At 61.2% G+C, this 57,671-nt stretch carries 42 protein-coding genes and 1 riboswitch (2 of these 43 cut by a window edge); of the genes, 12 read left to right on the forward strand and 30 right to left on the reverse strand.

Annotated elements, in window-relative coordinates:
- Positions 1-1,178, forward strand: the 3' portion of a protein-coding gene (locus ABD833_RS14580) for a polysaccharide biosynthesis C-terminal domain-containing protein (RefSeq protein WP_345073954.1). The gene continues 145 nt to the left of window position 1, outside the view; the window shows 1,178 of its 1,323 coding nt (coding positions 146-1,323); the start codon falls outside the window, past its left edge; it ends in the stop codon at positions 1,176-1,178.
- Positions 1,179-1,275: 97 nt separating this feature from the next.
- Here the strand turns inward: ABD833_RS14580 and ABD833_RS14585 are convergent, their stop codons facing one another.
- Positions 1,276-2,934, reverse strand: a complete 1,659-nt coding sequence (locus ABD833_RS14585; protein ID WP_345073956.1) for a T9SS type A sorting domain-containing protein — start codon at positions 2,932-2,934, stop codon at positions 1,276-1,278.
- Positions 2,935-3,057: 123 nt separating this feature from the next.
- Positions 3,058-5,898 (reverse strand): TonB-dependent receptor, encoded by a 2,841-nt coding sequence (locus tag ABD833_RS14590; protein ID WP_345073958.1) that lies wholly within the window; start codon positions 5,896-5,898, stop codon positions 3,058-3,060.
- A gap of 160 nt (positions 5,899-6,058) precedes the next feature.
- Here ABD833_RS14590 and ABD833_RS14595 point away from each other — a divergent pair, with 160 nt between their 5' ends.
- Positions 6,059-6,949, forward strand: coding sequence for a YicC/YloC family endoribonuclease (locus ABD833_RS14595; RefSeq protein WP_345073959.1), 891 nt, complete (start codon positions 6,059-6,061; stop codon positions 6,947-6,949).
- Positions 6,950-7,270: 321 nt separating this feature from the next.
- A complete protein-coding gene (locus ABD833_RS14600) occupies positions 7,271-7,813 on the forward strand; it encodes a hypothetical protein (protein WP_345073961.1) in 543 nt (180 codons plus the stop codon).
- 431 nt (positions 7,814-8,244) lie between these two features.
- On the opposite strand, the gene ABD833_RS14605 is transcribed toward ABD833_RS14600, so the two are convergent.
- From ABD833_RS14605 to ABD833_RS14655, 12 genes are all read right to left on the reverse strand, one after another.
- Complete coding sequence (locus ABD833_RS14605; protein ID WP_345073963.1) at positions 8,245-9,570, reverse strand: M28 family metallopeptidase; 1,326 nt, start codon at positions 9,568-9,570, stop codon at positions 8,245-8,247.
- 23 nt (positions 9,571-9,593) lie between these two features.
- Positions 9,594-10,001: a VanZ family protein gene (locus tag ABD833_RS14610; protein WP_345073964.1), complete on the reverse strand. Its 408-nt coding sequence runs from the start codon at positions 9,999-10,001 to the stop codon at positions 9,594-9,596.
- Positions 10,002-10,015: 14 nt separating this feature from the next.
- The gene (gcvH, locus tag ABD833_RS14615) at positions 10,016-10,396 is read right to left on the reverse strand and encodes a glycine cleavage system protein GcvH (protein WP_345073966.1); all 381 of its coding nucleotides are present in this window, start codon (positions 10,394-10,396) and stop codon (positions 10,016-10,018) included.
- 156 nt (positions 10,397-10,552) lie between these two features.
- Complete coding sequence (sov, locus tag ABD833_RS14620; protein WP_345073968.1) at positions 10,553-18,037, reverse strand: T9SS outer membrane translocon Sov/SprA; 7,485 nt, start codon at positions 18,035-18,037, stop codon at positions 10,553-10,555.
- Positions 18,038-18,069: 32 nt separating this feature from the next.
- On the reverse strand, positions 18,070-18,675 hold the full coding sequence (ruvA, locus tag ABD833_RS14625; RefSeq protein ID WP_345073969.1) for a Holliday junction branch migration protein RuvA: 606 nt from the start codon (positions 18,673-18,675) through the stop codon (positions 18,070-18,072).
- Between the two features lie 177 nt (positions 18,676-18,852).
- Positions 18,853-21,123 (reverse strand): NADP-dependent malic enzyme, encoded by a 2,271-nt coding sequence (locus ABD833_RS14630; RefSeq protein WP_345073971.1) that lies wholly within the window; start codon positions 21,121-21,123, stop codon positions 18,853-18,855.
- A 276-nt stretch (positions 21,124-21,399) separates the two neighbouring features.
- Positions 21,400-21,690, reverse strand: coding sequence for a T9SS type A sorting domain-containing protein (locus ABD833_RS19385; RefSeq protein WP_425553684.1), 291 nt, complete (start codon positions 21,688-21,690; stop codon positions 21,400-21,402).
- A gap of 299 nt (positions 21,691-21,989) precedes the next feature.
- Positions 21,990-22,550 (reverse strand): hypothetical protein, encoded by a 561-nt coding sequence (locus tag ABD833_RS14635; RefSeq protein WP_345073973.1) that lies wholly within the window; start codon positions 22,548-22,550, stop codon positions 21,990-21,992.
- A gap of 52 nt (positions 22,551-22,602) precedes the next feature.
- Positions 22,603-24,576: a LysM peptidoglycan-binding domain-containing protein gene (locus tag ABD833_RS14640; protein ID WP_345073975.1), complete on the reverse strand. Its 1,974-nt coding sequence runs from the start codon at positions 24,574-24,576 to the stop codon at positions 22,603-22,605.
- Positions 24,576-26,012: an Asp-tRNA(Asn)/Glu-tRNA(Gln) amidotransferase subunit GatA gene (gene gatA / locus ABD833_RS14645; RefSeq protein ID WP_345073976.1), complete on the reverse strand. Its 1,437-nt coding sequence runs from the start codon at positions 26,010-26,012 to the stop codon at positions 24,576-24,578. The genes ABD833_RS14640 and gatA overlap by 1 nt, the downstream gene beginning before the upstream one ends.
- Positions 26,013-26,018: 6 nt before the next feature.
- The gene (gene tatA / locus ABD833_RS14650) at positions 26,019-26,396 is read right to left on the reverse strand and encodes a twin-arginine translocase TatA/TatE family subunit (protein WP_345073977.1); all 378 of its coding nucleotides are present in this window, start codon (positions 26,394-26,396) and stop codon (positions 26,019-26,021) included.
- Positions 26,397-26,408: 12 nt separating this feature from the next.
- Entirely contained in the window at positions 26,409-26,630 is a 222-nt protein-coding gene (locus tag ABD833_RS14655) for a Sec-independent protein translocase subunit TatA/TatB (RefSeq protein ID WP_345073978.1), read from the reverse strand.
- Positions 26,631-26,975: 345 nt separating this feature from the next.
- On the opposite strand from ABD833_RS14655, the gene ABD833_RS14660 reads away from it, so the two are divergent.
- Positions 26,976-27,926, forward strand: a complete 951-nt coding sequence (locus ABD833_RS14660; protein WP_345073979.1) for a LytTR family transcriptional regulator DNA-binding domain-containing protein — start codon at positions 26,976-26,978, stop codon at positions 27,924-27,926.
- Between the two features lie 416 nt (positions 27,927-28,342).
- On the opposite strand, the gene ABD833_RS14665 is transcribed toward ABD833_RS14660, so the two are convergent.
- From ABD833_RS14665 to ABD833_RS14695, 7 genes are all read right to left on the reverse strand, one after another.
- Complete coding sequence (locus ABD833_RS14665; RefSeq protein ID WP_345073980.1) at positions 28,343-29,752, reverse strand: murein hydrolase activator EnvC family protein; 1,410 nt, start codon at positions 29,750-29,752, stop codon at positions 28,343-28,345.
- The gene (gene lolB1, locus ABD833_RS14670) at positions 29,736-30,506 is read right to left on the reverse strand and encodes a lipoprotein insertase outer membrane protein LolB1 (protein WP_345073981.1); all 771 of its coding nucleotides are present in this window, start codon (positions 30,504-30,506) and stop codon (positions 29,736-29,738) included. Before lolB1 ends, ABD833_RS14665 begins: the two co-directional genes overlap by 17 nt.
- On the reverse strand, positions 30,499-32,304 hold the full coding sequence (locus ABD833_RS14675) for a tetratricopeptide repeat protein (RefSeq protein WP_345073983.1): 1,806 nt from the start codon (positions 32,302-32,304) through the stop codon (positions 30,499-30,501). The genes lolB1 and ABD833_RS14675 overlap by 8 nt, the downstream gene beginning before the upstream one ends.
- 108 nt (positions 32,305-32,412) lie before the next feature.
- Positions 32,413-33,423, reverse strand: a complete 1,011-nt coding sequence (locus ABD833_RS14680) for a sugar phosphate nucleotidyltransferase (protein ID WP_345073984.1) — start codon at positions 33,421-33,423, stop codon at positions 32,413-32,415.
- 177 nt (positions 33,424-33,600) lie between these two features.
- Positions 33,601-34,035: a dUTP diphosphatase gene (dut, locus tag ABD833_RS14685; RefSeq protein WP_345073985.1), complete on the reverse strand. Its 435-nt coding sequence runs from the start codon at positions 34,033-34,035 to the stop codon at positions 33,601-33,603.
- 121 nt (positions 34,036-34,156) lie between these two features.
- Positions 34,157-35,665, reverse strand: coding sequence for a lipopolysaccharide biosynthesis protein (locus tag ABD833_RS14690; protein WP_345073987.1), 1,509 nt, complete (start codon positions 35,663-35,665; stop codon positions 34,157-34,159).
- 115 nt (positions 35,666-35,780) lie between these two features.
- Complete coding sequence (locus ABD833_RS14695; RefSeq protein WP_345073988.1) at positions 35,781-36,569, reverse strand: enoyl-CoA hydratase/isomerase family protein; 789 nt, start codon at positions 36,567-36,569, stop codon at positions 35,781-35,783.
- Positions 36,570-36,819: 250 nt separating this feature from the next.
- On the opposite strand from ABD833_RS14695, the gene mscL reads away from it, so the two are divergent.
- From mscL to ABD833_RS14710, 3 genes are all read left to right on the forward strand, one after another.
- Entirely contained in the window at positions 36,820-37,242 is a 423-nt protein-coding gene (gene mscL / locus ABD833_RS14700) for a large conductance mechanosensitive channel protein MscL (RefSeq protein WP_345073990.1), read from the forward strand.
- Between the two features lie 77 nt (positions 37,243-37,319).
- Complete coding sequence (locus tag ABD833_RS14705) at positions 37,320-38,294, forward strand: DUF3078 domain-containing protein (RefSeq protein ID WP_345073991.1); 975 nt, start codon at positions 37,320-37,322, stop codon at positions 38,292-38,294.
- 110 nt (positions 38,295-38,404) lie between these two features.
- Positions 38,405-38,863, forward strand: coding sequence for a hypothetical protein (locus tag ABD833_RS14710; RefSeq protein WP_345073992.1), 459 nt, complete (start codon positions 38,405-38,407; stop codon positions 38,861-38,863).
- A 70-nt stretch (positions 38,864-38,933) separates the two neighbouring features.
- Here ABD833_RS14710 and ABD833_RS14715 read toward each other — a convergent pair whose 3' ends face one another.
- The 5 genes from ABD833_RS14715 to ABD833_RS14735 form a co-directional block, all read right to left on the reverse strand.
- Positions 38,934-39,836 carry a S66 peptidase family protein gene (locus ABD833_RS14715; protein ID WP_345073994.1) on the reverse strand — a complete coding sequence of 301 codons (903 nt, stop codon included), beginning with the start codon at positions 39,834-39,836 and terminating at the stop codon, positions 38,934-38,936.
- A gap of 97 nt (positions 39,837-39,933) precedes the next feature.
- Positions 39,934-41,217: a homoserine dehydrogenase gene (locus ABD833_RS14720; protein WP_345073995.1), complete on the reverse strand. Its 1,284-nt coding sequence runs from the start codon at positions 41,215-41,217 to the stop codon at positions 39,934-39,936.
- Complete coding sequence (metX, locus tag ABD833_RS14725) at positions 41,195-42,226, reverse strand: homoserine O-acetyltransferase MetX (protein WP_345073997.1); 1,032 nt, start codon at positions 42,224-42,226, stop codon at positions 41,195-41,197. The genes ABD833_RS14720 and metX overlap by 23 nt, the downstream gene beginning before the upstream one ends.
- A 161-nt stretch (positions 42,227-42,387) precedes the next feature.
- Positions 42,388-43,767 (reverse strand): O-acetylhomoserine aminocarboxypropyltransferase/cysteine synthase family protein, encoded by a 1,380-nt coding sequence (locus ABD833_RS14730; RefSeq protein ID WP_345073998.1) that lies wholly within the window; start codon positions 43,765-43,767, stop codon positions 42,388-42,390.
- A 377-nt stretch (positions 43,768-44,144) separates the two neighbouring features.
- Positions 44,145-44,257: riboswitch (SAM riboswitch) on the reverse strand.
- Positions 44,258-44,499: 242 nt separating this feature from the next.
- Positions 44,500-44,793, reverse strand: coding sequence for a LysM peptidoglycan-binding domain-containing protein (locus ABD833_RS14735; RefSeq protein ID WP_345074000.1), 294 nt, complete (start codon positions 44,791-44,793; stop codon positions 44,500-44,502).
- Positions 44,794-45,014: 221 nt separating this feature from the next.
- Between ABD833_RS14735 and ABD833_RS14740 the strand changes: the two genes are divergently transcribed.
- Together ABD833_RS14740 and ABD833_RS14745 are read left to right on the forward strand one after the other, a co-directional pair.
- Entirely contained in the window at positions 45,015-45,428 is a 414-nt protein-coding gene (locus ABD833_RS14740) for a hypothetical protein (RefSeq protein WP_345074001.1), read from the forward strand.
- A gap of 163 nt (positions 45,429-45,591) precedes the next feature.
- Positions 45,592-48,183, forward strand: coding sequence for an erythromycin esterase family protein (locus tag ABD833_RS14745; RefSeq protein WP_345074002.1), 2,592 nt, complete (start codon positions 45,592-45,594; stop codon positions 48,181-48,183).
- On the opposite strand, the gene ABD833_RS14750 is transcribed toward ABD833_RS14745, so the two are convergent.
- Positions 48,164-49,255, reverse strand: a complete 1,092-nt coding sequence (locus tag ABD833_RS14750; RefSeq protein WP_345074003.1) for a lysylphosphatidylglycerol synthase transmembrane domain-containing protein — start codon at positions 49,253-49,255, stop codon at positions 48,164-48,166. The two genes, ABD833_RS14745 and ABD833_RS14750, sit on opposite strands and share 20 nt — an antisense overlap.
- A gap of 364 nt (positions 49,256-49,619) precedes the next feature.
- On the opposite strand from ABD833_RS14750, the gene dxs reads away from it, so the two are divergent.
- A complete protein-coding gene (dxs, locus tag ABD833_RS14755; protein ID WP_345074005.1) occupies positions 49,620-51,560 on the forward strand; it encodes a 1-deoxy-D-xylulose-5-phosphate synthase in 1,941 nt (646 codons plus the stop codon).
- A gap of 156 nt (positions 51,561-51,716) precedes the next feature.
- Here the strand turns inward: dxs and ABD833_RS14760 are convergent, their stop codons facing one another.
- Positions 51,717-55,187 (reverse strand): PAS domain S-box protein, encoded by a 3,471-nt coding sequence (locus tag ABD833_RS14760; RefSeq protein WP_345074007.1) that lies wholly within the window; start codon positions 55,185-55,187, stop codon positions 51,717-51,719.
- Between the two features lie 268 nt (positions 55,188-55,455).
- On the opposite strand from ABD833_RS14760, the gene ABD833_RS14765 reads away from it, so the two are divergent.
- Entirely contained in the window at positions 55,456-55,887 is a 432-nt protein-coding gene (locus tag ABD833_RS14765; protein ID WP_345074009.1) for a YceI family protein, read from the forward strand.
- Positions 55,888-56,140: 253 nt separating this feature from the next.
- Positions 56,141-56,893 carry an alpha/beta fold hydrolase gene (locus ABD833_RS14770; protein WP_345074011.1) on the forward strand — a complete coding sequence of 251 codons (753 nt, stop codon included), beginning with the start codon at positions 56,141-56,143 and terminating at the stop codon, positions 56,891-56,893.
- Between the two features lie 114 nt (positions 56,894-57,007).
- Here the strand turns inward: ABD833_RS14770 and ABD833_RS14775 are convergent, their stop codons facing one another.
- On the reverse strand, positions 57,008-57,517 hold the full coding sequence (locus tag ABD833_RS14775; RefSeq protein WP_345074012.1) for a hypothetical protein: 510 nt from the start codon (positions 57,515-57,517) through the stop codon (positions 57,008-57,010).
- Positions 57,518-57,647: 130 nt separating this feature from the next.
- Positions 57,648-57,671: the final stretch of an aspartate-semialdehyde dehydrogenase gene (locus tag ABD833_RS14780; protein ID WP_345074014.1), read on the reverse strand. 975 nt of this gene lie beyond the right edge of the window; 24 of the gene's 999 nt are visible here — the last part of the coding sequence; the start codon falls outside the window, past its right edge; it ends in the stop codon at positions 57,648-57,650.

Raw genomic sequence — 57,671 nt, forward strand, 5'->3', positions numbered from 1 at the left:
ACGGGCTGGTGCAGGGCACGAGCCGACAGCAGGCCGCAACGGTAGCAGGCTGGTGGGTAGTGGTGGCAGGCGGACTCACGGCCGTGCAGTGGCTGACGAATTCACTCTTTGCCCCCTGGCAAGCCGGCGCGTTCCTGTTGCTGAGCGTGCCGGTAGCGGTGCTCGAAGCGTATGCCTTGCTGGGGCGGCAGTTCCGGCCGGTGGCTTTGATCAGCGTAGCGTACGCCGGTATTTTTGGCCTAAGCCATGCGTTGCTGGTGGGGCAGGTGCTGAGCAGTACGCAGCTGATGTACTGGCTGCTGCTAGGCAATGGGCTGCGGCTGGGCGCGCTGGCGCAGCTGGCCCGGCGGCAGTACCCCGCCGCCGCCGGCCCCGTAGCCTGGCACACTGTGCGCAGCCTGTGGTTTCATACCGCCCTGAATGAAGTGGTGCAGGTGTTGTTCCGGTGGGTAGATAAGTTTGCTCTGAACTTCCTGCTGCCCGCCGCTCTTTTCGCGCTTTACTTCAATGGGACGCTCGACGTACCGTTTCTGCCGCTGCTGCTGGGGGCGGCCGGCAGTGCGCTGTTACTGCATTTTGGCCAGCCCGACCTGCCCGACGCCGCCCGGCTCGCCACCTTGAAAACGGCCGCTACGGTGCTTGGTCGCGTTGTTTTTCCACTGTTCTTTTTCCTGATTCTTTTCCGTGCTGAGCTGTTCGGAGTCGTTTTCGCGCACCGCTACGATGCGGCCGTGCCGCTCTTCTTGGTGTCGTCGCTCGTAATACCACTGCGGGCTTATAACTTCACGGCGCTGCTGCAGCACAAAGGCTGTGGACGCATTATTACCATTGGGGCAGTGCTTGATTTACTGCTGGCGCTGGGGCTCATGTATCCGCTGTACCGGCTGCTGGGACTGGCGGGCGTGGCGCTGGCTTTCGTGGTCAGTACCTACTGCCAGGCGGGTTTCTACCTGGTCCATACGGCCCGGCTCCTGGCCGTGCGGTGGTACGACTTGCTACCCTGGCGCTCCTGGGCCGGGCAGTTTGCCGGCTTCGGGCTTGGGTTTCTGTTGCTGCACCTGCTGTTGAGCCACTTTTTTACCCAGCAAGTAGTGCTGCTCTCGGCTGGTGTGGCCACCTGCTTGCTGATAGTGGTGTCGTTGCGGCGGCTGCGCCGCCAGCAGAGCACCAGCCCTTAACGCCTTTGCAACGAAAAGGCATGCTCCAGATGTGGAGCATGCCTCTATCCGCCTAGCTATATTTCCTGATATAAGCAGCTACTAACGTACAGGTGAATTATTTAGCTACTACGAACCGTACCATCTGGCTGGTTTCGTTCGTGGTAATGGTGGCCATGTAGACGCCGTTTTTCAACGAGGAAGGCAACGCCAGCTGCTGCAGACCAGCACCCAGACGACCCGCTTCGATAATGGCTACCTGCCGACCCAGCGCATCTACCACGCGCACCGTGGCGGCATCAGCCCGCTTCAGGTCGAACGACAGCATTGCGGCCCCGGCTGTTGGGTTGGGCGCTACGCTCAGGCCCTGCACCTGGTCAGAGGCGGCAGGCTTAGCCGCCAGCGTGAAGCCCGGACGGTTGTAGCAGGTGGTCTGGGGGTTGAAGTTAGACCAACCGGCGGCCCAGTTGGTAGTTCTCCCGAAGGCCCCGCGGAACGTGCCGGTTTTGTTGAAAAAGGCATCGGCCAGCTTGGCATCGGCAAAGGAAGCGCCGGTATTCAGCACCGAGCCAGCCGGCAGCGCCAGGTCAGGCACGCAGGGCGCATTGCTGCAGGTACCCGTCACCCGGAAGTTATCGGCATTCAGCCCCAGGTCGCTGCTGGCCGGCAAAGTGGTGTTGCCACTATTCAACCAGAAGCCCTGCACGTCGAAAGTACCGCCGCTTTGCTGGGTATAGGGGTTGCCCATGCCCGCCATTACGTTGTTCTTGAGCACCAGCGTTCCGCCCGTGGCGTTGGCCTGCACGGCCGAGCCGTCCAGGGTCAGGCCCTGGGGCCAGCCCGTCAGCACCGAGTTGAAAATGGAGATGCTGGTGTTGCGCCGCAGGTGTATCGCCCGCGTGAAGTTGGCCGTAACGCCGATGGGGTTTGGCAGAATAGCCGTGATGTTGGAGAAAACAGGGGCCGTACGGGGCGTCAGCGTCGAGCCGGCCGCATCGTTGTCCGACTCAAAGGCCGTCGAGCCCGATACGTCAGCCGAGTTCGGCTCGCGCAGCACCAGACCGTACTGCACCTTGCCCTGGAAGCCGAAGTCGGTATCGAAGTCGTCGTCGGTAGCGGCAATGGCAATCAGGTGCTTGGCATTCACCGTGCCGCCGAACCACTCGAAGGAGTCGTCGCCGGAATAGGCTACCTGCACGTAATCAATAGTAGTACCCGCGCCAACTCCGCCCATCGTCAGGCCGTTGATTTCGGAGTTAGGCTGGAAAGCAATACCGGGGAATTCGATGCGCACGTAGCGCAGCGTACCCGAGTTGTCGTTCGGGTCGGTGCCGCCGTATACCGCCCCTACGCCGCCCTCAATGGTGGGCGTACCGGCCTGGTTCACCGGCGCCCGACCGCAGAGGATCAGTCCGCCCCAGTCGCCGCGGGCCCGGGAGTTGACCGGCAGGTTGGAGGTGAAAACGATGGGCCGGGCCGCCGTGCCGTTGGCCTCAATGCGGCCGCCCTGCTTGATAATCAGGGTGCCTTTGCTGGGTTTATCGCCCTTGATGATGGTGCCGGGCTCAATGGTCAGGACCGCGCCATTCTCCACGAATACAAAGCCATTCAGCAGATAGATGTTGTTACTGGTCCAGGTCGTGTTGCTCGTAATCGAGCCCGATATGGCAACGGTAGCCGGGGCAGCCGGGCAGACGGTCTGGGCCGATACCGGGGCAACCGGGGTAGCGGCGGCTACGGCGCAGGCGAGCAGGGCAGGGAGTAGAAGCTTTTTCATGACAGGATGGATGGAGGAAGGATGGTCAGATTTGCCGGGGCGAAGGTCCGAAACCAATACGCCCACCGGGGTAGGATGGGCGTTATGGTTTCGTTAGCGGGAGGTTACCTTATTGTGTAGGCGCTAGAAGTTGTAGGTCAGGCCCAGCGTGGAGTAGGTGCCGCGGCGGTAGCTCGCAAACGACACCCGGGGCTCGTCCTTGCTGATCTTGCCGTCCCGGTTCAGGTCGTAGTAGGTGCGGTAGCGCTGGTTGAGCAAGTCCTGGATGCCGGCTTTCAGCTGCAGATGCTTGCCGAGGCCCTTGGTTACGGCGAGGTCCACTACGTGGCGGGGCATCTCAATAGCGGAGAAATTCTGCGTCTTGTCGCCCACGAAGGAGATGCGCTGCCCTATCACGTTGTACTGGGCGGAAACCTGCCATTTGCGGTCGTCATCCTGGAAAAACACGCCCGTGTTGACCACGAAGGGCGACTGACCCTGCAGGGCCCGGTCGGTGAGGGCGAAACCCCGGTTCGCGTCATTGTCGGGCAGCTGGACGCGGCTGCGGATGAACGAGGCGTTCAGCACTACCCCGAACTTCTGCAGAAAAGGATTCTCGGTGAGCTCCACGAAGCCTTTGCGGGCCTCCAGCTCGATGCCGACGTCGTAGGCCTTATCCGCATTCTGGTACGTGAGGTAGAGCTGGGAGGTCCCTACCGATTGGGTGGTCTGCTCAATAGCGTTGCGGAACTGCTTGTAGAATACCCCAACCGACAGCATTTCGGAGCGGGTCGGGTAGAACTCGTAGCGCAGGTCAGCGTTGTAGATGGTGGCTGTTTTCAGGCTGTCGTTGCCCGTGATGATGGCGTTGTTGTTGAAGTCGAAGTAGGAGAAACCGGCAATTTCACGGAACTCCGGACGGTTCACGCTCACGCTACCGCCCAGGCGGAGCAGGCTGCGCTGGTTGAAGTTGTAGGTGGCGTTAAGCGAGGGGAGCGGAATGGTTTTGAGCTCCTGGTACTTGGGGTCTTCCCCGCCGTCGTCGAGGAAGCGCCGGTTGTGCTCCACGCGCAGGCCACCCGACAAGCTGAGCTGGTCGGAGATGGGCGCTACCACCCCTACATAGCCCGCCAGCAGCGTATTTTCAGCCTCGTACGATTCGTCCGGCTTGGTGCCTTCTTCCAGCTTGAAGCCATCAACGGGGTTGATGTTTTTCGGAGCGAAGATCCGGTCAATAGGGGAGGTCAGGATAGCGTCGCGGTCGGGCCGTTTGCTGAAGGCATCGAAGTTGCTGAACGTGTAAGAGAAGTAGCGCTGGTTGTATTGCCGGGTTTTGCGCTCCGTGTAGAAGCCCGCCCGGATCTTATACTCATTGGCTTTGGTCGTGTCGCGGCCCAGAAGGCGCTGCTCCCACTGGCCGGCGCCGGTGTAGGTGTTCTCCTTCAGCGACGAGAAAAAGCGGCTGGCATCGAAGGGGTTACCGCCATTGGGGATTACCACGAAAAACTGGCGGTCGGAATCCTCGGGGCGCTGGGCCCGGTAGCGGCTGTAGTCGGGCTCGTCGCGGTATACGTAGTTGTAGCCGCCGGTCCAGGTTACGGTCGAGCGGCTGGCCGGGCCTACCTCGTGGGTGCCCTGCAGCTGGCCGGAATAGATCGTGCGGCTCTGGTAGTGCAGGGCATGGTCGTTGCGCTCCTGCTGTTCTACCTTGTCAACGCCCCGGCGGTTTACTACTTCGTCGGTACCGTACTGGTTCAGGAAGTTGCGGAACTCCACCCGGTTCCGGTCGTTGAGGCGCAGCTGCCAGTTATGAATCACGCCCAGCCGGACGGCCGTCAGCGCGCGGGTATCGTTGTAGTCGTACTGCAGCGGATACGTCTGATCAATCTCAACAAACTCGCCGGCCCGCTGGCGCGACTGCACATATTGTTCGCGGGTGTTGGAGTAGGAAACCGACGTCACGTTGCTCAGGTACATCGACCCGATTTCAAAGCGGCGGTTGATGCCCAGCGAAGCCCGCAGATCGGGCATGGCCTTGGCCAGACTCGGTAGCCAGGCCGTGCTGCGAAAGCTGCGGCTGATGGTGTTGAGTTGTTCCGCGGGAACGTTATCAGGACTTACCTGTCCGGCCGGTACGGTGGCGGGCAGATCCCGGCGGCCATTGTCGAACCCTAACCAGTCGGTACGGGTGCGGTTGCTGCTCATGTAGCCATTCTGGAACGTAGTGTTGTTACGCGCCCAGCCGGAGAGGCTGAAGCTGGTCGTGTTTTCCAGCACCGAGTTCTTGGTGTACACTTTTACCACCCCGCCGCCAAATTCGCCCGGCAGCTCCGGCGAGCCCGACTTGAAAATCAGGATCCGGTCAATCACCGACGAGGGCAGAATATCGAACGAAAAGGAGCGGGTATCTACTTCGGCTGAGGGCGTCAGCGCGTCGTTCAGCATCACCGTGTTGTAGCGCTCGGCCAAACCACGGATAACGATGAAGTTGTTGTTTTGAATGGTTACCCCCGGAATCCGCTTCACTACTTCCGAAGCATCCCGGTCCAGGGTCTTCACGATCTGGTCGTTGCTCATGCCGCTGACGACCACTTCGCTTCTTCGCAGATCCTGAATCAGGGCCACCTCCGTGCCCGTTTGCTTCTGGCCCGTCACCACTACCTCTTTCAGATTCTGGGCGTTTTCCTCCATCACGCCGTTCAGGGTCGTCTTGGCGTTGGCCGCTACCACGATGCCCGGGAAGTTCAGCGGCTTGTAGCCGATGTAGGTCACCGTGATACTGTAGGTGCCCGGGTCGAGCTTCAACTCGTAGTTTCCCTCCACGTCAACCGGGGCCGCCTGGGTGGTACCGGTAACCAGTACGGTAGCCCCAATGACCCCTTCCCCCGTCTTTTTATCGGTTACCTTCCCCCCGATTGAACCCTGCTGGGCCAGGAGTAAATGACTGAAAACGAGGAAGAAAAATAACAGGCCGGAACGACGCATATACTAGGGGGTTGAAACGTTGCGCAAAATTACCCCCACCCTGTTATGTCAATATTGCTACAGTATTATGCTTGTGTTATGCGCTGGCTGAGCAGTTTGTACTATATTGAAAATCATTACTTTTGCGGCCGTTTTACTCTTCTTTCGCTCTTCTCTCGCCATGCTCCAATCCATGACCGGCTACGGAATCGCTCGTCGCGAAACCGACTATTATTCCGCTACCGTCGAAGTAAAGTCCCTTAATTCCAAGACCCTGGACCTGAGTTTACGGCTGCCTCGGGTGCTGCAGGACCGGGAGCTGGAAATCCGGAACCTGGTAACCAAAAGCCTGGTGCGCGGGAAGGTGAACCTCACCCTGGACTTCACCCGCCCCCGCGGCGCGGCGCGTTTGGGCGTGGTGCTGAACCAGGAAGCGTTGCTGGCGGCCTACCGCGAGCTGGAAAAAGCGGCCGAGCTGGTTGGCGCTCCCAAAGATCAGCTTTTCGCCCTGGCCCTGAATCTGCCCGGCGTGCTGCAGCCGCCCAGTGCCGAAGCGGTGGAAGAAGAGGAAGAAGTAAGCTGGGACGAGCTGCTGCCGCTGGTCCACGAAGCCCTGGACCGCGTCAACCAGTTTCGCCGGGCTGAGGGCCAGACGCTGACCACCGAAATTCTGGGGTACGTGGATCGGATTCGCACCCAGCTCCGGGAAGTGGAACGCTTCGACCCCACCCGGATTGAGCAGGTCCGGCAGCGCTTACAAACGCATCTGGCCGAAATTTCGGTCAGTGAACACTTCAACCCGATTCGCTTTGAGCAGGAAGTCCTGTACTACATCGAGAAGCTGGATATCGCCGAGGAGAAGGTGCGGCTGAACAGCCATTTGAACTACTTCAACGAGACGGTAGACTTACCAGAATACAGTGGTAAGAAATTAGCCTTTATCTCGCAGGAGATAGGCCGCGAAATCAATACCATAGGCTCCAAGGCCAACGACTCTATCGTACAGCATTTGGTGGTTGGCATGAAGGAGGAACTGGAGAAGATTAAGGAGCAAATCAACAATGTCCTTTAAGTGCTATCAGAACGGCAGTGGTAAGGAAAGCCTGGGAAATTGAATTTTTGCCATAAATTTTGTCATAGCAGTATCCCAATACTCAATTAGGGTGCAAAGAAAATTTTGTTGCTACATCCAAACGCAGCTATTCTCCGTAAATGCCTCTAAGTGCCCTTTAGCCCAGTTTACGGGCTCAGAACACCTTGCCCCCGGATTATTTCTTTAGGAAATACTTGCGGGTTTAGATTTTGTACGTAAATTGTGTTATCCAAACAGAAGGACCCTTCTCATCGGATGCCTACTCAAGTTTTGAATTCCACCTTTTTTCAGTTTACGACTATGAAAAAAGCCCTACTCGCTCCTGTTCTGTGCCTGACGCTGATGCTGATGGCCTTCCGCCCATACGCTGAGGTCGAAATGATCAAAAAGCGCGTTCTAAGTGAGCGTGTTGAAATCCTGATTCCGAAAGGCTTCGAGGTGATGAGTGAGCAGCAAATGGATTTCAACTACGCGAAATCCCAGAGCCGTCCGAGTGTTATCTACACCAATAACAAGGAGGCTACCATCGCTTTCACCTACACCGACAATACGGCCGATCAGGACATGATTGACATGTATGCCGACAACTTCTACAAGATGTACGCGAAGCAGTACAAGGAGGCGAAGTGGTTCAATAAAGGCGTGAAAGAGGTGAATGGGCGGAAAGTCGGCTACATGGAGCTGATGAAGCCCGAGCTTGGCCACGAGGTATACAACCTGATTTTCTTTACCGACGTGGAAGGCAAGCTGCTGATGTGCAACTTCACCTGCGCCGACCGTCAGAAGCCCGAGTGGGAAACTGTCGCCAAGCAGATCATGAATTCGTTTAAGACGAACAGCTAGAAGAAAGAGCGGTATAACCTCTCAGGAAGATATAACCAACCCGGAATTGTTCGCTTTCGAGCCGACAATTCCGGGTTGATTGTTTATACGGGGGTATCACCATCCGGTATGATCCTTTAGCCCGGCACGGCCACTGCGCCGGTAAGTGCTGCCGTTCCAGCAAATTACTGAATCAACTACGCCGGAACTTACCCTCGTTACGAAGTGATTTACGAAAATCGGGCGCACAAGGTAGAGACGCGACCCTTCGTGTTCCGGCGTTGAACGATGCCTTCGCGGCGCGGTCCCGCAGACGCGAAGGGTCGCGTCTCGGCCTCGTTCTTGTAACTCACTTCGTGATGGATAGTATACTCACGTTGTCCTGAGCAGACCCTTTGGTCACTGACAAGCAGGGCTGATTGAGTTGCCCCGTCTGGTCCACGCGACCTGAGTTAGCGGGAGGGTTGCGCAGGCTGACCACCTAACAGGTTCAGCAAATGGGTGGTAAGTTGAAAAGTGCCTAGAAAGCCGGCTAGCGAAAGCCCGGCCGGCTGATCATAAACATCGTGGTAAGCCTTATTGCCACCACGGGTATAGAAGAACAAAGCGGGTACCCCAAGCTCGGAAAATGGATAGTGGTCGGAATTGGCCGCCCGGCCGCGCGCTGCCAGTTGGGGCACGTAGCGGCCCGTCGCATTCAAACGGGTGAGCAGCCGAAACTCCGACTCCAGCAGCTTGCCGTTTACTACCGTTATACCTTCCTCACCCGTGCCCAGCAAGTCCATATTAAGCAAAAGCCGGATGCTGGTCAGGGGAAACAGGGGGTGAGCAACGTAGTGCCGGGAGCCCAGCAAACCCGCCTCCTCCGCCCCAAAGGCAATAAAGGCCATGGAATATGCCGGCTGATTTTCGGGTTTGGCATAGTGCTCCGCCAGCGCAAGCAGCATTGCGGTACCACTGGCATTGTCGTTGGCTCCCGGAAAGAAAACTTTGCTTCCCATCCGCCCCAGGTGATCATAATGGGCCGTCACGACCAGGAAAGAGTCGGGCTGGATGCGGCCGGGCACGTAGCCGATCAGGTTTTGCGTGGGGTAGTTGCGCTCCAGCCGGGCTTCGACGCGCACCGTGGCCTGCCGGCAACGGCCCGGCCAACGACGGGCTATAACCTGGAGGCGCGGCTGCCTATGCTGCGTTGCCGCGAGAGAAGCCGTCAGCTTATCCGGCACGAGGGTGATGAGAGCAGCGGCCTGATCCAGGTGTTGCGTGAAGGTGTCCGGCAGCGTCCGTAGCCGTTCCGCATCGCGTCGGCGCAATACCACGACGTAACCGGACAACCGCTGAGCAAGAAAGCGCTGGCCAGCTTGCTCACTGGTAAAAATCAGGCTGTCCAACGCGAGAACCGGGCCGCTGATGCGCCCCGGGCCGGACGCAGGATCAGCGATGAAATCAGTCCCGGGCTGCAGTGGCTGACCATCAAGGTGCAGGGAGAATTCGCCGGGAAAGGTATTAACGGTAATGGCGAACGGCTGGGCGTAGCGAGGGGTGAAGGACCGGAGCCCCAACGCTTGGAAACGACGGTGCAGGTAGGAAGCCGCTCGTTTGCTGCCATTTTGCACGTAGCCGCGTCCGTGCATGGCCGGGGCCGCCAGGGTGGATATGGTTTCCCGGACCTGGCCCATATCCTGCCCCCGCGCGGTGGGTGCCGGGCAAAGCAGACCGAGGGCCAGACTAAGGGAGACAACTTGGTTAAGCCGGGAGACGGCCAGGAGGTAGCGCATAGAAAGGGCCCGGAAAAATACGGCTATGCCCACCAGCGCCGCACAATGTGCATGCTGGCTAAGCCCAGCAGAGTGCCGATAGCGTCGCCGGCAACATCGGACCATTCGCCCTGGCGGCCCAGGTGCATACTGGTTTGCAGCACCTCAATCAGCGCCCCAAACAGCAGGCCGCCAGCGAGCGTGAATCCAAAGGCGTACTGCCGCAGCCAATGCCCGGGGGGCTGCCGTTGAGCGGAGAAATAGCTTAGCACCGCCAGCACGAAAAAGACGAAAGCATGCGCCGCAGTGTCAAAGGAAATCAGCTCCCACGGCGGCACCTCAGGCATAGCGCGGGCCGGGGCCAGCGTGAGCCCCAATACCAGCGCCGCCCACGCCAGCGGCAGAATCCCGAAGGCTCGGCGGCGGGCCGAAGGCGGCGCGGTAAAAGACACGGTCGGAAGGCGGCTTAGGCGCCCACCAGCTCGCCGTAGGCGTCAGCCGTCAGCAGGGCGTCGAGCTCGGCCGGAGTGGTGATGGACATTTTTACCATCCAGCCGTCGCCGTACGGATCCGAGTTTACGGTTTCGGGGCTGCCCTCGAGCTTGTCGTTGATTTCCAGTACCGTGCCCGTGATAGGGCTGAACAGATCGGAAACGGTCTTTACAGCTTCCACCGTCCCAAACACTTCGTTTTGAGCTACCTCTTTGTCGAGCGTGTCGATATCCACATAGACGATATCGCCGAGCTCTTTCTGAGCGTGTTCGGTGATACCGATGTAGGCTACGTCGCCTTCGATACGGATCCACTCGTGCTCTTTAGTGTACTTCAGGTTGGCAGGAAGATTCATGGGCTTGATTTAGGAAAAACAGAAAGAGGAACCTCTAGTAGAAGCCAAAAGTACGCGTTGGCGCGATAAATGGCTAAATCCACCGTCGCGCAGCGTAACGCCCGGAAAAAAGCGCTGTTCGCCCCGGTAGCTTGCAACCACCCAACCGGCCATAAGTTACTGGGAAAGGCTGTAGCGGAGCTGAACGCCGCCTTCCGTGGCGGAGTTTTTAAACGAGTTCTGCACCCGCGGATCGGTAACGGTACGGGAGAAGAACAGCTGCAGATTCAGCCGCTGATTGAGGGTGTAGTCGATGGTGGGGCGGAGCTGCATTTGGCGGGTGCCATTAGTGGTCAGGCTGCTGGAGCGGCCCACGTCGCCCGCTACGTTCAGCGCCGGGTCGACCGAGCCTTCAATGGTGCGCTGAACGGTCGAGTTGTCGCGGATGGACAGGTCCAGCCGGGCCGTCAGCTCGTTGCGCAGCACCTTCTGCTCGCCGCCAATGCGGAACGGGAGCCTGAGCCGGTTGGTCGCGTAGCCGAAGCCCACTACCAGCTCCTGGGAATGCAGTTCCGTAACCTGGGCATTGGTGGTGTTCAGCCCCACGGCCCGCTCGGTGCGATACTCCAGCCGGCCGGTTACTTTCTGCAGCGTCTGAAAGTTGACGCCAATCAGGGGCGAGAGCCGCTCGGCGATGCTGACCTGGCCGATAGCGTAGTAGGGGATCAGCTGCCCGCTGGCATTGAGCTCACTGGAAAGCGCAGTGGGCTCCTTCAGGTATTGCGTGGAAGTAGTGTAGCTGGCAATGCTGTAGGTGGAAGAGTAAGCATGGTTCAGCGTAATGGAACGGAAGTAGCGCTTCACGAAGGGCAGCTCCGCCAGCCCATTGTAGTCGATGCGCCAGTTCGGAATCGGCAGCAAGTCGAAGGGGTTGAACTTCTTCGCCTTATACCCATCCGACGATTTCCCCTGGTAGGCCGCCAGGAAAGCGGGCAGCAGCACATCCTGGGAATTGTAGCCGTAGCCGAAAGGCACGTTGGCGGGGTCCGCCGTTATAGGGTTAGCCGTGCGCAGCCGTTCCAGCACCTGGCCCCGGTTGGTAATGAAGCGGTCGAAAGCCTTCGAAATCTGCCCCTTTTCGGTCCGGTCGCCAAACAGCGTCTGGATGGTGATGATGGAGGTACTGAACGAGCCGTTGCCCAGAGCCTGACTGGCAGTGGGAATGCTGCCGGGGAAAGGGGCCAGCGTGGCCGTATCCACGGGCAAACGATAGAATACTTCCCGGTTGCGGATCTTGTTCCAGCGCCCGTCCAGCTGGATGTTGAAGTCGCGGAACGGTTCCAGGGCCGTACGCAGCGTGAGGGTTTCGGTGAGCAGGGCGCTGAGCGGCGTGTTCAGAAAGTCGCTCCGGTCGGTGTACCAGCCGTTGCCGTAGGCCTGCTCAAACAGCCCGTCCAGGTCCGACTGCTGACCCAGAATGAACGGCACCCCAGGCGCATCAAACTGGTCGTTGAGGCCGAAGAACCTGGTTTGCGGCAGATAGCCGGGCAGCAGCGTACCGGAGCTGCGCACGTACGTGAAGTTCAGTGACCGGGCCGTCATCAGCGACCGCAGCACGGCTTTCAGCGCCCGCAGTTCCGGGCCCTTAACCGAGTCTTTCGGGGCGGGGTCCGCCGCCGCATCGGCGCCGGGCTGCCCCATGGTGGGCAGCCGGCCTTTGCGGGGAGCCCGGTTGCGGTCGGCTTTGCTTTCTTCGCCGGGGGGCACGGCGTTGTTGATGATGTTCAGGAAGCGCACTTTGTTGTAGAGCTTCACCAGGTCAATCTTGCCATTGACGCTGATTTCCGCGTTGTTCTGAATGGTGTTGCCCAGGTTAAGCCGCGTCGTGGTGGTATCGTCCAGGTTGGTCGGATTCACCGGGGCCCGCAAGGCCGTGGAGGCAGCCTCCCAGGTGTAGTTGGCCGCGTAGCGCGTATCGGCCGAAATCCAGTCGGTGAGGGGAAATTTGTCCAGCGGCAGCCGGTACGTCACCGCGACGGTCTGGTTGAAGTTGGTGGTCCGGCCGCCGGTGCGGAACAGGTTGTTGCGCAGCAGCTGGCGGTTGACGCGGGCCGTGTCGCCGCTGCCGATGCTGCGGCCCACGCCTTCATCTACCACCGAGCGGTTGTTGGCCGTGTAGTCAAAAATCAGGCTTTTGGTCAGGTCCCACTTCAGGTCGTAGATGCGGTTGACGAACAGGCTTTTCTGGAAAATACCCGGAATGCCGGCCGTCGTCGGCACCTGGCCGGGTTCCTGGGTGCGCTGCAGAAACCGCTCGTTGTAGCGCCGGTCCAGATCGGTCCGGAAGGAGAACCGGCTGGGCAGGGGCGTGAAGTTGACTTCCTGGAAGATCTTGAGGTAAGGCGAATCCAGCGCTTTGATCCTGGCCAGCGGCGTGTAGTTCTTGGGCGTGGTCTGGTAGAGGTAGGCTACGGCCGCATTATAGGTCTGGGTGAAATCCCGGTTGGTGCGGATATCGGTGTGCAGCCGCTCGGTGAGCGTGTAGCTCAGGGCCAGGTTCTCCACATCGTAGGGCCGCGGCTTCTTTTCCAGGTTGGTGCGCTCCTTGCGCACGTTCAGCACGCTCACGCTGCGGCTGGTGGTCTGATCGACAACGGCTTTGCGGTAGGCCGCTTTGTCGCCGGCCGTTTCAAACTTCTCCAGCGACTGGGTCAGCTCCGTATCCGGGTCCAGCGGGTCGTAGCGGGGGGCCCGGCTTTCGTGGCCGGTTTGCAGCAGTACCGGAATGCGCAGCCCCAGCTTCTCGGGCAGAAACTTGTCGCCGGCTATGGTAGCGTTCAGGTCGCCGCGCACGATGTTGTCGAGCGAGCGTTGCGCCAGCTTGTCCTGCAGGCCGCCAAAGCCCACCGAGGTGAAGCTGCCGGTGGCCGTGATGTTGGCCAGATCAGCCAGCTTGGTGTTGAAGCGGGCCGTGGCCGCCCAGCCGTTTTCCCGGTCAAAGTCAAACACCCGGAACTCATCGGCCCACAGGCAAAGCGACTTGGCCCCGCCGTCGTCCCCCGGATTCAGCATGCCGATCAGCACGCCCTGCACGGTGCTGAAATCGGGGTTGCCCACCACTTTAATCTGGGCGCCGTTGGGCAGGGTTTTGATGAAGGGCAGCAAAAAGCTGGCCCCGGCCTTGTTGCGCTCCGACTTGGCATCGATGAATTCCTGGAAGGAAATCTTTATCTCGTTTTTAGCGGGCCAGATCTCGCTCTGCGTGGTAGCGCCCGGCCGGGTGACGATCAGCGGCAGCAGGTACTCGTAGTAGTTCTGGGTGTAGTCGGTGCCGATGCGGACAAACGCCTGCACCTGCCCATCGCGGGCGCTGTTGTTCTCGCTTTCGGCGTGCAGAAACAGCCGCAGCTGCTTGTAGCGCAGCATGTTGATGCTGACGTTCTTGTAGGCCGCTTTGCCAAATCCATCGAGCAGGTCTTCGGCGCACAGGCGCAACGACTGCTCGTTCTGCTGGCGGTTCACGGTGCTGGAGCCGAACTCCCGGTCGCGCTCAATGTTGGGGGGCAGCACGTAGGGAATAGTGCCCTTGCCCGCCACGGCCGACAGCCCGTTTTCTTCCAGGCTTACCGTTGAGATGGTAAACGGAGTCTGATCCGGACCGCAGCCGACGCAGGGACGGCCACCTTCGGTAATCGGACTCAGCAAGCGGCGCCACTGGTTGGCCACAAACTGGGGCTGGGCCATGCGCAGCACCACCGGCTCGGCGAAGTGGGTGAGGTACATGCGCAGAAACCGGATCGACTTGAAGCCAAATTCCGCCGGGGCCCCGCGTACCGCCGACGGCTGCCGGATGGGAATCCGGAACTGGTACCACGACACCTGGTCGCCGTTGATGTTGTTGGTGATTTTGTCGACGACGTAGTTCTGGCCCACCACCAGGTTGTTGGGCTGGAGTGGAATGCGGTACTCGTAGTAGCGCTCGGTATCGGAAATAACGTTGTCGCGGTTCAGGTCTTCCTTATCGGGGAAGGCCGTGGAGCTGAGCTGGCTGTTCTCGGCCGAGTTGCCCTCCAGGCCGTTATACTGCTTGTAGCGGCCCAGGATCTTGGTGTCGGCCTGGTCGTAGGCCGCGTCGAGGTGGTGGCGGAAGTTGTCGGCCGAAGGGTCGCCGATGGCGCCGTACTGGGGGCTGGTCTGGGCGAAAAACGCTTTTTCCTGGTCGTCGGTCAGGCCGTCGAGGCCGATGTCCTGCTGAACCCGGCCTCCCGGGGAAGCGCTGAACGCATCGGTGAGGAACTGCTGGCGGGTGACGGTACCCCAGATGGTCTGCCGCACGTCCTGGGCCGTGATGCTGGCCCCGTCGGGCAGCCCGTTTTCGAACTCGTGCTGGTTTTCGTCCCGCAGCACGTCCTCCGAAATCGAGCCCAGGTTCAGGTACAGGTCGCCGCCGGTGGTGTTGTTGATCGGGGCATTTTCCGAGTCGACCACCCGCCCGTTGGCACTCTTGATGAAGGGGTCCATGAGCCAGAACTCCATGTACTCCACGTTGGCGTTGTCGAAATCGGTATCAAAGGTGATTTCGCGGCTGATACCCCCGTAGTTGTCGAGGTTCAGGGGGGTGTTGTTCGGGTTCAGGAATTTGCCGTCGGCCGACACGGCCGGGTTGTAGTTGTACTGGCCCCGCTCGCCGGGGAAATAAGCCAGATCGAGGGTGTACTCAAACCCGTTGCCGGTAGCGCCGACGTCGCGGTTGGGGAATATCTCGGTGCGCTTAACGCCCCGGGTGTAGTGGTTGCGCAGGTCGGCGTCGCTGATGTTGCCCGGCTTGCTGGGGCCGCCGGTGTAGTAGCTCTGGTCGACGGTATACCAGGCCAGCTTGGCCCGGTTGAAGGCGTAAGGCAGGCCCAGCTGGGTGCCGCCGGGTACGGCCAGGGGCGTGGCGGCCAGCCGCCAGACGGTAGCCGAGCTAAGGCCCCCCAGCGAATAGGGCGTGCGGGCATTCTCGAAATCGTCGATGTAGGATACGCCATCTTCGCCCCGGCCCAGCCGGGAGCGGCTCGGTACCAGCTGGGCAATTTCCCCGCTGAAGGAAACCGACGATGGTTCCTTGGTCGAAATCAGGGGCAGGAAGTCCAGGTACTTGGTCAGGGCCCGCGACTCGCGGCGCACGTTCACGTCGAAGCCGTAGATGGTATTGTTGCCGGGCTCGTCGCCGATGTTGACGCGGTTGATGCCCGGCGCCTGGTTTTCGCGCAGGTGCAGCACCGTAGCGCCGAAGTTGACGTCCGGATTAAGCCGGTAGTCGAAGCGGGCGCCAAGCAGGTTGCGGGGCTGCACCTGCACCAGGGCATTCTTCTCGAATTCCACCCGCAGCTCGTTGGCCGAGTTGAGGTAGCTCGGGTTCAGGATCTTCACCTTCGACTGATCGTAGAACACCTGGTAGTCGCGGCCTTCCTCCAGCAGGGTACTGCCCGAGCGCACCCGCACCGACCCCTCGGCAATACCGATACCGGGCAGGCTGATTTCGTCGGTGGCCGTGGCCTGAAACCGGCCGCGCAGGAAGAACTTATCCTTCTCCTGAATCTGCTGGGCGTCGCTCTGGGTCTGGTTGTAGAGCGCCTGATACACGTATTTGCGCACCAGCTCCCGCTCGGCCGCGCCATTTACGCCCGTGGTGTCGAACTGGGCCCGCAGGTAGCTGCCGAAGGGCTCCACCACCGGGAAGATAACCTTGCCCAGGTCCGGGTCGATGGTAGTACCGGGGAAGAAGTCGAAGTTGCCGTCGGGGTTGCGGTCGTTGTTGGGGTTTACGTTGTCGAGGTTGAGCACCTCAATCAGGGGCCGGTTTTTGATCTTTTCCCCTTCCTTGAGCGAAATCAGATCGACGCCCGTCGCGTCGTCTTTGTAAACTATCTGCAGCTGGAAATTGTCGCGGTTGAGCTGGTTGGCGTTGAGCGGATAGATGTTTTTCATCATCAGATCCCAGGTCGGCAGATTCCGGGTCTGCAGGTTCAGATTACCGGGATTCACGGTCGGGTCGGCCAGCCCTATGCCAGGGTTGGTGGCCTTCAGCAGCTTCAGGAAAATCACCTGTTCCTGGGTCAGGCTGTTGTAGTCGCCCTGCAGCTCGCCCACCTTGTAGGTCTGGCCGTTGTAGATATACTCGTAGGAAACCCCCAGCACCTGCTCGGGCAGCAGGGTGGTGTTCAGCGAGAGGTAGCCCAGCTGGGCGTTGAAGGTGTACTCGCGGGGGTCGAGCTTACGCGCCCGCACCCGCTCGTAGTCCACGCTTTTGGTCAGGCTCAGCCCGCCGGGCTGCTGCAGGAAGTTGTCTACCGTCAGGTCGTTGCGGGCCGTAGCGCCGCCCTGAATCAGGGTGGCAAATTCCGGGTTGATCTTGTTGTCGGCGGCCGCGCGGCGCTGGTTCACGCTGAACTTGGGGCGGTATACCCGCACCGGCTCGGCCAGATCCTGGAGCGCTACCACGTTGCGCAGGTTTTCGGCCGAGCGGTTGTCGTTGGTCACGTACACTTCCAGGCGGCGGATTTCCACCCCCGACTGAATCGTGGGCAGGTTGCGCAGGGCCGCGTCGTACCGCTCGCGGAAGAAGTGCGCCAGGAAGAAGTGCCGGTCGCGCTCATACTGGCTGGCCTTGATTTCGAAGTTGCGGCTCTGGGCGCCGTTCTGCACCCGTACTTCGTCGGCGGTGCCGCGCAGGGTGCTGGCTACCGCCGTCACGCCCAGCCGGCCGAACTGCAGCTGGGTTTTCACCCCGAACAGATTCTGGCCGCCCTGAATCAGCGAGTTGGAAATAGGCAGACTCACGTTGCCCAGCTCAATCTTGCGGATGATATCAGTCTCGTAGCCCGTGTAGTCGAGCTTCATGTTGTTCTCGAAGTCGAAGGCCGCCTTGGTGTCGTAGTTGAAGGTGAGCTTCAGCTTCTCCCCGATCTGGCCGGTGAGGTTGAGGTTCATCGTCTGGTCGTACTGGAAGTCGCCCACCCTCTGCTGCCGTAGCGTGAGAGTGGGGTTCTGGTTCCGGTTGAACCGGGCCCCCATGCGCAGCGTCACGGCGCCGTTGGGGCGGATATCGACGTAGCTGCCCCCGAAGATGCGGTCGGCCATGGGGCCCAGGTAGATTTTGGGAATCAGGCGCTTGGTCGTCGGCGACTCGGGGCCGCCGGCCACGCCCCCGGCGGCCTTGGTGCGGAAGTAGCTCCGGATAGCTTCGCGCTGCTGCCATTCGGAGTACTCCTCGAAGGTCATCCGGCTCGGGTCGCGGTAATCGATGTCGGCGCCCACCCGCTCCCGGATGTCGAAGTACTCCAGACTGTCGTCGGGCATCACGTTGAGGTTCACGTTGCCGGGCAAGCCCAGAATGAGCGGGGAGCGGCGGCGCTGGGGCGAGAACGGGGTGCCGGCGCGGTCCTGCGGGGCTACCCTGGGCCGGCGGCTGGGCCGGTAGCGGCTGGTATCGGGGAGTGCCACCCGCGGCGTATCGGGCATCATCACCCTCAGGCGGGCCGCCGGGGCAGGCAGCCAGGCCCACAGCTGACGCAGGGCGAAGCCATGGGCACCAGCCGGGGCCGCCTGCGACCACCAGGCCCCCAGCGACGCAAAAATGACTACGCAGGCAGTGAGTAACTTCTTACCAGAGTTCAAAGGAAGCAATCAGGCGGCAAGCCGCGTAAAATCTAATGGGACTTGAGCGCAAACTTAATTAATTCCTCTACGCTCAGGTCGTTACCATGCTTGTGCTGGATCTGGTCCAGGGTTTTTTCGGCCGCCGTGCGCGCGAAGCCTAAGGTCACTAAGGCGGCTAACGCTTCGGAGCGGCTGGTATTGTGCGCCCGGGCCAGCGGCACCGTATCGATGCCGGCTTTAGCCAGCAGCTCGTCTTTGCGCATCTTGTCGCGCAGCTCCAGAATCACGCGCTGAGCCGTTTTGGGCCCGACGCCTTTAATGCTCTGAATGGCCCGCACATCCTCCTGCACAATGGCGTGGCGGATTTCGCCTACGCTCATGCTGCTCACCATCATGATGCCCGTGCCGGGGCCGATACCCGACACCGAAATCAGCTGCATGAACAGGGCCTTTTCGTTCGGGTCGAGAAAGCCGTAGAGTGTGTGGGCATCCTCCTTGATGTGCTGGAAAGTGTAGATTTTGGCCTTATCGCCCTCGGCGGGCAGCTTGGCGTAAGTGGCCAGGGAAATCTTGATTTCGTAGCCTACCCCGTTCACGTCCATGATGGCCATGGTGGGGTCTTTGTGGGCTATTTTACCGTCGATATACGCAATCATAGGCTGATACAGGGGAGGGAAAACCGCTCAGCGGGGCGGGCTGGCGGTAGCAGGCCAACACGCGCCGGCTCGTTTTCTATCCCAAAAATACTGGCTTTTAACGCCAAAAACTGGGGTTTTGAAAAGAAAAACGGGAGCTGACGGGGGAAACCCGTCAGCTCCCGCCCGGGGCCTGGTCTACAGCGTCTGCCCGTAGGTCTGGGCGTCGACGACGGCAATGGCGGTCATGTTCACGATATCGCGCACCGAGGCACCCAGCTGCAGAATGTGCACCGGCTTGCGCATGCCCATCAGCACCGGCCCGATTACCTCGGCGCCCCCGATTTCCTGGAGTACCTTATAGGCGATGTTGCCCGACACCACGTTCGGGAAAATAAGGGTGTTGGCACCTTTCTCGGCCAGCTCGCTGAAGGGGTAATGCTCCTGCAACAGCTGGGGACTGAGGGCCGTGTTAGCCTGCATTTCCCCGTCCAGGATCAGGTCGGGGTAGCGCTTCTTGGCCAGCTCGGTGGCTTTGCGGGCCTTGCCGGGCAGCTCGCCGGCGTTGGAGCCGAAGTTGGAATAGCTCAGCACGGCAATGCGCGGCTCGGCGTCGAAGAAGCGCACGGCCCGGGCCGTGAGGCCGATGATGTCTACCATTTCCTCGGCCGTAGGGTCAATGTTCACGGTGGTGTCGGCGAAGAAATACGGCCCCTTCTTGTGCTGGATGATGTACATGCCGGCTACGCGCCGCACGCCGTCTTCGACCCCGATAACCTGGAGCGAAGGCATGATGGACTTGCCGTAGTCCTTGGTGAGGCCGGTGATGAAGGCGTCGGCCTCGCCGGTTTCGAGCATCATCGAGCCGTAGTAGTTCCGCTCCCGGAGCAGGCGGCGGCCTTCGTAGATGGTGATGCCCCGGCGCTGCCGCTTCTGGAACAGCAGCCCGGCGTATTCCTCGCGCTTGGCATCTTCCTGCAGGATGTCGATAATCTGGCAGCCTTCCAGATCGAGGCTGTTGGCCTGGGCGATGCTGTCGATCTTGGCGCGGTTGCCGAGCAGGATGGGCTTGGCAATGCCTTCGTCGTGCAGGATCTGGGCCGCCTTGAGGATTTTGTAGTTGTCGGCCTCGGCGAAAACGACGCGCTTGGGGTTGCTCTTCGCGGCGCTGATGATGCGGTTCATCAGCTTCTGGTTCACGCCCAGGCGGGCCCGCAGCTCATCTTCGTAAGCAAACCAGTCGGTGATGATGCGGCGGGCCGAGCCGCTTTCAATGGCCGCTTTAGCCACGGCGGTACTCACCGTGATAATCAGGCGCGGGTCGAGGGGCTTGGGGATGAGGTAGGCGCGGCCGAAAGCCAGGGTGTTGTCGCCGTAGGCCTTGTTCACCATTTCGGGCACCGGCTCCTTGGCCAGCTCCGCCAGGGCCTGCACGGCGGCCAGCTTCATGGCTTCGTTGATTTCGGTGGCCCGCACGTCCAGCGCCCCGCGGAAGATGTAGGGGAAGCCCAGCACGTTGTTCACCTGATTGGGGTGGTCGGAGCGGCCGGTCGCCATAATCAGGTCGGGCCGGGTGGCCATGGCCACGTCGTAGGCAATTTCGGGGTTGGGGTTGGCCAGGGCGAAGACAATCGGGTTGTCGGCCATCAGCAGCAGCAGCTCGGCGGGCAGCACGTTGGCGGCCGACAGCCCCAGAAATACGTCGGCCCCCTGCATGGCCTCGGCCAGGGTGGTAATGGGGCTGTCGGTGGCAAACTGCATCTGCAGCTCGGCCAGGTCGGTGCGCTGCCGGTTAATCACGCCATCCTTGTCGAAGACGATGACGTTGGCTACGTTCAGGCCCAGCTCCCGGTACAGGCGCAGGCAGGAAATGGCCGCCGCGCCCGCCCCGCTCACCACCAGCCGGATGTCGCCGATGGCTTTGCCCACCACTTCCAGGGCGTTCAGCAGGGCCGCCGAGGAGATAATGGCCGTGCCGTGCTGGTCGTCGTGCATCAGCGGAATGTTCATCTGCTCGCGCAGGGCCTTCTCAATCACGAAGCACTCCGGGGCCTTGATATCCTCCAGGTTGATGCCCCCGAACGTCGGCTCCAGCGACTTCACGATGCGGATAAACTCGTCGGGGTCGGTGGCGTCGATTTCGATGTCGAAGCAGTCGATGCCGGCGAATTTCTTGAACAGCACGCCCTTGCCTTCCATCACCGGCTTGGAAGCGGCCGGCCCGATGTTGCCCAGGCCCAGCACGGCGGTGCCGTTGGAGATGACGCCGACCAGGTTACCCTTGGCGGTGTACTTGTATACGTCGTCGGGGTTGGCAGCAATGGCCAGGCAGGGCTCGGCCACGCCGGGGGAGTAGGCCAGGGCCAGGTCGAGCTGGGTGCTGACGGGCTTGGTGGGCACGACTTCAATCTTGCCGGCGGGGCTTTGGGAGTGGTAGTCGAGGGCTTCCTGTTTGTTTATTTTGAGCATGGGAGGAGCAAAGGGTGGGGTACGCGCGCGGGTACTCGTAAGGCAAGTTGGGGCGAATTTGGCCGGAATCAAAGTTGGCCCCGGGTTGCCCGGCACGATAACGCCCCAAGCCATTGCTGGTTGGGGCGCTACTGCCACGGTTGGGCAAAGGGGATTTACGCTTCTCAAAAACGCTGGTAAACAAGAGCTGTTACCCACCTGCCGGGTCCTCAGACCTGAGACGTCCGGGGAGTTTCGCTCGTCATTCTACCGCTCCGGCTGGATTCTGAAAATGCGCTAATGCTGTATGCTAAGCTGTTGGCGCGATACCCGCTGGCCCTGACGGATAACGACTTGATAGAGCCCCGGCTGCCAGGTTGCAGTGCGCAGGCGCAAGGTGGGCTGGGCAGCAGTCGGCTCTATTACCAAATGACCTTGCCCGTCATAGACAGTGGTTTGAAAGCTGGTCGATACTGCGGCTGCCTTATCAAAGTTTGGCGTCAGCAGCACTTCACCATCGGCGGGATTTGGGTACAGCGCCGCTATGGGCGCGGGCTGCGGAGCTGGTGCCGTTTCGCGGCAGACTATGCAGCCGAAACCGCCAGTTGCTGGAAACGCTAGTGCTCAATGTTCATGCGTTTGCCTTGGTGCCAGGTTGCGAAGCATTACGTAGAGCAAAGTCCACATATCCAGTGCCTCTTGCAGAAATTAGTAGATCAGTGCGGTATATATAAGCTTCGAGAGCAGATGAACCGCACTATGTAGAGCCGACATGCTCCTATTGATTCAGAAGGCCCTTTGCTTTTTTAGAAACACAGGAATCTTGTTCAAAAGCAGCTTGGCCATTCTGCGAAACTGCCTTCAACGCCTCAAATCGGCCCTCCATTTTATAGTGCGGTTAATCTGGCTTCGAGAGGTTCGCGGGTGCTGCTAGAAATACCCTGGTTAGGTTTAGGGACGAATGCTTTGCCATCCACAAGGCAGCCGAAGGTGTGCTTGCCCTCCTGGGTAGCTTTGGGCAGCGCGTCCACTTCAGTTTCTTTTTTGCAGGCCGCCGCGCTGAGCAACCCGAGCGTAAAGAGCAGAACAAGGGGTGTTTTCGTGGCGAGAGAAGAAAAAGGTGAAAAAAAGTGCAACAAAAAGCCCCAGGTACACAGCGGAGCCGGCCACCGAAGCGGCAGCGGTGTAGCGCGTGAAACAGGGGCAACAGGTGTGTAGGTGAGGCAGAGCCGGCCCGGCGCGGTAAAGGAACAGGTGCGGGCGGCGGCCGAGAACGGTGGCAACGATACAAGTATTCCGGGGTAATGCAACTTGAAAGCAAAGCCAGAATATAGAGCTGCCTGACCTTCTAGATCAGCGTTTTTTGGTTTCTTGGAGGAGCTAAAAGGCTGGTCGCACGCCAGCAGAGTGCTATTTTCAGCAATCAGCTTAGATGTTTGAACAATCAAAAAAAGGCACCCATCACGGGTGCCTTTGCCTTGCTTGCGCTGGGAAGGAAAATTAGCTCTGCACTATCACCAGCTGCTGCCCGGGCTTCACCTCGTCGGATTTGAGGTTGTTGAGCTTGCGGAGCTGATCCACCGTCACGCCCTGATAGCGGCGGGAGATGTTGTAGAGCGTGTCGCCGGGCTGCACGAGGTGGGTTCGGGGCAGCGTCAGGGGCGGCAGGGCTGGTTTCGGCGCGGCCGCCGCCGCGACCCGGCGGGCTTTGGGCGGCGTGACCGAGGCCGTCGTGGTCAGCGTGGCCGGTTCGGTTGCGGTCGGCGCGGTGAAGATCAGCTTCTGGCCCGGCACCAGGGTTTCGGCAGTGAGCTTGTTCCAGGCTGTGATCTGCGCCACCAGCAGGCCCCGCTCGCGGGCAATTTTGGTCAGGTAGTCGCCCCGGCGCACGATGTAGGCAGCCAGTAAGCTGTCATCGGTTACGCCCGGATCGGTGGTTGCCACGGCTGCTTCGCGGGCAATTTTAGCGGTCCGCGGGGCAACCGCAACTGCTTTCGTCAGGGCCGACCCGGGTACATCGGCCAGCTGGTCCGGAGCCCCCGAATCTTCCCGTAGTTTCTCCGGCGCAACTGCCACCGTCACTTTATCAGCCGGCAGAGGCAAACGGGCCGGAATCGGGGGTTTGCGCCCGGCTGCCTGGGCCGCGGCTTCGGTTACGGCGGCGGGCAGAAACAGCACCAACTGCTGCCGCGCAAGCAAAGGCTTTTTGGCGGGCAGGTCGTTCCAGCGGCGGATCTGGGCGGGCGTAACGTCGAACCGTTTCGCCACGGCGGCTAGGTTTTCTCCCCGCCGCACGGTATGGCGCACGCGCCGGGCACGGGGCTTGTCGGTCGGCGCGTGCTCAGCCGCCGCAACCAGCGTTTGGGTCGAGTCCGACGCGGTCAGGGCCGGGGCTACGGGCATCAGAGGGGCCGGTGGCGGCAGCGTCACCTGGCAGAAATCGAGCACCGTATTGCGGTCCAGGGCCGCCATTTCGACGCTTACGCACTGCGGTACCAACAGGGTATAGGCGCGGGCACTGGCCGGCAGGTAGGTTTTGCGGATGGCCGGGTTCTGCTTCTGAATAGCGCCGGAGTCGAGGCCGAACTGGGCCGAGAACTTGCGCAGGTCCAGGGAGCGGCCCGAAATCAGGAGGGTATCGGTGGGCTCGGGATACTGGTAGTGCAGCTCGTCGGAATGCAGGTTGTGCTCGGTGGCGTACTGCATGGTGTAGAGCAGGGCCGTGAACGTGGGCACGTAGTTGCGCGTCTCTTTGGGCAGGGAAGGATACAGGGCCCAGAAATTGCGCGTGCCGGTGCGCTTCATGGCCCGGCTCAGGTGGCCGCTGCCCCAGTTGTAGGCCGCCAGCACCAGCTCCCAGTCGCCGAACTGCCGGTACAAATCCCGCAGGTACTTGCACGCCGCTTCGGTGGACTTCTCGGGGTCCATCCGCTCATCGATATACTCGTTGCGCACCAGCTTCAGGTCGCCGGCCGTAGGGCCCATGAATTGCCAGAGCCCGACGGCTCCCACCCGGGAGCGGGCCGTGGGCAGCAGCGCCGACTCCACCACCGCCAGATACTTCAGATCCTGGGGCAGGTGGTACTTGGCGAGGTACTTCTCAAACAGCGGAAAGTACAGGTTCTGCCGCTCCAGAATGCGCTGGGTATAGGCCCGGTTGCGCACCGTGAAGTAGTTCACGAAGCTCATCACCGTGTTGTTGAACACGTGCGGTACGTCGGTGTCGAAGCAGTTTACGCGGTCGGCAACCAGGTCGCGCAGCTCGGGTGGAGTTTGCAGCCACACCAGCCTAGCCGAGTCGGGCGCGGCGGGCAGGGGCTCCGCCACCAGCGAATCGGGCGGGAGGCGGAGCTGCACGTGGGCCGAGTCGTTGAGCAGATCCGGATTCAGCGGGGGCTGGACCTGCGCCGCCACGGGGCGGGCACCGGCCGCCAGCAGCAGCAGCAAAGTAATCCGACCCAACGACCTTCTCATCACATAGCGGGGGTAAGGGTTTCGGTGACCGACTTCGCGAAAGCCAGCAGATGTTCTTCGCGGAACGCGCCGCTCAGCATCTGGACCCCGATGGGCAGGCCGGCCGAATCGGTACCCGCGGGCACCGAAATAGCCGGTACGCCCGCCAGCGACGCCTGCACCGTAAAGATGTCGGCCAGATACATGGCCAGGGTGTCCTTCTCGTTTTCGCCGATGCGGAACGCCGTGGTGGGCGTGGTCGGCAGCACCAGGAAGTCGTACTGCCGGAGCAGCTCGTCGGTTTTCTCCTTGATCAGCCGCCGGACTTTCTGGGCCTTGGTGTAGTAAGCGTCGTAATAGTCGGCCGACAGCACGAAGGTACCCAGCAGAATACGGCGCTGCACCTCGGGGCCGAAGCCCTGGGCGCGGGTTTTCTTGTACAACGACTCCAGATCCGTAGCATCGGGGGCGCGGTAGCCATACTTCACTCCATCGAAGCGGCTCAGGTTGGAGCTGGCCTCCGCGGTAGTCAGGATGTAGTAGGAGGGCACGATGAAGTCGAGGTAGGGGAAATCAACGGCATCTACCACGTGACCCTGGTCGCGCAGGGTATCGAGCACCCCTTCCACGGCCGCTTTTATTTCCGGGTTCAGGCCCGGCCGCTCCATCGTGTCGCGGATGTAGCCGATGCGGTAGTGGGGCGCGGGGGTGAGCAGCTCGCTGTATGCCGGTACCGGCTGCTGGCTGGCGGTGCTGTCGAAGTCGTCGGCCCCGGCCATTACCTGTAGCAGCAGGGCGGCGTCTTCCACCGAGCGGGTGAGGGTTCCGATCTGGTCGAACGACGAGGCATAGGCCACCAGACCGTAGCGGGAAATGCGCGAGTAGGTGGGCTTGAAGCCGATGATGCCGCAGAACGCCGCCGGCTGCCGCACCGAGCCGCCGGTGTCGGAGCCAATCGAGGCCAGGCACAAATCGGCCTGCACGGCTACGGCCGAACCACCCGAGGAACCCCCGGATACGCGTTCCGGGTCAGCCTCATTGCGGACGGGCCCGAAATAGGAGGTCTCGTTGGAAGCCCCCATGGCAAACTCATCGCAGTTCTGGCGGCCAATTATGATCACGTCCTCATCGAGCAGCCGCTGCACGGCCGAGCCGGTATACAGACTCCGGAAGCCATCGAGGATGTGGCTGCTGCTTTGCAGGGCGTGGTCCTTGTAGGCCAGCACGTCCTTCAGGCCGATAACCATGCCGGCCAGCTTGCCGGCCGTCCCGGCCGCCAGCCTGGCATCCACGGCGTCGGCCTGGGCGCGGGCCTCATCAGCGAAAACCTCCAGAAAGGCATTCAGGTGGCTTTTACGCTGGATGTTATCCAGATAATACTCCACGAGCTGACGACAGGTGGTGGTGCCTGCCGTCAGCTCGCTGTGAACTTCCGTAAGAGAATTAAACCGTCTCAAGTGGTGCTATTCGTTAGTCATTTGGTCAAATCGGGGCCGCTCGGGCTGAGGCGGCGTACTACCGCCGGATGCAGGCGGAGTAATCGAAGCCGGAGCTACGGGCTGAGCGTCCGAAACTAAGGAATTTTCGGTTGCCACCGGTGCTGCCGGAGCCGGGGCCTGGTAAGCCGGGGTGGGGTTGTAGGGTGGCGGCGTGGGCCGGCCGGCGTTTTCGAATTCGTTGCGGATTTCGCTGGACGCGTCCTTGAACTCGCGGATGCCTTTACCCAGGCCCCGCGCCAGCTCCGGAATCTTGTTGGCCCCGAAGAAAATCAGGATAACGACCACGATCAGCATGATTTCGCCGCCGCCCAGGTCGCCTAAGAACAGAAGGGGAGTCTGCATGATTGAGAGGGGTTACAGGCGGGTTTGGTTCGGGTCGTTCGGGTTAACGGGCCGGTCATGGAATTCCGGCTTGTCGTCCTTGGAGGCGTCCTTGAACTCGCGGATACCTTTGCCCAGCCCTTTGGCCAGCTCGGGAATACGCTTGGCGCCAAACAACAAAATGATGGCAAATACGATCAGCAGAATTTCGGTGGTACCGAAGTTGCCGATCAGAAAAAGGGAGGCGAGTGTCATTGGGAAGTGGCCCGGGGCCATTTTAGGGTGCAAAGGCTTGTATACGCGGGTTTGCTCCATTCAGGATTGTAAAGGTACCCGATAATTTCCAAAACAGTTCCGGCAGCCGGCAAAGCCAACAGTTCTGCCGGGGGCCGCAATCCGGGTTGTTTCGGATTGCGTAGCCCTGGAAGTTGTTCAACGCGTACAAGGCTTACTTTACCGGCAGATTCAGGATTCCTGCCAGGCGAAGAGAAGGATTCCGATTTTGCTCGTCGTACTTTAACTGCACCAGCCCGGCTCCGGCACAAGCGTCCCTGCTTTGTTGAGGAAGCCGAGCTTTCTTTTCTGGCCATGTCTGTAAAGATGCCCCCTTCTCCGCCCTTCCCGCCCGTGCCGGGTCTCTCCCTCCGGACTATCGACGAAACAGAGCGGCTGGAAGCGTTACGCAACTATCAGATTCTGGATACGCCCCCGGAAGATATCTTCAACGACCTGGTGCGGTTAGCGGCTTATATCTGCGGCACCCCGACCTCCATGGTGTCGATGATTGATGCTGACCGACAGTGGTTCAAGGCTTCCATCGGTTTCCAGGGCGGCGATAGTACGCCCCGGAAGACGTCTTTCTGCCACTACGGAATGATGGCCGAGGACATTATGGAAATCGAGGATCTCTCGAAAGACTCTTTCTTCCAGACCAACCCTATGGTGGTGGACGATCCGCGCATCCGGTTTTATGCCGGCGCTCCGTTGATCACCCCGGAAGGGTTTCCAATTGGCACTATCTGCGCTGTTGATACGGTACCCCATCGGCTGACGGAGGCGCAGCGGGAAGCCCTGCGGATCCTGGCCCGGGAAGTGGTGTCGCACCTGGAGCTGCGCCGGGCCCGCTTACAGCTGGAACAGGAAAAAACCAAACTGGAAGGCCTGTTGCGGATGGCCAACGACACGGCGGAGTCGCTGTATATGGGCAGTCGTACGGAAATTTTTATCAAGCAGGACCACAAGCTGGTGCGCGTGCATACCGCCGATATCCGCTACGTGGAAGCCCTGGGCGACTACGTAAACATCTATGCGGGCCGGGAGCGGCATACCGTATACACGACCATGAAGGAGCTGGAAACCAAGCTGCCCGTGCGGGAGTTTGCCCGGGTTCACCGCAAGTATATTGTGCGGCTGGACCGCATCACCGCCATTGAGGCTGACGCGGTGGTAGTGGATACGGGGCGCAGTACGGAGCATACGGCCAATCTGCTGCCAGTGCCCATTGGCAGCTCCTACAAAGCCGCTCTGCTGAGCCGTCTTAACCTGGTGTAATTTCAGCTCCGGCCAACGGGAGCAGCAGTAATGTTGCTCTTCACCGAGAGAAAAACCGCATTCAGCGAATTTAGTAGCATTTAGATAGGCCTGCCCCTATCTTTCGTCATGTTACCGGAGAATGACAGACTCCCGGAAGAACACGTTAAAGTACTTCTGCGGAGTCCGCCACGGGCTGGTAGCTAAGTTTGTTTTCATAGCTCAGAAAGGCACCGTGCGTTGTACGGTGTTTTTTTTGATCACTGATTTCCGCTGATCAGGCTGATTGCACTGATTTTTTATTCCCCGGGCCACCCGGCCGGACCACATAAGGCGTTGGTCCGGCCGGGCGGGTCGGCCCGGGTTTGAGAGCCCACAGTTTGCCAAGTGGAGGGAAAGAAATCAGCGCAATCAATCTGATCAGCGAGAATCAGGGATTAACGGTTACGGCTCAGCCAGTTTTCCGGGTTCAGGTTGGAGCTGTTGCGCCACACCTGGAATTGCAGTTCCGACGTGCCTTCCGCACTGGTATACACCGTTCCGATCTGCTGGCGCATCTTCACCTGCTGGCCTTCCGTGACGCTCACGCCCCGCAGCCTGGCGTACACGGTGAAGTACTCGCCGTGTTGGATCATAACGATGTTGTTCATGCCGGCAATGCTGGCTACGGTCAGCACCTTGCCGTCGAAAATGGCCCGCACGGGCTCGCCGGCGCCGGTTTGAATGTCGACCCCGCGGTTTTCGACGATGACGTTTTTGAGCACGGGGTGGGAGTGACGGCCAAAGCGCTGGGAGATAAATCCGCGACCCACGGGCCACAGCAGCCGGCCCCGGTTATCGGCAAACGACGACGACAGTACCGCCGTTTCCGGCGTCAGCGCCACCCGGTCGGTACGCGTGGCCGGGGCCTCCTCCGCGGGAGCCTCCGGCGTGGCGGCGGTCGTGCCGGGGGTGGCGCGGTCAGACGATTCCGCCGGGCGGCGGGTGGTCGTGGGCGGAGTGGCGCGGGCGGTAGCGGCTTTGGCCGCGTTGCGGGCGGCCATAGCCCGGGCAGCGCGGGCGGCGCGGGCAATTTCTTCCCGCACCCGCACCGCAATCAGATTGTCGAGGCGGCTGACGGCCTGCTGGCGGGCGGCCAGCTCCTGCCGCAGGCCTTCTTCCTGCTGGCTGAGCTTGGTAACAACCTGGTCCTGCTGGGTTTTGAGGGTGAGCAGGTTTCGGCTTTCGGCCACCTGGGTGGTCAGCAGAGAGCTTTTCTCCTGCTTCTTCACCGTGAGGCCGGTGAGCTGGCTACTCAGATGCTGCTGGGTGCTGGTGATCTGGGCCGCCTGCTTCTGCCGTACTTCCGAATACTGGCGGACGTAGCGCAGGCGCAGCATGAGCTGGTTGAACGAGTCGGCCGCGAACAGGAACATGATGCGGTTGTAGCTGTTCGCCGTTTTGGCCGAGGCATAAATCAGCCGGGCGTACTCGGCTTTCAGCTGAACCAGGCTCTGCTGGGTTTGCTGCACCTGCGTTGTGGTCTGCCGCACATCCGATTCAAGGTACTTCAGCTCCGACGAAATCGTCCTGATGACGCTCTTCTGCACCGTCAGCTTTTCCTTCAGGGCATTGAGCTGCCCCAGCGACGCCTGCTTCTGCTTTTGGGTCTGCGCCAGAATACGGCTCGTTTCCTGAATGCGGCGCAGGTTAGTCCGCCGCTCCCGCTCCAGCTGGGTTTTGCTTTTCCTGGTGCTGGTGGCTGTCCGGGTACGCTTGCGCTGCTGCGCCTGAGTGAGGTTCCCCGGCCCGCACAGCACCAGCAGGATCAACAGGACCGCTACCGCGCCGCTACTTTTTCCGCGCATAGCCTTTGGGAACCGAGAAAGGGAACATCAACCGCTCTTTGTCGATGTCGACGTTGCGGTAGTTGATGGTGAGGGTGGCGGCTGCTCCGGTTGCGGGCTGCGACTTCACCAGGGTGGTATAGGCAAACTGCAGCGGAGAATTGTCGAGGGGCCGGAAGTCGGAGTAATCCGCCGAAAACTTGTTCTGGGTTTTGGAATCTACCACCGCCAGCTGGCTCACCCGGCCCCGGGCCAGCTCAATAAGCTGGGTCACCAGCACACTGGCCTGGCTGAACTCTACGGTTTGAGTGGTCGCCGCCGTAGTAATAGTAGGGGCGGAACCGGCCGGGGCGCTCAGGTAGTTGCCCAGCAGTGCCGCCTGCACCTGCTCGAAGGTGATAGGCACGTTGAGCCGCTCGCTCAGGTAGGTGAAGTTGCCGGCGTAGTACTCGCGCTGCAGGTTGTTGAGCACCTGGATAGAGTCGCGGGTGATGTAGGCCCGGATGCCCTCAATACCCAACGATACCGACAGCCAGATCACGCTGTCCTTGCGCATGCGCAGGTTCAGATTAGCCGTTTGCTGCAGGCCCGGCGCATCCACGTTGATCTTGCCCTTCGCTTTCAGGTAGCGGAAGTTTACGTTGGTGGCCTTCACCATTTCGGCGGCTTTGGCTGGCGTGGTAGCCCGGGCTGATTTGGTCGGTACCAGTTTGGCGCTACAGCCTCCCAGTACCAGTGCCCCCCACAGCAGCACCAGCGAAAAGCACTTATTCATACAGCTTACTGTCTTTGATTTTGCGGTCAATCTGATTTGATGCCCCGCCTATTTTTTTGGCCCGCTGCCATTCGGTCAGGGCCCGGTCTTTTTCGCCCAGCTGAAACAGCACGTCGCCGTAATGCTCAATCACGGTGGCGTCGTTGGTCGTTTTAAGGGCTCTTTCCAGATTCGTCCGGGCCCCCGTATAGTCTCTGAGCTTGTAGAGCACCCAGGCATACGTGTCGAGGTAGGTGTCGTTGTCGGGAAACTGCTTCACCAGCTTGCCCGACATTTCCCTGGCCTTGTCGAGCTTTTCCCCGCGCAACGACAGGAAGTAGCTGTAGTTGTTCAGCGCCTGGGCATTGTTGGCATCAAAGGCCAGGGCCGCGTCGTAGGCCGCATCCGACCGGGCGTGGTCTTTCATTTCGTGGTAGGCGTCGCCGAGCTGGGTGTCAATCTGGACCAGCAGCTCGGGGTTGTCGAGGGCCAGCTTCCGGCCATATTCCAGGGCCCTGATGCCTTTGGCCGTCTGTTTGTTGAGCATCAGCGCCACGCCGTTATAGTACCACAGCGGGGCCTGATTGGGAAACAGCTCCAGCGCCCGGGTGGTATGGCGCAGCAGGGAATCCACCTGATTCAGCTCGGCATCGATAAGCACCACCTGCTGCCAGATCTGAAACTTGGAGTTGTCGAGCCTGATGGCTTTCAGGTAGGAGTCCCGGGCGTCCTTCTTATGGTCGGTCAGGGTCTGGATATCGCCGGCAATAGACCACGCCTTGGCTTCCTTCGGATGCACCCGCGTGGTGATAATGGCCAGCTCCAGGGCCGTCTGCCCCAGCACGGCATTGGGCAGCTGCTTGATGTAGTCGAGCAGAATGCGCACTTTCTCGTCGATATCCAGCGCGGGGCTTTCGAAAGCCAGCTTGATCTGCTTTTCCGACTCGGCCGGGTTGGCCTGCTGCCGGTAGATGTCGGCCAGAATCATGCGGGCCTGGGGGTTGTCCGGGTCCTGGCGCAACGCCTGCTCGGCCACCCGGATAGCATCGGGCAGGCGGTTGTTGGAGGCGTAGAGCTCGGCCTGCACAATCACGTAGCGCACCTCGTCGGGGTTGGCCGCAATCAGCGCCTCGCCTTCCTGCAGGGCTTTGTCGAGGTTATTCTGCTTGAGGTAAATCTGCTGCTTTTTGAACGACACCTCATCCAGGGGGCCAAACTGCTTTTCGGCCTGCTCAAACGTCGCCAGCGCCTCATTGAGCTTACCCTGGGCCATGTACAGATCGGCCAGATTAAAGAGGTAGTACCCCGAGTCGGGCACGTCCTTAATCAGGCTGGTGTAGACTTTGGCGGCCTGGTCGTACTGCTTCTGGGAAGCGTAGATCTGGGCCAGCAGTAGGTAATAGTAGGAATTCCCGGGGTCGAGCTTCACGGCGACCAGCGCGAAATTAGTCGCGTCTTTGAAGTTGCCGCTAAGCAGGTTGGTTTCGGCAATCTTGTAGTTGATGGCCGCGTTGGTCGGATTCAGGGCGTAGGCTTTCAGCAGCCGCTCCAGGGCCTTGTTGTAGTCTTCGAGCAGCACAAACTTGACGCCTTCCACGAAGAAGGACTCGCTCATCTCGCGGTCCTTCTCGGAAAGAACCCGCACCTGCTGCCGGGCAATATCCAGCTCGGCCCGCCGCGCCAGCTCTTTCCGCTCGCGCCGGCTCAGCTTCACGGGTCTGGCCGCCGGAGCCTCCGTGCTGGCGGGTTGCTGGGCATACCCCGGCAAAGCCAGCAGCAGGCTCAGCAGAAAAATAAAGGTGATCTTAAGTCGACGCATGAATGCAGTAGCACGGACGACCCGCGACCGTTTAAGAAAGGAATTATCCCAAAGAAACAACTCTACGGACAGACGCCCGCGCTACTAACATCCTGAGCGGAAAAAATGTCACACGCGCAGCGTGTTGTAGTCGCCCAGGCTCAGATCATCCGGCGTGCCGGCAACCGTGGCATGGTTGCCGATCATCGAGTTAGTCACGTTGGCGTGCAGCACCGTGGCCGACTGCTGGACGATGGAGTTAGACACCACCGAGCTGCGCACGTTGCTCTGGTCGCCCAGCGACACGTGCGGCCCAATCACCGAATCGGTGATGATGGCCCCTTCGCCGATGTAGACCGGCGGAATGAGGACGCTGTTGGTGATCTGGGCCGATTTGGCCACCAGCTCCTCGCCGCGCTCCTGCAAATATTCGAGGTAGCGCTGGTTGGTGAAGACCGTCGCGTCCTTGTTGCCGCAGTCGAGCCACTCCGTTACGCGGCCAGGTACGAAGGTGGTGCCCTTGTTCTTCATGTTTTCGAGGGCGTTGGTAAGCTGGTACTCGCCCTTGTCCCTGATGTCGTTGTCGAGCAGGTACTGCAGCTCCTCGCGCAGGTAGGCGCCATCCTGAAAGTAGTAGATACCGATGATGGCGAGGTCGGAAACGAATTCCTGGGGTTTCTCCACGAAGTCCGTAATCTGGCCGTCGGCGTCGAGCTTCACCACGCCGAACGGCTTGGGGTCGTCGACGCGCTGCACCCAGATGGTGCCGGCGGCGGAGCTGTCCAGGGTGAAATCGGCCTTGAACAGGGTGTCGGCAAAGGCTACCACCAGCGGGCCGCTCAGCGAATCCTGGGCGCACAGGATGGCGTGGGCCGTACCCAGGGGCTCATCCTGGTAGTAAATCGAGCCTTTGGCGCCCACGGATTCAGCAATCTTAATCAGGCTTTTTTCTACCGCGTCGCCGAACCGTCCGATGATGAACGCCACTTCCTCGACCTGCTCGCCGCATACTTTGGCAATGTCCTCCACCAGCCGCTGCACAATGGGCTTACCGGCAATCGGAATCAGGGGCTTGGGCACGGTGAGCGTGTGGGGACGCATGCGCTTGCCCATGCCGGCCATCGGAACGATAATTTTCATAGTAGGAGTTGGTTGGAGCTGGGGTTGTTTTGGAGGGTGTTTCTTTAGGAAGGCAGTTATCCTTTATTCGGTCATCCTGAGCCAAGCGAAGGACCTTATCACGCTGAAACGACGCGTTCGGCTGGCCTAAGGTCCTTCGCTTGGCTCAGGATGACAGATGACTTCAGGGGTCTGTCGTTACTGTACGCCGGTGCTGCCGTAGCCGCCGGTGCCGCGCCGGGTTTCGGTTAGCTCCGCTACGGGCTGCCAGGCCACCGTTTCGTGGCGGGCCACCACGAGCTGGGCAATCCGCTCCCCGTCCTGCACCACGAAGTCCTGGTCCGACAGATTCACCAGCAGCACTTTCAGCTCGCCCCGGTAGTCGGCGTCGATGGTGCCGGGGCTGTTGACGATGCCGATGCCATGCTTGTAGGCCAGCCCACTGCGCGGCCGGACCTGCATTTCGTAGCCTACCGGAATTTCCAGCAACAGACCCGTGGGAATAAGGGCGCGCTGCAGGGGTTTCAACGTAACGGGCGCGGCGAGGTTGGCCCGCACGTCCAGGCCCGCGGCATGAGCCGTCTGGTACTCGGGCAGCGGATGGTGGGAGCGGTTGATAACAGGAATCTGCATCGGCATGAGGTCAGCGGCGGTTCGGAGGGCAAAGATAGACCGCGGAATGGCTATGATTTTGGGAAGGAGGACTATGATTCGGGAATCAGGGCAAGCTATTGATTTCCCCAATAACCCCGCCTCAGGCGGCGGGCGTTATGGTTCGGCGGGGCCGCTCAACCAGAAAAATCAGCCCGGCGAAGCCCGTGCAGAGCCCCAGGTGAAACGCGTGCCGCAGCCAGTAGTCGGCCACGGGCGTGTACCAGCCCACTGCCACGATGCCGATGGCCAGCGCCAGCCACAAGCTCAGGCGCGCCATGGGGTAGGGAATCGGGTAGTGCTTATTGCCGAGGTACCAGCACACGGCTGCCATCATAAAGTAGCAGGCCAGGGTGGTGAAGGCGCTGCCCAGGTAGCCGATCAGGGGAATCAGCAGAAAGTTGAGCCCGATGGTCAGGGCCGCGCCGCCGAAGCTGATGTAGGTGCCGAAGTAGGTTTTGTCGGTGAGCTTGAACCACACCGCCAGGTTATAGTACACGCCCAGAAACAGGTTCGCCAGCAGCAGAATGGGCACGATATCCAGCCCGGCGCGGTATTCGGCGCGGCCCAGCAGAAACTCGGCGAAATCCTCCACGTTGAGGCTGACGAACACGAAGATGAAGGCGCAGCACAGCGTGAACCACTTCAGCACGAGGGCAAACGTGGCCGGCGAGTTTTTGTCCGTCGACTGGGCGAAGAAGAACGGCTCGGCGGCGTAGCGGAAAGCCTGGATGACGAGCGTCATAAACATCGCGAACTTGTAGCAGGCCCCATATATGCCCACCGCCGTCATGTTCGACTGGCCGGGGTAGAAGCCGGCGGGCAGCCAGTATTTGAGCAGGGGCCGGTCCAGCGTCTCGTTCACCATGCCCGCCAGGCCCATCAGCATGAGCGGGTAAGCATACTTCAGCATGGGCTTCAGCCCCGTGAAATCGAGGCGGAAGCGGAAGTCCGACAGCTCCCGCCAGAGCAGGGGAATATACAGCGCGTTGGCTATCAGGTTGGCCAGAAACACGTAGCCCACGCCCAGCGCCGGGTTATACACCAGCATCACCAGCGGGCGCAGCTGAGGCAGATACTTGCCCGCGGCCACGTCGCGGCAGAGCACGATGAAGAACAGGTTGAGGCCCACGTTGACCAGAATATTGAGGAAGCGCACCGTGGCTACCTTCCGGGCCTTGTTCTCCAGCCGCAGCCGGGCAAACGGAATAGCCGTGGCCGCATCCACCCCCATAATCAGGGCCAGCCAGATGATGTACTGCTCCTGGCCCGGCGGGTAGTGCAGAACGCTGGTAATAGGCGAAGCCAGCAGCATAAACAGCCCACTAAACAGGATACTGCTGACCAGCAGCAAGCTGAATACCTTACTATACAGCGCCTGCCGGTCAGCGCCGGGCTGGTTGGCAAAGCGGAAGTAAGTGGTTTCCATCCCGTAGGTGAACAGGATGTTGAAAAAGGCCACGTACGAAAACAGCTCCGTAACCACGCCGTACTCGGCCGGCGCGAACGTACGGGTGTAGAGCGGCACCAGCAGAAACGTGAGCACACGGCCCAGAATACTGCTCACCCCGTACACGGCGGTCTGGCTGACCAGTTTTTTCGCGACACCCATCTTTGATGAATTAGTAATTAAGAATTAGTAATGAAGAATTGATTTTGGTGTGCCGATGCGCACCACTCTTCTTCATTGCGGCTGGGTTCAATTCTTAATTATCAATTACTGATTATTAATTACCCTTAAAAAGGGCCGGGCGCTTTGCCAGGAAGGCGGCGGTGCCCTCGCGGAAGTCCTCGGTGCCGAAAGCGCGGCCGAACAGGGTGGCTTCGGTCTGGAAGCCGTTGCGCTCCTTATCGTAATGGGCATTCACGCAGTCAATCACCATGCCCACGGCCAGGGGAGCCTTGGTCAGAATGCGGCCCAGCAGCTGGCGGCAGAAGTCGAGCAGCTCGGCCTGGGGCACCACGTGGTTGACCAGGCCCAGGCGCAGGGCTTCATCAGCTTTGAGCATATCGGCCGTCAGCAGCAGCTCCAGGGCCTTGGCTTTGCCGATCAGCTGGGTGAGGCGCTGGGTGCCGCCGTAACCGGGAATCAGGCCCAGGTTCACCTCGGGCTGGCCGAAGCGGGCATTGTCCGAAGCTACGCGCAGGTGGCAGGCCATGGCCAGCTCGCAGCCGCCGCCCAAAGCGAAGCCGTTTACGGCGGCAATTACGGGCTTGGGGCTTTCCTCGATCAGGCAAAAAGCTTCCTGACCGAGCTCGGCGGCGCGGCGGGCATTGATGTCGTTCAGGGCGGCCAGCTCCGAAATGTCGGCTCCGGCCACGAAAGCCTTTTCGCCGCTGCCCGTCAGGATGATGCCCCGCACCTGCGCATCGTCGAGGGCCAGCTGCATGGCCTGCCGGATTTCCTCAATGGTAGCCGCATTCAGCGCGTTGAGCTTGGATGGGCGGTTCAGGGTGATGGTCAGGATGCCGGTGGCAGCATCGGGAGCGTAGAGCAGGTTTTCGAAAGAAGCCATCAGGAGCAGGAAGTGGAAAGAACGGGCGCAAAGATAGAGCAAAACCGGAGCCGGGGGGGAGGGGCGCGGCGGCGGGCCAAACCGGAACGCGGCGCGCCGGATCCGGTAGGTCCACCCGCTGGTCAAAACGGCCCGGCCGTGCGGACGAGCGGCGCTGCTTTGAGCCGGGCCGGGGGCCGGGGGCATCGGCAAATTGATATATTTACCCTAGCCATAGGTTTCTTTTCTTCCCTCCAACTACCGCAAGCACATGGGATTTGTCGCTGAGTTCAAAGAGTTTGTTGCCAAGGGAAACGTGCTGGATCTGGCCGTCGGCGTTATCATTGGGGCCGCCTTCGGCAAAATCGTGACTGCGCTGACCGAAGACATCCTGCTGCCGCTGATTGGGCTGGCCACCGGCGGACTCGACTTCAGGAACTGGTTTCTGGCCCTCGACGGCAACAGCTACGACACGATGGAGAAGGCCAAAGCGGCCGGCGCGGCCACGCTCAATTTCGGCCTGTTTCTGAACGCCATCCTCTATTTTGTCATCATTGCGTTCTGCGTGTTCCTCATCGTCAAATTTGCCAACCGCTTCAAACGGCCCGCGGAAGTGGTGGTAGCCGTGGAACCGGGCCCCACGAAAGACCAGCTGCTGCTCATGGAAATCCGGGACGCCCTGCGCAGCCGGTAGTTTCCGGCCCGGCCTTGCTTCAGCCGGCCCAAGCTTCCCGATGGAGCTCGGGCCGGTTCAGTTACTTTATTTCCTCTATGAAAATTCTCTGCAGGTTGCCGTCCCGGCTGCGGGTTCCGGGCCTATGGCTGCTGCTGGGCTGGCCGTTGCCCCTGCTCGCCCAGACTTCCGAAACCACGGCTGCCGCGCCCGATACGGTACAGGGCTGGCGGCGCGGCGGCGTGGGTACGCTCAACCTCAGCCAGGTGAGTTTGACCAACTGGGCCCCGGGTGGTCAAAGCTCGCTTTCGGTGCTGGCCATTGGTAACGTGTTTGCCCACCACCGCCGTGGCGACAATACCTTCGATACGTCCCTGGATTTGCTCTACGGCACGCTGAAAGCGGGCAAGGCCCGGATGCGCAAGAACGACGACAAGCTGGAGCTCAATGCCAAGTATGGCCACCAGTTTACCAAAGTGCTGTACTACGCCGCTCAGGTGAACGTCAAAACGCAGCTCACGCCTACCAAGGCCATTGAAAAGCCCGATTCGCTGCTGTCCGGCTTTTTCGCCCCGGCATTTATCCTGACTTCCATCGGTATCGACTACAAGCCCAACGACCAGCTGTCGGTGTTCGGGTCGCCCATCACCGGCAAGTTCACCGTGGTAGCCAACCAGACGCTGGCCGATGCCGGCGCTTTCGGGGTGGAAGCCGCCGACCGGACCGCCGCCGGCCAGCTTATCCGCGGCACGGGGCAGCGGTTTCGCAAGGAGCTGGGGGCGTACCTGAACGTGAAATACCGCAAGCCGGTGTGGGAAAACGTGGTCTTCCAGACCAAGCTGGATCTGTTCAGCAACTACCTGCACAACCCGCAAAACATCGACGTGAACTGGGAAACCCTGGTCAGCTTCAAGGTCAACAGGTTCATCAGCAGCAGCATTGCCACCACCCTCGTGTACGACGACGACGTGCTGGTGCCCCTCGACGAGAACGAGGATGGGGTGCCCGATGGGCGGGGGCGCCGCATTCAGTTCAAGGAAATCCTGGGTATCGGGCTGACTTACAAGTTTTAGTGATTTGAACTATCTTTGGGGCGTCCCAGTTTTTCGGCCAAATCTGAAGAAGCCCGCCCCCGGCTGGTCAGCGCCCATTTCCTCCTTGCATCCCCTTTCCTTCTCGCTACATGAAAAAGCTGATTGCCGCTCTGTTGCTGGCTGCTACGGGACTCATGGCCCACGCCGCCCACGCCCAGGCTCCCGACTATTCCGTAGAAGCCCGCAAGGCTACTGAAGCCGGCCCGCGCAAGACCAAGGTTAAGGCCAGGGCGCGCAAGGCGTCAGGTGAGGATATTGCCCGCATGCAGCAGCGGATGAGCATGAACCCTAACGAGGCCAAGCGCGACCAGCAGATGGAAGTGCTGGAAGCCCGCGCCGGGGGCGGCACCGCCAACACCAGCTTTGGCCGCGCCTCGGGGCCGGCCCGCCAGCTGGAAAAGGGTAGCGGCGGCTTCAGGGTGCTCAACTTCAGAGACAAGCGTGGCACGGCCCTGCAGAAGCGGGGCGTTAGCCGGTCCGCTGCCGGTATCGACCCTAAAGGCAAGCCGCTCACCCACCAAAAGAAGAAGCACTTCCTGTTTTTTTAGGGAGTACAAAGTTTATAAAAAAAGCCCCGAAGCAGACCTTCGGGGCTTTTTGCGTTTGTTGCCGGTTGCGCTAGACATAGTCCAGCCGGGTGCCGTCGGCCGTCACCACCATGCGCGCCGACCGGCCGCAGATCAGGGCCATGTTCCGGGGCTCGTGGCCCACCGGAAAATTGTAGGCCACGGGAAAATCGTAGCGGCGGGCATAGGTGTCGATGATTTCGTAGGCCGTCTGGCCGAAGGGTACGGCGTTGTCGTGCGGGTCGGTGAAGTGCCCCACGAGCAGGCCGGCCAGGTCGCGCAGCTTGCCGGTGCGGTCGAGGTGGACCAGCATCCGGTCGATGTTGTAGAGGTATTCGTCGATGTCTTCCAGAAACAGAATGCGGCCGGCGGCAGGGCAGTCGGAGGCGGTGCCGGTCAGATTCTGGAGCAGGGAGAGGTTGCCGCCGATCAGCTCCCCGGTGGCCGTGCCGGAGCGATTGAGCGGATGAGCCGGGGCCTGGTAAGTCACCGGCTCGCCAAACAGAGCCCGGCGCAGGCTTTCGAGGGCTTCTTCGCCGCCGGCCTGGTCGAAGAGCAGCGGCATCACGCCGTGGATGCTTTCGTGGCCCCGGCGCAGCAGGTGGCAGTTCAGGGTAGTGATGTCGCTGAAACCGGCAATCCATTTGGGCTGCCGGGCGAAACCGGCGAAGTCGAGCTGGTCGATAATGCGGGTGGTGCCGTAGCCGCCGCGGGCACACAGGATGGCGCGGATACCAGGGTCGTCGAGCTGGCGCTGAAAGTCGCGGGCCCGCACCTCGTCGGAACCGGCAAACTGGTGGTGGGCGGCCGTTATAGATTCGCCCAGTACCACTTCCAGCCCCCAGCCGACAAGAATTTCGATGGCGGCCGCCACGTCTGCGCCCGAAACCCTGCGGGCGGTGCTGACAATGGCGACCCGGTCGTGGGGGCGCAGGGCGGGCGGCGTAGTAGGCATAAAGCAGCGTTTGGGAGCCGCGAACTTACGCAACAAACCCCGGTGCTGACCGGGCAGCAATCCACCCGATATTAGGGGAGTACCAGCTAAAGCAAGCTCAAGAGCTCACCGCCTGAAGCTCCTGACTTGCGGCTGAGTGCGCCGGGGCGGGCCGCACGTTGCCGGTGCGGGCCACGAAGGCGCCGGCTTTGCGCAGCGCGTCGCGGTGCTGGAGCAGGGCATCGAGCGGCACGTAGCCTACGATGTAGCCGTCCTCGTCGGCTTCCTCGGTGATGTCGGTGAAGCCCAGCTGGTCGAGCAGGGTTTCGTTGTCGGTGCGCAGATATATTTCCAGCTCCAGATCGGTGGTGTAGGCGAGGGGCGTGGCGCGGAGCTTGGCGTAGGCGTAGCGGAAGTCGCCGCGCAGGGCTGCCAGGTCGGCCAGCACGGCCGAGCCGGTCGGGTAGCCGCCCGCGCCCCGGCCGCGCAGAAACTGGGTGCCGGCGAATTCGGCCTCGATGACAACGCCGTTGAATTCCTCATCTACTCCGTACAGCGGCGACTCGCGGCTCACGAGCTGGGGCGTGACCAGCACCGTGAGCTGGCCGTCGGGCAATAAGTACAGGCCGGCCACCACCTTTATTTTCTGGCTTTCCACGGCCGCGTAGGCAATGTCGGTGGCACTGATGTGCTCAATGCCCAGGTTCAGCACCTGTGCCGGGCTTAGCAATACGCCATAAGCGTGAGCGGCCAGAATCACGGCTTTGGAACGCGGGTCGAAAGCGGCCATGTCGAGCGTGGGGTCGGTTTCGGCGAAGCCTTTGGCCTGCGCCTCGGCCAGGGCCGGGGCGTAGTCGGAGCCGTCGGTGCCCATGCGGGTCAGCACGTAGTTCGACGAGCCATTGAAAATGCCGCTCACGCTGCGCAGGGGCTCCTGCCCAAAATAGGCGTCCAGGGTCCGGACAATCGGAATGCTGCCGCACACCGCCGCTTCGTATAATAAGGTGCCGCCGTGATTTTGCTGCAGGGCCACCAGCTCGGGCAGGTGGTTCGCCACCATTGCCTTGTTGGCCGTCACCACGCGGCGGCCCTGGCGCAGCGCCGCGCTGACCAGCCGGAAAGCCTCATTGGCATCGTCGATTACTTCGATCAGCACATCCAGGTCCGGGTCGGCCAGCAGCTCATCGGCGTGGTAGGTAAAGTGTTCGGCGGGCAGCGTCCGGGCTTTAAGCGGGTTTTTGACGGCAATGCGGCGTACCTCCGCCCCGAATTCGGGCAGGCGCAGCAGGATATCATAAATGCCCTGGCCCACGCACCCAAAGCCAATGAGCCCGATGCGCAGGGGCGCGGGGTGGACAGGAGCGGAAGCCGGGTTGGCCTTAGCGGGCGAAAGACTGGACATAGAATCGTTCGAGAAGATGGGTGATTTGCGCGGTTTCAATCAGGAAACCGTCGTGGCCGAAGCCGGAATCCATTTCGGCATACTGGGCGCCGGGAATGTGGCGGGCCAGCAGCTGTTGCTCAGCGGGTGGAAACAGCACGTCGGAGCTAATGCCGATGACCAGGGTGCGCGCCTGAATCCGGCGGAGCGCCGCCTCGACGCCGCTCCGGTTCCGGCCCACGTGGTGCGAGTCCATGGCCCGGCTCAGGGCGACGTAGCTGTAGGCATCAAACCGGGCCACGAGCTTGTCGCCCTGGTATTGCTGGTAGGAGCTGGCGCGGAAACCGGTGAGCGGCTCGTCGGCCGGCTCGGCCTGGCTGGTGGTGTAGGCCTCGTAGCTGCGGTAGCTGAGCAGCGCCACGGCCCGGGCCGCTTTCAGGCCCGCCTGGCCCCCGGCGGGCGTAGCCGAAAAGTAAGTTGAATCGGCGAAAATGGCCAGCCGCTGGGCTTCGTTGAAGGCAATTCCCCAGGGCGAATGCCGGGCGCTGGTAGCCAGCACCACCAGGTGCTCGAATGCGGCCGGCTGCTGCACGGCCCATTCCAGCGCCTGCTGCCCGCCCAGGGAACCGCCAATCAGGGTGTGTATTTTCGTCAGCCCCAGCTGCTGCCGCAGCTGCTCGTGGGCGGCTACCATGTCGCGCACCGTAACCAGCGGAAACGCCTGATACAGGGGCGCCGCGCCGTCCTCACCCGGCGTGAGCGGGCCCGTGGAGCCGTAGCAGGAACCCAGAATGTTGGCACACACGATAAACCAGTCGGCCGGGTTGAAGTGGCAGCCGGGGCCGAACAGGCCGGGCCACCACTCGAGCACGTCGGCATTGGCGGTCAGGGCGTGGCACACCCACACCACGTTGTCGCGGGTGGCGTTGAGGGTGCCGAAAGTCTGGTAGGCTACCCGCACTTCCGCCAATACGGCCCCGCTTTCCAGGGGCAGCGGCGCGGGCAGGCGGAACACCTGGTTGTTGGTCATATATTCTGGCTTACAGCTGGGGTTTTAGAAGGTAGAGCTGAGAGCTGAGATTTAAGCGCTTAGCTGGATGAGTTGCCGCGCCGCAAAACCATAACCGGATGCCCTGTCAGCTAGCTGATTCTCCGCTCTGAGCGCTAAAATCTCAGCTCTCAACGCTCCCGCTATACTTCCAGCGGAGCCGCGTGTTCTGGTTTGGGCTGCAGCAGCGTGCGGCCTGATTCATCCGGCGTAGCCGCGTTGCGGACGGCCTCAAACGCCTGGGCCAGGTCGGCGCGGATGTCGTCGAAATGCTCGATGCCGACCGACAGACGCAGGGAGGTGGGCGTGACCCCCGCCGCGCGCTGCTCGGCTTCGGATAATTGCTGGTGCGTGGTGGCCGAAGGCTGAATGATGAGCGTTTTAGCGTCGCCCACGTTGGCCAGGTGGCTGATCAGCTTCAGGTTGTCGATGAATTGGGTGGCCGTTTCCTTGCTGCCTTTCAGGCTGAAGCTGAGCACGCCGCCGAAGCCCCGCTTCAGGTATTTCTGGGCCAGGGTATGGTAGGGGCTGCTTTTCAGGCCGGGATAGTTCACGCTTTCCACCTGGGGGTGCTGCTCGAGCCAGGTGGCCACGCGCAGGGCGTTTTCCACCGTACGCTCCACGCGCAGACTCAGGGTTTCGAGGCCAATCAGCAGCTGGAAAGAGTTGAAGGGGCTGATGGCGGGGCCGAAGTCACGCAGGCCCTCCACCCGGGCCCGGATAATGAAGGCGATGTTGCCAAACGGCCCGCCCTTGCCGAACACGTCGTTGAACACCAGCCCGTGGTAGCCTTCGGAGGGCTCGGTGAACTGCGGGAACTTGCCGTTGCCGAAGTCGTAGGTGCCGCCATCGACGATTACGCCGCCCACGCTCGTACCGTGGCCGCCGATCCATTTCGTGGCCGACTCCACTACGATATGGGCCCCGTGCTCCAGGGGCCGGAACAGGTAGCCGCCCGCGCCGAACGTGTTGTCGACAATCAGGGGCAGGTCATGCTTGTTGGCAATGGCCGCAATCCGCTCAAAATCCGGAACGCTGTAGCTCGGGTTGCCGATGGTTTCGAGGTAAATGGCTTTGGTCTTGTCGTCGATCAGGGCCTCGAAGGAAGCCGGGTTGTCGCCGTCGGCGAAGCGCACTTCGATGCCCAGGCGCTTGAAGGCTACCTTAAACTGGTTGTAGGTGCCGCCGTAGAGAAAGGCGCTGCTCACGAAGTTGTCGCCGGCCTGCAGAATGTTGTTCAGGGCAATAAACTGGGCCGCCTGCCCCGAGCCGGTAGCCAGGGCCGCCACACCACCTTCCAGCGCTGCCACGCGCTGCTCAAACACGTCGGTGGTGGGGTTCATCAGCCGGGTGTAGATATTGCCGAATTCCTTGAGGGCAAAAAGGTTGGCGCCGTGCTCGGCACTTTTGAAGACGTAGGAAGTCGTCTGGTGAATCGGCACGGCGCGGGAACCCGTGGTGGGGTCGGGCTGCTGGCCGGCGTGGAGCTGGAGGGTTTCGAAATGCAGGGCTGGCGTTGACATGATGAGACGGGGTTAAGAGGAATTTCAGGAAGAAAAAGGCGGAATTTGGGCCCGTCAGTGCCCCAAAGGCGCTAGCTGAGGCCGGCTCCGCAACCAGGGCAACTGGTGCTGAGACCAGGGGAAATCCGGCGAAAAGCGCCCGAAAAATGGCCGCCGGAGGCAGAGTAAGCCGAGAAACAGAAAAGAAGGGAAGGGACGCTAGGACTGAGTCAGGCTAGCAACAACACGCCTGACAACAGCACATTCGCCCGGCCCAGCGGGCGGGGGCGGCCACGGCGGCCGAAACACGAAAACCCATCGGCAGGCCGGCGAGCCATAAGGCAGCCGGGGCGGAGGGGTTGGAGCAGGCGGAGAAAGGGGAGTTTTTCATGGTACTCGACTTATCTGTCCCGTGGGCCTGAGCACCGCGGGCAGGAATTGGCACCTTTCGCTTTACCGAAGGTTGCCAGTGGGTCACGGAGCCTGTTCTCTCGCCACTTCTGTATAAAATCTTGAAAACTGCGCCGCCGTTAGCGGGGAGTACCGGGTTGGTAAGTGCAAATGTACACCCGGAATTGAAAAACGCAAGTCCGGTGAAAAATTTCCCGTGATTTTTTTACGGGCACAAAAAAGCGCTGTTCCGGGCCGGAACAGCGCTTTTTTGCGTTTATAGCTATTCGTTTTTTGTTTTTGTCCAACTACTGAACGTAGCGCAGCAGCTAAAAGCGAGCCTTAAAAAACGGAAAACGAAACTTATAGCGTGGGGAGCGTCAGGACCTGGCCAACTTCGATATGGTCGGGGTTGGCCCCGATGGTAGCTTTGTTGGCATCGTAAATCTGGTGCCACTTGGCGGCGTCGCCGTAATGATGCTTGGCAATTTTCGACAGCGAATCACCGCTGACCACTGTGTAGCTGCTGCCGGCAGCCGTGGGCTTGGCGGCATCTTTGTTGCCGAAAAAGTCGGTGTTGCCGGCAGCGGCGGGCTTCACGGCCGGCTCAACCGGTTTTTCTTCGCCTTTATTGGTCAGGAAATCGAACAGTCCCATGGTTGCGTGTCGGTTAGAAGTGGAAGGAGGAAAGGGGGATTCGGGGCTAAGCCACACGGAATCTGACGTTCTTACGCCGGCCTCCTGATTAGGTTGTCCGGGAAGTAGGGATAAAATCGCAGCTTAACCCTTTGCCCCAGACCCCGTAAGAAACGCCGGCTTCAGCCCTTGATCGGGCATCCGGGCCGCTGCAATCCTCCCCCAACCATTACACCAACCCTATGAAACGCGTAGCCACTCCCTTCCACTACCTGGCCAGCCTGCTGCTGTTTGTTGCTTTGCTTATGTCCGGTTGCAGTCAGCCCGATAAAGTGGGCGAAACCAACATGCTCTACGGTACCGACAGCAAAGTGTGGAAGACTGATAAGGAAACCACCGCCACCGGCGACAAAGTAGCCCAGACTGATGCCGACGAGGATACGGAGCTGAAGTTTTTCGCCAACGGCACGTTCAACATGACTTCCCCGGCCCAGACCATGCAGGGCAAGTACACCTTCGACCAGCCCGGCCAGAAAATTACCCTCACGCCCGACGGCGCCACCACCAGTATGGCCTTCGACGTGACCAACCTGACGGAGAAGAAAATCACCCTGAAAGGCACCGACGGCACCACCCTGATGCTGGAAGCTGAGTAAGGCTCCGGCCCCGGAATCAACCAAACTGCTGAAAGCCCTTTCGCCCCGTGCGAAAGGGCTTTTTTGTTTCTGCATGAGGAACAGGACCGGGCGGGTCTGGCTGGTTCCGGAGAAAGCCGCTAGCTTGCCACCGTCTTATTCTGCTTACTTCAATCATTACCCAATGTCCCTGCTTTCCCGCCTGCTGATGGCCGGCCTGCTCTGCGCCAGCTTCGCCACCCAGGCCCAGACTACCACTCCTGCGCTGGTGGTGCACCCCATCCGCAGTATCAGTGCCGCCGATACCAGCTTCGCCGACCTGGAGTTTCTGACCCGGGAAATCGGTGCGGCCCGGGTGGTGCTGCTGGGTGAGCCCAGCCACGGCGAGGGCAACGTGTTCGAGGCCAAGGCCCGGCTCGTGCGCTTTCTGCAGCAGCGCATGGGCTTCACTACCCTGGCTTTCGAGAGCGGCTTCTACGAGGTGAACAAGGCCCAGCAGCAGCTCGATGCCGGAGTGTCGGCTCCGGAAGCGCTGGGCAACAGCGTATTCGGCATCTGGACCGCCACCCAGGAATTTCAGCCCGTGGAAGAGCTCGTGGCGGCCCGCAAGCTGCGCGTAACGGGTTTCGACTCCCAGCTGACGGGCGCATACGGCGAGGAGCTGGCCGATGAGCTGGAGGTTTTCCTGGAGTCGCAGAAAGCCAGTGCCGCCATCAACTACGACTATCTGGACGAGGTGCTGGGCTTTATGCAGCATTTCAACGGTTTCCCGGCGGGCCACACCCTGGGCGAGTGGGAACGGAACGTGAAGCTGGCCGACCGCCTGCTGGCCAACGCGGGCACCACGCCCGCCCGCCGGGCCGCCGCCGAGCAGTGGCGCCAGACGCTGCGCAGCCTGCAGGCCATGGCCCGCGACTACGTGCAGAACGACCCCGGGGTGAAAGACCACCAAACCTTCCAGGCCCGCGACAACAACCCCCGCGACGCCCAGATGGCCGACAACCTGTTGTGGTACCTGCGCCAGCACCCCCAGGAGAAAGTGATTTGCTGGGGCGCCACGGCCCATTTTGCCAACCAGATGCAGCTGGTCGACAACGCGGAGATTCAGCAGTTCCGGCCCATGGGCTGGCACGTGAAAAAAGCTCTGGGCGCGCAGGCCTACATTCTGGGTACGGCCACGGCCGGCGGTAGCTACGCGGCCGTGGGCGAAGCCAGTCAGCCCATTGCCGCTCCGCCCGTTGGCAGCATGGAGGCCCGCCTCGACAGCCTGGGGGCGGAGTATCTGTTCCTGAACCTGAAGCAGAACTACGGCAGCCGCCGCTTTTCGGCCTACTCCATCATGGAATATACCCCGCTGGTAGCGGAGTGGGCGCAGGTGGTAGATGGCGTCCTGTTTCTGAAAACCACCCGGCCGCCCCGCCTCCGGACGCGGCCGGCCGCTGAACTGGTAGCCGTGCCCGACTCGGCCGGGCAGGTGGCCCGGGCCGCCGCGGGCGTAGCGCCGGCCGGTGCTACGCCCGGCCTGGTGTTGCGCCGCGCCGCTCCGGCCGCCGGCACCCTGACCGTGCGGGGCCGGGTAACGGACCGCAAAACCCGCGCCGCCGTGCCCTTTGCCTCGGTGGCCCTGCCCGCGTTGGGCCTGGGCGTGATGGCCGATGCACAGGGCAACTTCGCGCTGGCCGTGCCCCGCACCGCCACGGGAGCCACGCTTCAGGTGTCGAGCGTGGGCTACGGGATGGTCAGCGTTGCCGTGGGGGCTGGTCCGCTGGCGGTGGTGCTCACGCCGCAGGCCTACGCGCTGGGCAACGTGCGGGTGAGCGGGGAATCGTTGAATCCGCGCAAAATCATGAAGAAAGTGCTGGCGGCGGCCCCGGCCAACTACGAGCAGAACGACTACGTGGCGCAGGTCTACACGCGCCGGCAGATCAGCAACTTCGACACGCTGCGGCACGCGGTGGAGTACGTGAGCCAGATTTTTGAGCCGGCGGGCTACCGGCACTGGGGGGGCGGCTTCCTGATGATGGGGCCTACTCAGAAACACCGGGTGCAGGAAACGAAGGTGCTGGTGCAGAGCCCTACTCCGCTGGGCCCGTTCGACCTGGCCGAAGGCGGACAGGGCTTCTATTCCGCCGCCGCCGATCCGGTGCGTATCTCGCCCCTGTTTAAAAGCCGGACCCTGGGCAAATTCGTGCTGCGCCTGGATAGCGTGCTGCAGCAGGGCGACGAAACCACCTACCTGATCAGCTTCACCGCGAAGCGGGCCAACCACCGCACCACCGGCACCTACCTGGAGGCCGGCTACTCCGGCCGCGTGTACGTGCGCCGGCAGGACTACGCGGTGGTACGCTACGAGGCCCTGTGGCAGGGCGACACCGTGCAGATGAATGCCACGGCCCACAAATACTACGGCCGCCAGAATCTGACGGCCCGGCTGTACGCCAGCGTCCTGACCGATTCGCGGACTTCGCACGTGGTGACCTACCAGAAGGCGGCCACCGGCCGCTACCACGTGGCCACCAGCGTGGCGCAGGGAATCAGTGCGGGCCGGGTGCTGGGCAAGCGGCCCTTCTTCAACCAGAAATTCTGCGAGGAGCACTTCTCGGTGCTGCCGGCCGGTACGCCGCCGCTGCCCGCGAATCCGGAGCTGGACCCCCGGTTCGCGGGCGGTGAAACCTACCAGCTTGATTTTGTGAAGCACCGCCCGGCGTTCTGGCAAACCTACCAGCGCCCCGCCCCGGCGGAGCCCGCGCCTACGCTCAACGCAAAGAAGCCGTAGCCTCGGATGGGGCCTGATGGTGCCCAAACACCCGCGTAATCCAGCGAGGCAGGAAGACGGCCCCCAGCACCAGATACAGGTAGTAGGTAACGATGCGGTAGAGCAGCACGATGAAGTTCGTCATGGTGGGCGTGCCGATGAACTTGCCGAAGAAGGTGGGAAATGCGCCTTCGGCAATGCCCGCCCCGCCCGGCGTAATGGCAATCAGCAGGATGACTTTGTAGGTGAGGTTGCGGCCGAAAATCAGGGCAAATTCGCCGGCGCTGACTTCGGTGAAGGCGGCAATAATGCAGCCGATAACGGCGTAGCGGGCCGTCCAGACGAAGGCTGTTGAAGCGCAGGCCCGGAACCAGTACAGCGCGCCATTGCCGCGCAGCTGGGCTGAAGCCCACACCATTTCGTTGCCGTGCTGGTAGGCTTTGGCCCGCCAGCGCCGCAGACCGGGCAGCGAAAACAGCCGCACCATCAGCCGCTTCACCGCCACCGGGTTGATGAACAGCGCGTACAGCATCAGCCCCGCGTACACGCTGACGAAGAGGTAGCTGAGTACAAACGCAATGCGCAGCGTGGTAATCAGGCCGCCCTGCAATACCTCGTGCGGATACAGCGCGTCGCCCGCCACCAGCACCACCAGCGGCACCGTGATGACGTAGTACAGGTTGTCGAGCAGGGCCGTCACCATCACGTAGGCCAGCGACTTGCCCAGACTGATGCCTTCCTTGCTGAGAATAAACGGCGCTATCGACGTGCCGCCGGCAGCCGAGGGCAACACGCAGGAAGCGAATTCCCAGAGCATAATCACGTCGAGGCTGGCCCGCCAGGTCAGCTCCCGCTCGGCAATGTGGCGGATGCGGTACACGTAGCCCAGGTCGCGGGCCAGCAGCACCACCACCATAATCAGCAGCCAGTGAAGCTTGGCATCTGCCAGCGGGGCCAGGTCGCCGGGCCGGTAGCTGCGCCAGAACATGAAGCCCACCACACTCAGGCCCAGCAGCACCGGCAGCACGATGCGCGACGGGCGAAGCTTATGCAGCAGCTGTTTTTCCTGGTTATTCTGCTGGGTAAGCGGCATGGGCAGGGGAGGAGTGGGCCAACGCAAAAGTAGGTATTATTCGCCCCGGCAGCGTCACGCCCCAACTTTAGCACGTCATACCGAGCGTAGTCGAGGTAGCTCGTCCACTTCGGTGCTATTGGCAGGATTTACCAGTGCAACGTCAGCATACGAGATACCCCGACTGCGCTCGGTATGACGGTCAGGTGGGGCTGAGTTAAAGAAAGCAAAAGACCCGCCACCCGCGTATTCCCCGGCCCGTGCTATAACCGCCGCCTGATAAAAATCGTAACTTTGCCAATCCGTGGACTAGCATTCAGTGGGCTAACCTTTTGAGCTACCTGCTTGTTGCCCTGCTATCATTCCCTGCTTACCCCATCCGAAGATGATTGTTGAACCCGGTGAACTGCTGGCGGCTATTGACTCGCCCGACGACCTCAAGAAGCTCAGCCAGGACCAGCTGGTTCAGCTCAGCCAGGAATTGCGCCAGTTTATCGTCGATACCGTGTCCATCTACGGCGGCCACTTCGGGGCTTCGCTCGGAGTGGTGGAATTGTCGGTGGCCCTGCACTACGTCTTCAACACGCCCTACGACCAGCTGGTGTGGGATGTGGGCCACCAGGCCTACGGGCATAAAATCCTGACCGGCCGCCGCGACCGGTTCCCCACCAACCGGCGCTACGGCGGCATGTCGGGCTTCCCCAAGCGCAGCGAAAGTGAGTACGACGCCTTCGGCGTGGGCCACAGCTCCACCAGCATTGGCGCCGCCCTGGGCATGGCGGTAGCGTCGGACTACAAGGGCGAGCTGGACCGGCAGCACATTGCCGTTATCGGCGACGGCGCCATGACGGCGGGTATGGCTTTTGAAGCGCTGAACCACGCCGGCGTAGCCAACTCCAACCTGCTGGTTATCCTCAACGACAACTGCATGAGCATCGACCCCAACGTGGGCGCGCTCAAGGAATACCTGACCGACATCACCACTTCCCGCACCTACAACAAGGTGCGCGACGAGCTGTGGAACGTGCTGGGCAAGCTCAGCAAGTTCGGCCCGAACCCGCAGCACGTGGCCCGCAAGGTGGAAGCCGCCATGAAGGCCACGCTGATGAAGCAGAGCAATCTGTTCGAGGCGCTGAAATTCCGCTACTTCGGCCCCGTCGACGGCCACGACGTGCAGCACCTGGTCACGATTCTGAATGACCTGAAAAGTATTCCCGGTCCCAAAATTCTGCACTGCGTCACGGTGAAAGGCAAAGGCTACGCGCTGGCCGAGCAGGACCAGACCCTGTGGCACGCGCCCGGCCTGTTCGACAAGATCACCGGCGAGATTTACAAAAAGCACCATGAGAAGCCCCAGGCGCCCAAGTACCAGGACGTGTTCGGTCACACGATGGTGGAGCTGGCGGAGCAGAACGCCAAGGTGATGGGCGTCACGCCGGCTATGCCGTCGGGCTCGTCGCTGAACATCATGATGGAGGCCATGCCCGACCGCGCCTTCGACGTGGGCATTGCCGAGCAGCACGCCGTGGTGTTCTCCGCCGGCCTGGCCACGCAGGGCCTCGTGCCGTTCTGCAATATCTACTCGTCGTTCATGCAGCGCGCCTACGACCAGGTGCTGCACGATGTGGCGCTGCAAAATCTGAACGTGGTGTTCTGCCTCGACCGGGCCGGTTTCGCCGGCGCCGACGGCCCCACCCACCACGGCTGCTACGACCTGGCCTACATGCGCTGCATCCCGAACATGGTGGTTTCGGCCCCGATGAACGAGGAAGAGTTGCGTAACCTGATGTACACGGCCCAGCTGCCCGATATGGGCCCGTTCAGCATCCGCTACCCCCGCGGCGAAGGCGTGATGCCCACGTGGCGGCTGCCGTTCAGGAAAATTGCCGTGGGCACCGGCCGCGTGGTGCGGGAAGGCAATGATGTAGCCATCCTCACTATCGGCCACATCGGCAACTACGCCGTGAAAGCCACGGCCCAGCTGGCTGCCGAAGGGCTCAGTGTTGGTCATTTCGATATGCGTTTCTGCAAGCCCCTGGACGAGGAAATGCTGGCCGCCGTGCTCAGTAAGTACAAAGCCATTGTGACCGTGGAAGACGGCTGCCTGCCGGGCGGTTTCGGCGCGGCCGTGCTGGAGTTTATGGCCGACCACGGCTACGCCCTGCCCGTGCGTCGTCTCGGTATCCCCGACCGCGTGGTAGAGCACGGCACCCAGGATGAGCTCTACCAGGAGTGCGGCTTCGATGCCGCCGGTATAGCCGCCGCCGTGCGGGAGCTGAGCGGAAAAGTGGCCGTTAAAGTTGCCGTGGAAACGGTGACTCGGTAGCAAGATTTAAGCAAGTAAAAATCCCCGCCGGATTCGTCCGACGGGGATTTTTACTTTATAGCCTTGGGCGACCTTGCGGATCATAGCAAACTAAGAGCCTGGATTTCTAGCGTTAATGGTCTGAATAATAAGTTTCAGATTTTTTAACGCTGACGCCTACTCCCCGCCCACCAGTGCGCGCAGCTGATGAAGCTCCTGGGTCATCTGCGCGTTGAGGTTCTCCAGCTGATCCACCACCTGATCGACCAGATCGGGCAGAATAGCCGCATCGAAGGCGGCGCGCCAGGTGTCCAGCTCCACAATCAGGGGCAGGATGCGGTACACCTGCAGGTGGTCGAGGCTGGGCTTGAGCTTGTGGGTGGCCGCCCGCAGCTGGGCCGTGTCCTGCCGGGCTACGGCGTCGTGCAGCTCTGTAATGGCTTCCTCGCAGCTTTCAATAAACGACTCCAGCATGAGCATCGTGAAGGCATCATCGTCCTGCCCGATCTGCCGGACAATGTCGAGATTGTAGAGCGCGGCGGGGGCAACGGAGGGCACCGCGGGGGGCGTCAGCTCACTGCCGGGGAGGCTTGCATCCAGCGTCCAGCGGCAGAGCATCTTCAGCAGGTCTTCTTCCTGGAAGGGTTTGGCCAGATAATCGTTCATCCCCGCCTGCAGGCACCGTTCCCGCTCCCCTTTGATGGCGTTGGCCGTCAGGGCAATAACGGGGGTAGTGAGGCCCAGCGGCTGACGCAGGTAGGCGGTGGCTTCCAGCCCGTTCATGATGGGCATCTGCACGTCCATCAGCACGGCATCGAAGCGGTACTGCCGGGCCAGCTCCACGGCCGCGGCTCCGTTTTCGGCTTCCTGCACCAGCAGGCCGGCATTCCGCAGAAATCCTTTGGCAATCTGGCGGTTGAAGTAATTGTCTTCGACCAGCAGAATGTGCCGGCCCCGTAGCCGGGCGCGGGCGCCGTTCGTGATGAACGTTTTCTGCGGCAGATCGGCCGGAGTGCCTACGGGGAGGGTCAGCGTGAAGTGGCTGCAGGTGCCCCGGTGCTTCTGGCTCTCAATGTTGATTTCGCCGCCCATCAGGTTCACCAGCTGGCGGCTGATGCTCAGCCCCAGGCCGGTGCCACCAAACTTGCGCGTCACGGACGAGTCCTCCTGACTGAATTCCTTGAAGATATCGACCAGATAGTCGGCATCGATGCCAATGCCGGTATCGGTGACCAAAAAGCGCATCTCCACGGTCGTGGCATTGGTTCTGATCAACTCGTACGCTACCGTGACGGAGCCCTTCTCGGTAAACTTGAGGGCGTTGCCAGCCAGGTTGAGCAACACCTGGGTGATGCGGTACGGGTCGCCGAGCAGGACGGCGGGCAGCTGTTTATCGACTTCTATGCGGAAGCAGAGGCCTTTTTCCTCGGCTTTGAAGTGCAGGCTTTTTTCGATCTGCCGCAGCAGGTCCGGCACGCTGAAGCCAATGGATTCGATCTGGAGCTGGCTGGCCCCGATTTTAGACAGGTCCAGAATGTCGTTCAGAATCACCAGCAGATTTTCGCCGGAGGTGGCAATGGCCCGCAGGTAGGTCTGTTGGCTGTCGTCGAGCGGGGTTTTGGCCAGCAGCTGCCCCATGCCCAGAATGGCGTTCATGGGCGTACGAATCTCGTGGCTCATGTTGGCCAGAAACAGCTCCTTGGCCCGCGCCGACTCCTCGGCCTGCTCCTTGGCCGCCCGCAGATGATTCTCCAGCCGCTTCTGGTGGGTGATGTCGAGGGCAATACCAATGCTGCCGTACACCTGCCGGTGGTCGTCGTAGAGCGGGGCGGCACTCACCAGCAGCCATTTAGGCTGGCCGTTTTTAGCGGTAATGGCCAGCTCGTAGGTTTCCGATTCACCCTGCCGACGGCGCTGGTCGCGCTCCTGAGTCAGGGCCATCTCTTCCGGGCTCAGCAGCAGACTCATGATATGGTGCCCGGTAAATTCCTCGCGGGCATAGCCGGTGATGTCGCAGAAGGCCTGGTTCGTGAACGTTACCCAACGGTCGAGGTTCATTTCCACCAGGCCCAGGTTCATGTTCTCGATGATGCCCCGGTACTTTTCTTCGCGGCGGCGCAGGGCATCCTCGTTGGTTTTGCGCTCCGTAATGTCCTGAAATTTCCACAGGTGCCCGATGTAGCGGTCTTCCACGAAAATAGGCACGAAGTCGCCCTGAATGGTGCGCCCGTCGGCCAGCTCAAAGAGTTCCGCCGTCACCAGCTGCCGGTGCTGCACGATGGTGGCATAGCGCTGGGCAAACTGGTCCGGATTCCGGAAATGGTCCTGCATACGCTGCCCCAGCAGGGTAGTATCGTAGCCAACAAGCTGGTCGGGAGTGGTGTCGAGCGCGAAGATGCGCGACAACGCATCGTTGGCCAGCACCACCTGATGGTTTTCGTCTTCCAGCAGAATGCCTTCCTGGAAGTTGGCAATGGTGGTGGCGAACCGCAGCGTACTGGCGGCGAGGGCCGCCGCCGTCTGCTTCATGGCCGATATATCGGTGTGCACGCCCGTCATAATCAGCGGCTGGCCCTGCTCATCCTGCTTCGTAATCAGGCCGCGGGTAAGCACCCACTTGTAGCTGCCATTCCGGCAGCGCAGGCGGCGCTCTACCGAGTACATCGGCACTTCGCCGCGTAAATAGGCGTTGGCCGCTGCCAGACTAAGGTTTTGGTCGTCGGGATGGACATGCTGCTGCCAGGTGGCCGGTAGCGGGTCGGGACCCGTGCTGGGGTAGCCCAGCATGGTGCGGTAGGCTTCCGAGAAGTATTCTTCGCCGGTCTGGTAATTGAATTCCCAGGCTCCGTCGCCAAACCGCTCAATGGCTAGGCGCCAGCGCTGCTCATGCGCGTGCACGGTTTCCTCGGCCTGCTTCAGTTCGGTTATGTCGGATAAAATACCGCTGAACAGCTGCCCCCCGGCATCGGCCACGGAGAGCTGTCCATTGGCCCGGAACCAGCGTAGCGGCTGGCCCGGTACCTGCAGGCGACCCTCAAAATTCCAGTCTTTGCCCTGCCGCCGGCTCCGGCGCAGCGCGGTTCGCCAGGCTTTCCGGTCCTGGGGAAGGATAAAATCAACTATGCGGTGGGCCTGATCCGGGGCAATGCCGAAGATAGTAGCCAGCTGAGGGCTGATGTAGCTGAAGCCGGACGAGCCGTTGGCATTTTCACGCCATTGGAAGAGCACGCCCGGAATGTGTTCGGTGAGATGGCGAAACTGGTGGTCTTGGCCCGTTGGCGGGCGACCTGGGGTGACGTCCTCCAGAAGCCCGATAATCACCGCGGGGGGCTGGAACTGAACTTTCAGCTGGGCATTTATCGCCGTGCCATCGGCCCGATGCAGAATCAGGTCGGAACGTAGCGGAGTGGCGGAGGCTAGCTGCTGCTGGAAAACGGTGGGCGGCATACCTGCCGCCGCCAGGGCCTCCAGGAGCAGCGCGGGCTTCTGGTGGGCCTGCGGGAAGCCGGTGAGCCGGGCAAATCCGGCATTGGTCCATAGCAGCGAGCCATCCGCGGCCAGCAACACCACGGCATCAAAAGCATCTTCCAGCAGCGCGAAGCCCGGAATCTGGGGTGCGGGAAGGGTGCCGGCGGATAAAGAATTCACGGAGCAGGGGCAAAGCCGGGAAACGGCAGCGAGAAGAAACGAAGCTGGTAGTAATATAGGAATTGCCCGCGACTACCAGCGGAGGTGCCTGAACTCGCGTAGCATCGGCGCGGGGGAAGCTCACTGGGCTGGTTGGGGCAGAAAGCAGGCCAAATGGCTAATAGAGTTGATATAAGGGCATTGATGTAGGTACATCAGCCGGGTGTTTATCCGGCTGATTCGTCAGCGCTAACGCCTACTCTCCTCACTTTCAATTTTTTCCTCCCTCATGGCTACGGCCAAGTGGGCACTTGCCCCGACCCACTCCGAAGTTCAGTTCAAAGTAAAGCACCTCGTTATTTCGACCGTCATAGGCTCGTTCAAGAAGTTTGCCGGCGAGGCCGATACTGCCGGCGACTCCGGCGACAACGCCAGAGTGCGCTTCCCGGCCGCTATCAACAGCATCGATACCAACCAGGAGCAGTACGACGGGCCCCTGAAAAGCGCCGGGTTCTTCGCTGCCGCCACCTACCCCCGGATGATCTTCGAGCCGACGTCGTTCGAGAAAGTGGCTGGCGGCGACTACAAGCTTAGCGGCGAGCTGACGCTGTCCGGCGTAACCAGGCCCGTAACGTTTGACGGGGAATACAGGCGGCAGCGCCGGCGACTTTTACGGCAACGCCAAAGTCGGCTTCGAGCTGACCGGAAAAATCAACCGTAAGGACTGCGGACTGAGCCGGAGCGGCGTTACGGAGGCGGGCTCTATCGTGATAAGTGAAGACGTGAAGCTGTCGGCCAGCGGGCAGTTCACCAAGCACGCCTGACGAAACCCGGCCCCCGGACCCGGCAGAGCTGCCCCGCTGGTTTTGTGGTTCAGTGATTCCAGGGAAGCCGAAGCAGCCCGGGCTGCTTCGGCTTCCCTGCGTTTGGCCTGATCTGGATAACCCAATTTATCCGGCGACCTTTGGCCCATTATGCCCCACCAACTCACCCTTGTTTTCCTCCACGGCTTCGCCGAAAGCCGCGAAATCTGGTCCGATCTGCTGCACGGCCTGCCGGCGGAGTACCATATTCTAAACCTGAACCTGCTCGGCCACGGCACCAACATCCACGACGTGCGCGACTATTCCATGGAAGCCCAGGCCCGCTACGTGGCCGAAAAGCTGCTGGCGACGGGCGTGGAAAAAGCTGTGTTCGTGGGCCACAGCATGGGCGGCTACGTGGCCCTGGCCTTCGCCGAGCGGTGGCCGGAGCGGGTAGCGGGGCTGGCCCTGATCAACTCCTCCGCCTACGCCGATGGTGAGGAGAAGAAAGCCGCCCGCGAAAAGAACGTGGCCTTCGTGGAGCGGCACGGGGTGGAGAAGTTCATGGAATCTTTTATCCGCCCCCTCTTCGCGCCCGTCAACCGGGAACGGCTGACGCCGCAGCGCGAGTTTCTGGAAGAAATCGGTAAGGCCACGCCCGCCGAAACCATCATCGGCGGCATGCGGGCCATGGCTGCCCGCCCCGACCGGACCAAAGTGCTGCGCACCGCCCGGTTCCCGGTGCTGCTGGTAGCCGGTAAAGAAGATGTGGCCGTACCCCTGGAACAGTCGGTGGCCCAGGCTCCGCTGGCACCCGTGGCCCACGCGCTGTTTCTGGCCGACGTGGGCCACCTGGCGTACTACGAGCAGCCGGAGCTAACGCGCCAGGCCGTGGCGGATTTCGCGGCATCGGTGCCGGCCTGAGCTCATTAACCCGGTTGAAGCCGGACGGGGAATATATCCGTTAACCGCCATAAAAAAGGCTCTGAACACGCGTTCAGAGCCTTTTTTACGTGCTTGCACGCCTGCAGTAATGGTTTACTTCGTCGCAATAGGCTCCAGCTTGTCGCGCAGGTTCAGCGGCACATCCTGAAGCGAAACAATCTGCAACCCTCCTTCCGTAGTAGGCGCCATACCCTGACCGCTGGTGACGAGGGTAGCCTGCACCTGCGTATCATTGATCCGGTACATGGCCCCCGTCAGCGGGTCGACGATGAGCAGGCCGATGAAGCCGCCAAAGACCAGGTTGCCCACGTACCAGCCGTTGAAATCGGCATCGATAGTCATGGTTTTGGAGTCAAACCCCGGCTTGCTGAACGTGATGGTGTACGACTGCTTCTCGAAGTAGCCGGCCCCGGACCGGAGCGGCACGACCGTTGGCGTGGTACCACTGAATACTTCGCGGTCATCAATATCCTTCACGGTGAAAGTAGCGCCCGGAGGCTCACTCGAAAAGGCGACGGGGTAGCGGGATTTGCTGACGATAGTCGCACAGCTGTTACTCAGCAGCAGCGTGGCCGCCAGGGCCAGGGGTAGGCGTAAAGCCATAAAAGGAAGTAAAAAGAGCGAGGCTTAGAAAAATAACGGGCCGTGTGCTCAGCGCACAACAGTGCAAGGTAATGGCTTTCAACCCCGCGGCAAAGGCGCGGGGCGGATTTGGGTTTTCGCCTCGTTGGTCCTACGCCGGCAGCAGGCCCAGCTT

The organism is Hymenobacter fastidiosus (assembly GCF_039539565.1).
GTDB lineage: Bacteria > Bacteroidota > Bacteroidia > Cytophagales > Hymenobacteraceae > Hymenobacter > Hymenobacter fastidiosus.

Coding starts and splice junctions, on each gene's coding strand:
- ABD833_RS14585 (WP_345073956.1), bottom strand. CDS start 2,934: ATGAAAAAGCTTCTACTCCCTGCCCTGCTCGCCTGCGCCGTAGCCGCC.
- ABD833_RS14590 (WP_345073958.1), bottom strand. CDS start 5,898: ATGCGTCGTTCCGGCCTGTTATTTTTCTTCCTCGTTTTCAGTCATTTA.
- ABD833_RS14595 (WP_345073959.1), top strand. CDS start 6,059: ATGCTCCAATCCATGACCGGCTACGGAATCGCTCGTCGCGAAACCGAC.
- ABD833_RS14600 (WP_345073961.1), top strand. CDS start 7,271: ATGAAAAAAGCCCTACTCGCTCCTGTTCTGTGCCTGACGCTGATGCTG.
- ABD833_RS14605 (WP_345073963.1), bottom strand. CDS start 9,570: ATGCGCTACCTCCTGGCCGTCTCCCGGCTTAACCAAGTTGTCTCCCTT.
- gcvH (WP_345073966.1), bottom strand. CDS start 10,396: ATGAATCTTCCTGCCAACCTGAAGTACACTAAAGAGCACGAGTGGATC.
- ruvA (WP_345073969.1), bottom strand. CDS start 18,675: ATGATTGCGTATATCGACGGTAAAATAGCCCACAAAGACCCCACCATG.
- ABD833_RS14630 (WP_345073971.1), bottom strand. CDS start 21,123: ATGCTCAAAATAAACAAACAGGAAGCCCTCGACTACCACTCCCAAAGC.
- ABD833_RS14640 (WP_345073975.1), bottom strand. CDS start 24,576: ATGAGAAGGTCGTTGGGTCGGATTACTTTGCTGCTGCTGCTGGCGGCC.
- tatA (WP_345073977.1), bottom strand. CDS start 26,396: ATGCAGACTCCCCTTCTGTTCTTAGGCGACCTGGGCGGCGGCGAAATC.
- ABD833_RS14655 (WP_345073978.1), bottom strand. CDS start 26,630: ATGACACTCGCCTCCCTTTTTCTGATCGGCAACTTCGGTACCACCGAA.
- ABD833_RS14660 (WP_345073979.1), top strand. CDS start 26,976: ATGCCCCCTTCTCCGCCCTTCCCGCCCGTGCCGGGTCTCTCCCTCCGG.
- ABD833_RS14665 (WP_345073980.1), bottom strand. CDS start 29,752: ATGCGCGGAAAAAGTAGCGGCGCGGTAGCGGTCCTGTTGATCCTGCTG.
- lolB1 (WP_345073981.1), bottom strand. CDS start 30,506: ATGAATAAGTGCTTTTCGCTGGTGCTGCTGTGGGGGGCACTGGTACTG.
- ABD833_RS14675 (WP_345073983.1), bottom strand. CDS start 32,304: ATGCGTCGACTTAAGATCACCTTTATTTTTCTGCTGAGCCTGCTGCTG.
- ABD833_RS14680 (WP_345073984.1), bottom strand. CDS start 33,423: ATGAAAATTATCGTTCCGATGGCCGGCATGGGCAAGCGCATGCGTCCC.
- dut (WP_345073985.1), bottom strand. CDS start 34,035: ATGCAGATTCCTGTTATCAACCGCTCCCACCATCCGCTGCCCGAGTAC.
- ABD833_RS14690 (WP_345073987.1), bottom strand. CDS start 35,665: ATGGGTGTCGCGAAAAAACTGGTCAGCCAGACCGCCGTGTACGGGGTG.
- ABD833_RS14695 (WP_345073988.1), bottom strand. CDS start 36,569: ATGGCTTCTTTCGAAAACCTGCTCTACGCTCCCGATGCTGCCACCGGC.
- mscL (WP_345073990.1), top strand. CDS start 36,820: ATGGGATTTGTCGCTGAGTTCAAAGAGTTTGTTGCCAAGGGAAACGTG.
- ABD833_RS14705 (WP_345073991.1), top strand. CDS start 37,320: ATGAAAATTCTCTGCAGGTTGCCGTCCCGGCTGCGGGTTCCGGGCCTA.
- ABD833_RS14710 (WP_345073992.1), top strand. CDS start 38,405: ATGAAAAAGCTGATTGCCGCTCTGTTGCTGGCTGCTACGGGACTCATG.
- ABD833_RS14715 (WP_345073994.1), bottom strand. CDS start 39,836: ATGCCTACTACGCCGCCCGCCCTGCGCCCCCACGACCGGGTCGCCATT.
- ABD833_RS14720 (WP_345073995.1), bottom strand. CDS start 41,217: ATGTCCAGTCTTTCGCCCGCTAAGGCCAACCCGGCTTCCGCTCCTGTC.
- metX (WP_345073997.1), bottom strand. CDS start 42,226: ATGACCAACAACCAGGTGTTCCGCCTGCCCGCGCCGCTGCCCCTGGAA.
- ABD833_RS14730 (WP_345073998.1), bottom strand. CDS start 43,767: ATGTCAACGCCAGCCCTGCATTTCGAAACCCTCCAGCTCCACGCCGGC.
- ABD833_RS14735 (WP_345074000.1), bottom strand. CDS start 44,793: ATGGGACTGTTCGATTTCCTGACCAATAAAGGCGAAGAAAAACCGGTT.
- ABD833_RS14740 (WP_345074001.1), top strand. CDS start 45,015: ATGAAACGCGTAGCCACTCCCTTCCACTACCTGGCCAGCCTGCTGCTG.
- ABD833_RS14745 (WP_345074002.1), top strand. CDS start 45,592: ATGTCCCTGCTTTCCCGCCTGCTGATGGCCGGCCTGCTCTGCGCCAGC.
- ABD833_RS14750 (WP_345074003.1), bottom strand. CDS start 49,255: ATGCCGCTTACCCAGCAGAATAACCAGGAAAAACAGCTGCTGCATAAG.
- dxs (WP_345074005.1), top strand. CDS start 49,620: ATGATTGTTGAACCCGGTGAACTGCTGGCGGCTATTGACTCGCCCGAC.
- ABD833_RS14765 (WP_345074009.1), top strand. CDS start 55,456: ATGGCTACGGCCAAGTGGGCACTTGCCCCGACCCACTCCGAAGTTCAG.
- ABD833_RS14770 (WP_345074011.1), top strand. CDS start 56,141: ATGCCCCACCAACTCACCCTTGTTTTCCTCCACGGCTTCGCCGAAAGC.
- ABD833_RS14775 (WP_345074012.1), bottom strand. CDS start 57,517: ATGGCTTTACGCCTACCCCTGGCCCTGGCGGCCACGCTGCTGCTGAGT.